The organism is Luteibaculum oceani, assembly GCF_007995015.1.
In the GTDB taxonomy this organism is placed as follows: Bacteria; Bacteroidota; Bacteroidia; order Flavobacteriales_D; family Luteibaculaceae; genus Luteibaculum; species Luteibaculum oceani.
Genome location: NZ_VORB01000003.1, coordinates 230685 through 288355, shown reverse-complemented (window position 1 = coordinate 288355; position 57671 = coordinate 230685). Strand labels below are relative to the sequence as shown.

General features: G+C 39.9%; 54 protein-coding genes (2 of these 54 cut by a window edge). 33 read left to right on the top strand and 21 right to left on the bottom strand.

All coding sequences use genetic code 11. The features are described 5' to 3' along the window. From serS to FRX97_RS04680, 4 genes are all read right to left on the bottom strand, one after another. A protein-coding gene (gene serS / locus FRX97_RS04695) for a serine--tRNA ligase (RefSeq protein WP_147013907.1) crosses the window boundary here: on the bottom strand, window positions 1-607 show its 5' portion. The gene continues 665 nt to the left of window position 1, outside the view; the window shows 607 of its 1272 coding nt (coding positions 1-607); its start codon is at window positions 605-607; its stop codon lies beyond the left edge, outside the window. A gap of 78 nt (window positions 608-685) precedes the next feature. Next, window positions 686-946, bottom strand: coding sequence for a 50S ribosomal protein L27 (rpmA, locus tag FRX97_RS04690; RefSeq protein ID WP_147013905.1), 261 nt, complete (start codon window positions 944-946; stop codon window positions 686-688). Between the two features lie 12 nt (window positions 947-958). Further along, on the bottom strand, window positions 959-1270 hold the full coding sequence (rplU, locus tag FRX97_RS04685) for a 50S ribosomal protein L21 (RefSeq protein WP_147013903.1): 312 nt from the start codon (window positions 1268-1270) through the stop codon (window positions 959-961). A gap of 49 nt (window positions 1271-1319) precedes the next feature. Continuing rightward, entirely contained in the window at window positions 1320-2219 is a 900-nt protein-coding gene (locus FRX97_RS04680; RefSeq protein ID WP_147013900.1) for a DMT family transporter, read from the bottom strand. A gap of 67 nt (window positions 2220-2286) precedes the next feature. On the opposite strand from FRX97_RS04680, the gene FRX97_RS04675 reads away from it, so the two are divergent. From FRX97_RS04675 to FRX97_RS04665, 3 genes are all read left to right on the top strand, one after another. Continuing rightward, window positions 2287-2793, top strand: a complete 507-nt coding sequence (locus tag FRX97_RS04675) for a heavy-metal-associated domain-containing protein (RefSeq protein WP_147013898.1) — start codon at window positions 2287-2289, stop codon at window positions 2791-2793. 65 nt (window positions 2794-2858) lie between these two features. Further along, window positions 2859-3929 carry a COX15/CtaA family protein gene (locus tag FRX97_RS04670; RefSeq protein WP_147013896.1) on the top strand — a complete coding sequence of 357 codons (1071 nt, stop codon included), beginning with the start codon at window positions 2859-2861 and terminating at the stop codon, window positions 3927-3929. 56 nt (window positions 3930-3985) lie between these two features. Further along, entirely contained in the window at window positions 3986-4612 is a 627-nt protein-coding gene (locus FRX97_RS04665) for a hypothetical protein (protein WP_147013894.1), read from the top strand. 137 nt (window positions 4613-4749) lie between these two features. Here the strand turns inward: FRX97_RS04665 and FRX97_RS04660 are convergent, their stop codons facing one another. After that, on the bottom strand, window positions 4750-5943 hold the full coding sequence (locus tag FRX97_RS04660) for an MFS transporter (protein WP_147013891.1): 1194 nt from the start codon (window positions 5941-5943) through the stop codon (window positions 4750-4752). Between the two features lie 55 nt (window positions 5944-5998). On the opposite strand from FRX97_RS04660, the gene FRX97_RS04655 reads away from it, so the two are divergent. Further along, complete coding sequence (locus FRX97_RS04655) at window positions 5999-7210, top strand: THUMP-like domain-containing protein (protein WP_147013889.1); 1212 nt, start codon at window positions 5999-6001, stop codon at window positions 7208-7210. Here FRX97_RS04655 and gldD read toward each other — a convergent pair. Genes gldD through mutY form a run of 4 tightly spaced genes read right to left on the bottom strand, consistent with a single transcriptional unit; the run spans window position 7207 to window position 10648 of the window. Continuing rightward, complete coding sequence (gene gldD, locus FRX97_RS04650) at window positions 7207-7791, bottom strand: gliding motility lipoprotein GldD (protein ID WP_147013886.1); 585 nt, start codon at window positions 7789-7791, stop codon at window positions 7207-7209. The genes FRX97_RS04655 and gldD overlap by 4 nt on opposite strands. Continuing rightward, window positions 7772-9097 (bottom strand): gliding motility-associated protein GldE, encoded by a 1326-nt coding sequence (gene gldE, locus FRX97_RS04645; protein ID WP_223266561.1) that lies wholly within the window; start codon window positions 9095-9097, stop codon window positions 7772-7774. The genes gldD and gldE overlap by 20 nt, the downstream gene beginning before the upstream one ends. A gap of 10 nt (window positions 9098-9107) precedes the next feature. Further along, complete coding sequence (locus tag FRX97_RS04640) at window positions 9108-9542, bottom strand: single-stranded DNA-binding protein (protein ID WP_147013884.1); 435 nt, start codon at window positions 9540-9542, stop codon at window positions 9108-9110. 53 nt (window positions 9543-9595) lie between these two features. After that, window positions 9596-10648 (bottom strand): A/G-specific adenine glycosylase, encoded by a 1053-nt coding sequence (mutY, locus tag FRX97_RS04635; RefSeq protein WP_147013882.1) that lies wholly within the window; start codon window positions 10646-10648, stop codon window positions 9596-9598. Between the two features lie 107 nt (window positions 10649-10755). Between mutY and FRX97_RS04630 the strand changes: the two genes are divergently transcribed. The 6 genes from FRX97_RS04630 (at window position 10756) to arsC (ending at window position 15192) form a co-directional block, all read left to right on the top strand. Beyond that, complete coding sequence (locus FRX97_RS04630) at window positions 10756-11043, top strand: HU family DNA-binding protein (protein WP_147013945.1); 288 nt, start codon at window positions 10756-10758, stop codon at window positions 11041-11043. Continuing rightward, window positions 11040-11513 carry a tetratricopeptide repeat protein gene (locus FRX97_RS04625; RefSeq protein WP_147013880.1) on the top strand — a complete coding sequence of 158 codons (474 nt, stop codon included), beginning with the start codon at window positions 11040-11042 and terminating at the stop codon, window positions 11511-11513. The genes FRX97_RS04630 and FRX97_RS04625 overlap by 4 nt, the downstream gene beginning before the upstream one ends. Window positions 11514-11702: 189 nt before the next feature. Beyond that, window positions 11703-13247, top strand: a complete 1545-nt coding sequence (locus FRX97_RS04620; protein WP_147013878.1) for an Rne/Rng family ribonuclease — start codon at window positions 11703-11705, stop codon at window positions 13245-13247. A 33-nt stretch (window positions 13248-13280) separates the two neighbouring features. Continuing rightward, window positions 13281-13766 carry a regulatory protein RecX gene (locus FRX97_RS04615; protein WP_147013876.1) on the top strand — a complete coding sequence of 162 codons (486 nt, stop codon included), beginning with the start codon at window positions 13281-13283 and terminating at the stop codon, window positions 13764-13766. Further along, a protein-coding gene (gene prfB, locus FRX97_RS04610; RefSeq protein WP_147013874.1) for a peptide chain release factor 2 occupies window positions 13760-14843 on the top strand; the annotation gives its coding sequence in 2 pieces (ribosomal slippage) (window positions 13760-13822 and window positions 13824-14843; 1083 coding nt in all). The genes FRX97_RS04615 and prfB overlap by 7 nt, the downstream gene beginning before the upstream one ends. A gap of 1 nt (window position 14844) precedes the next feature. Continuing rightward, the gene (gene arsC, locus FRX97_RS04605) at window positions 14845-15192 is read left to right on the top strand and encodes an arsenate reductase (glutaredoxin) (protein WP_147013872.1); all 348 of its coding nucleotides are present in this window, start codon (window positions 14845-14847) and stop codon (window positions 15190-15192) included. A 1-nt stretch (window position 15193) separates the two neighbouring features. On the opposite strand, the gene FRX97_RS12250 is transcribed toward arsC, so the two are convergent. Further along, entirely contained in the window at window positions 15194-15367 is a 174-nt protein-coding gene (locus FRX97_RS12250) for a hypothetical protein (protein WP_170227021.1), read from the bottom strand. 68 nt (window positions 15368-15435) lie between these two features. On the opposite strand from FRX97_RS12250, the gene fumC reads away from it, so the two are divergent. Continuing rightward, entirely contained in the window at window positions 15436-16827 is a 1392-nt protein-coding gene (gene fumC / locus FRX97_RS04600; RefSeq protein WP_147013869.1) for a class II fumarate hydratase, read from the top strand. Window positions 16828-16877: 50 nt separating this feature from the next. Here the strand turns inward: fumC and FRX97_RS04595 are convergent, their stop codons facing one another. After that, window positions 16878-17951 (bottom strand): mannose-1-phosphate guanylyltransferase, encoded by a 1074-nt coding sequence (locus FRX97_RS04595; RefSeq protein WP_147013867.1) that lies wholly within the window; start codon window positions 17949-17951, stop codon window positions 16878-16880. 37 nt (window positions 17952-17988) lie between these two features. Continuing rightward, the gene (locus tag FRX97_RS04590; RefSeq protein WP_147013865.1) at window positions 17989-18594 is read right to left on the bottom strand and encodes a SprT-like domain-containing protein; all 606 of its coding nucleotides are present in this window, start codon (window positions 18592-18594) and stop codon (window positions 17989-17991) included. A gap of 194 nt (window positions 18595-18788) precedes the next feature. On the opposite strand from FRX97_RS04590, the gene FRX97_RS04585 reads away from it, so the two are divergent. Further along, on the top strand, window positions 18789-19529 hold the full coding sequence (locus FRX97_RS04585) for an MlaE family ABC transporter permease (protein ID WP_223266564.1): 741 nt from the start codon (window positions 18789-18791) through the stop codon (window positions 19527-19529). Beyond that, on the top strand, window positions 19526-20284 hold the full coding sequence (locus tag FRX97_RS04580) for an ABC transporter ATP-binding protein (protein ID WP_147013861.1): 759 nt from the start codon (window positions 19526-19528) through the stop codon (window positions 20282-20284). Before FRX97_RS04585 ends, FRX97_RS04580 begins: the two co-directional genes overlap by 4 nt. A gap of 508 nt (window positions 20285-20792) precedes the next feature. On the opposite strand, the gene FRX97_RS04575 is transcribed toward FRX97_RS04580, so the two are convergent. The 3 genes from FRX97_RS04575 to gcvP all read right to left on the bottom strand — a co-directional run bounded on the left by FRX97_RS04575 (window position 20793) and on the right by gcvP (window position 29038). After that, the gene (locus FRX97_RS04575; RefSeq protein ID WP_147013858.1) at window positions 20793-22883 is read right to left on the bottom strand and encodes a T9SS type A sorting domain-containing protein; all 2091 of its coding nucleotides are present in this window, start codon (window positions 22881-22883) and stop codon (window positions 20793-20795) included. A gap of 937 nt (window positions 22884-23820) precedes the next feature. Then, a complete protein-coding gene (locus FRX97_RS04570; RefSeq protein WP_147013856.1) occupies window positions 23821-25941 on the bottom strand; it encodes a T9SS type A sorting domain-containing protein in 2121 nt (706 codons plus the stop codon). A gap of 229 nt (window positions 25942-26170) precedes the next feature. Then, a complete protein-coding gene (gene gcvP / locus FRX97_RS04565; protein WP_147013854.1) occupies window positions 26171-29038 on the bottom strand; it encodes an aminomethyl-transferring glycine dehydrogenase in 2868 nt (955 codons plus the stop codon). Between the two features lie 92 nt (window positions 29039-29130). Here gcvP and FRX97_RS04560 point away from each other — a divergent pair, with 92 nt between their 5' ends. Further along, entirely contained in the window at window positions 29131-29754 is a 624-nt protein-coding gene (locus FRX97_RS04560; protein WP_147013852.1) for a hypothetical protein, read from the top strand. Window positions 29755-29764: 10 nt separating this feature from the next. Beyond that, window positions 29765-30592, top strand: a complete 828-nt coding sequence (locus FRX97_RS04555) for a UbiA prenyltransferase family protein (RefSeq protein WP_147013850.1) — start codon at window positions 29765-29767, stop codon at window positions 30590-30592. Here the strand turns inward: FRX97_RS04555 and hemL are convergent. Next, window positions 30572-31858 (bottom strand): glutamate-1-semialdehyde 2,1-aminomutase, encoded by a 1287-nt coding sequence (gene hemL, locus FRX97_RS04550; RefSeq protein WP_147013848.1) that lies wholly within the window; start codon window positions 31856-31858, stop codon window positions 30572-30574. The two genes, FRX97_RS04555 and hemL, sit on opposite strands and share 21 nt — an antisense overlap. Window positions 31859-31937: 79 nt before the next feature. Between hemL and kynU the strand changes: the two genes are divergently transcribed. The 3 genes from kynU to FRX97_RS04535 are packed head-to-tail and all read left to right on the top strand — an operon-like array spanning window position 31938 to window position 35464. Then, the gene (gene kynU, locus FRX97_RS04545) at window positions 31938-33221 is read left to right on the top strand and encodes a kynureninase (RefSeq protein ID WP_147013846.1); all 1284 of its coding nucleotides are present in this window, start codon (window positions 31938-31940) and stop codon (window positions 33219-33221) included. Between the two features lie 14 nt (window positions 33222-33235). Then, window positions 33236-34597, top strand: coding sequence for an FAD-dependent oxidoreductase (locus tag FRX97_RS04540; RefSeq protein ID WP_147013844.1), 1362 nt, complete (start codon window positions 33236-33238; stop codon window positions 34595-34597). A gap of 12 nt (window positions 34598-34609) precedes the next feature. Then, entirely contained in the window at window positions 34610-35464 is an 855-nt protein-coding gene (locus FRX97_RS04535; protein ID WP_147013842.1) for a hypothetical protein, read from the top strand. A gap of 6 nt (window positions 35465-35470) precedes the next feature. Here the strand turns inward: FRX97_RS04535 and FRX97_RS04530 are convergent, their stop codons facing one another. After that, on the bottom strand, window positions 35471-36103 hold the full coding sequence (locus FRX97_RS04530; RefSeq protein WP_147013840.1) for an MBL fold metallo-hydrolase: 633 nt from the start codon (window positions 36101-36103) through the stop codon (window positions 35471-35473). A 73-nt stretch (window positions 36104-36176) separates the two neighbouring features. Here FRX97_RS04530 and FRX97_RS04525 point away from each other — a divergent pair, with 73 nt between their 5' ends. From FRX97_RS04525 to FRX97_RS04515, 3 genes are read left to right on the top strand one after another with little or no spacing between them, the layout of a single operon-like run. Further along, window positions 36177-39470, top strand: coding sequence for a hypothetical protein (locus tag FRX97_RS04525; protein ID WP_147013837.1), 3294 nt, complete (start codon window positions 36177-36179; stop codon window positions 39468-39470). Window positions 39471-39479: 9 nt separating this feature from the next. After that, entirely contained in the window at window positions 39480-39848 is a 369-nt protein-coding gene (locus tag FRX97_RS04520) for a sulfite exporter TauE/SafE family protein (protein ID WP_147013835.1), read from the top strand. After that, window positions 39848-41026 (top strand): M20 metallopeptidase family protein, encoded by a 1179-nt coding sequence (locus FRX97_RS04515; RefSeq protein WP_147013833.1) that lies wholly within the window; start codon window positions 39848-39850, stop codon window positions 41024-41026. The genes FRX97_RS04520 and FRX97_RS04515 overlap by 1 nt, the downstream gene beginning before the upstream one ends. A 3-nt stretch (window positions 41027-41029) precedes the next feature. Here FRX97_RS04515 and FRX97_RS04510 read toward each other — a convergent pair whose 3' ends face one another. Together FRX97_RS04510 and recQ are read right to left on the bottom strand one after the other, a co-directional pair. Further along, a complete protein-coding gene (locus tag FRX97_RS04510; protein ID WP_147013831.1) occupies window positions 41030-41257 on the bottom strand; it encodes a DUF1059 domain-containing protein in 228 nt (75 codons plus the stop codon). Between the two features lie 4 nt (window positions 41258-41261). After that, window positions 41262-43445: a DNA helicase RecQ gene (gene recQ, locus FRX97_RS04505; RefSeq protein WP_147013829.1), complete on the bottom strand. Its 2184-nt coding sequence runs from the start codon at window positions 43443-43445 to the stop codon at window positions 41262-41264. A gap of 106 nt (window positions 43446-43551) precedes the next feature. Between recQ and FRX97_RS04500 the strand changes: the two genes are divergently transcribed. From FRX97_RS04500 to FRX97_RS04480, 5 genes are all read left to right on the top strand, one after another. Further along, on the top strand, window positions 43552-44523 hold the full coding sequence (locus FRX97_RS04500) for a KpsF/GutQ family sugar-phosphate isomerase (protein WP_147013827.1): 972 nt from the start codon (window positions 43552-43554) through the stop codon (window positions 44521-44523). After that, complete coding sequence (gene tatC / locus FRX97_RS04495) at window positions 44523-45323, top strand: twin-arginine translocase subunit TatC (protein ID WP_147013825.1); 801 nt, start codon at window positions 44523-44525, stop codon at window positions 45321-45323. Before FRX97_RS04500 ends, tatC begins: the two co-directional genes overlap by 1 nt. A 62-nt stretch (window positions 45324-45385) precedes the next feature. After that, window positions 45386-47815 (top strand): DUF5686 and carboxypeptidase-like regulatory domain-containing protein, encoded by a 2430-nt coding sequence (locus FRX97_RS04490; protein WP_170227020.1) that lies wholly within the window; start codon window positions 45386-45388, stop codon window positions 47813-47815. 1 nt (window position 47816) lies between these two features. Then, a complete protein-coding gene (gene lptB, locus FRX97_RS04485) occupies window positions 47817-48548 on the top strand; it encodes an LPS export ABC transporter ATP-binding protein (protein ID WP_147013821.1) in 732 nt (243 codons plus the stop codon). 3 nt (window positions 48549-48551) lie between these two features. Continuing rightward, window positions 48552-49079: a hypothetical protein gene (locus FRX97_RS04480; protein WP_147013819.1), complete on the top strand. Its 528-nt coding sequence runs from the start codon at window positions 48552-48554 to the stop codon at window positions 49077-49079. Here the strand turns inward: FRX97_RS04480 and purS are convergent. Together purS and pssA are read right to left on the bottom strand one after the other, a co-directional pair. Then, window positions 49060-49311 (bottom strand): phosphoribosylformylglycinamidine synthase subunit PurS, encoded by a 252-nt coding sequence (gene purS / locus FRX97_RS04475; protein WP_147013817.1) that lies wholly within the window; start codon window positions 49309-49311, stop codon window positions 49060-49062. The genes FRX97_RS04480 and purS overlap by 20 nt on opposite strands. Beyond that, window positions 49301-49972 (bottom strand): CDP-diacylglycerol--serine O-phosphatidyltransferase, encoded by a 672-nt coding sequence (gene pssA, locus FRX97_RS04470; protein WP_147013815.1) that lies wholly within the window; start codon window positions 49970-49972, stop codon window positions 49301-49303. Before pssA ends, purS begins: the two co-directional genes overlap by 11 nt. Window positions 49973-50037: 65 nt before the next feature. Between pssA and lnt the strand changes: the two genes are divergently transcribed. The 7 genes from lnt to FRX97_RS04435 form a co-directional block, all read left to right on the top strand. Continuing rightward, on the top strand, window positions 50038-51699 hold the full coding sequence (gene lnt / locus FRX97_RS04465) for an apolipoprotein N-acyltransferase (RefSeq protein ID WP_147013813.1): 1662 nt from the start codon (window positions 50038-50040) through the stop codon (window positions 51697-51699). Between the two features lie 63 nt (window positions 51700-51762). Next, complete coding sequence (gene lpdA / locus FRX97_RS04460; RefSeq protein ID WP_147013811.1) at window positions 51763-53163, top strand: dihydrolipoyl dehydrogenase; 1401 nt, start codon at window positions 51763-51765, stop codon at window positions 53161-53163. A gap of 47 nt (window positions 53164-53210) precedes the next feature. Beyond that, window positions 53211-54224, top strand: a complete 1014-nt coding sequence (gene hemH, locus FRX97_RS04455; protein ID WP_147013809.1) for a ferrochelatase — start codon at window positions 53211-53213, stop codon at window positions 54222-54224. Window positions 54225-54226: 2 nt separating this feature from the next. Beyond that, window positions 54227-55471, top strand: a complete 1245-nt coding sequence (locus FRX97_RS04450) for an anthranilate synthase component I family protein (protein WP_147013807.1) — start codon at window positions 54227-54229, stop codon at window positions 55469-55471. Beyond that, on the top strand, window positions 55440-56765 hold the full coding sequence (gene tilS, locus FRX97_RS04445) for a tRNA lysidine(34) synthetase TilS (protein WP_147013805.1): 1326 nt from the start codon (window positions 55440-55442) through the stop codon (window positions 56763-56765). The genes FRX97_RS04450 and tilS overlap by 32 nt, the downstream gene beginning before the upstream one ends. Window positions 56766-56789: 24 nt before the next feature. Continuing rightward, window positions 56790-57083, top strand: a complete 294-nt coding sequence (locus tag FRX97_RS04440; protein WP_147013803.1) for a hypothetical protein — start codon at window positions 56790-56792, stop codon at window positions 57081-57083. Window positions 57084-57162: 79 nt separating this feature from the next. Beyond that, window positions 57163-57671 carry the 5' portion of a queuosine precursor transporter gene (locus FRX97_RS04435; RefSeq protein ID WP_317129535.1) on the top strand. The gene runs 142 nt beyond the window's last position, so only the first 509 of its 651 coding nucleotides appear in the window; its start codon is at window positions 57163-57165; its stop codon lies beyond the right edge, outside the window.

Here is a 57671-nt window from a genome sequence, read left to right as displayed (position 1 = left end):
TAACTACGTGAGGAGGAATCATTTCCTCGTAGCCAGCCTGGTCGGCCTTATCCAAAAAATATTGGATTAGCGCACGCTGAAGTTTTGCTCCCTTTCCACGGTAAACAGGAAACCCTGCTCCCGTAATTTTAACACCCAATTCAAAATCGATAAGATTATGCTCTTCGCATAATTCCCAATGAGGCTTTGCGTTAGTTGGAAGATTTATTTCTGATTTGTTCTCAGAAATAACTTCATTGTCTGCGTCCGATTTTCCAGGGGGAACAGAGTCATGGGGAGCATTTGGTAAATCGTATAGATGCTTTTTAATGGCATCTTCGTTTTGTTGTGCCTGTTCTTTTATTGCGTTTAGTTCTTCCTTTAAAGAAGCCACACGTTCTTTTTGTTGGTTGGCTTCTTCAGTTTTTCCCTCTTTAAATAGACCACCAATACTTTTAGATAAGCTTTTGATTTCTGCTTGGATTCCGTCGGTTTTTACCTGGAACTCTTTCCTTCTATCATCGGCAGATATCAAGTTGTCAATGTCGGCACTTGCATCAATACCTCTTTTTTGCAAGGCTTTGATAACCTGATCCTTATTTTGTCTTATGTATGGAATTTCTAACATTTTGGGCTTGTTAAGGTATGTATATAAAAAAAGCCCCACGAAAATAGTGGAGCTTTTTAAAATTATAAAGAAAGAAGCTTAGTTTTCTGCAGCTTCTACTGAAACAGTCGACTTATTATTTTTTGTCTTTCTGAATACTACAGTTCCGCTCTCTAAAGCAAAAAGAGTATGGTCTTTACCCATTCCTACGTTTGCTCCAGGGTGGTGCTTAGTTCCACGCTGACGTACTATAATATTCCCTGCTTTGGCAGCTTGACCTCCGAATATTTTAATTCCTAGTCGTTTACTTTCTGATTCTCTACCGTTCTTCGAACTACCGACACCTTTCTTATGAGCCATGGCAATAAAATATTATGCGTTAATTCCTGTAATTTTAATTTCACTTAGTGACTGACGGTGACCATTTTTCACTCTGTAACCTTTTCTCCTTTTCTTCTTGAAAACGATTACTTTGTCACCTTTTAAGTGCTGAAGTACTTCAACTTCTACTGAAGCTCCATCTACTTTAGGTGCACCTATCGTGGTCTCTCCATCTTTGTCCACTAGAAGCACATTATCAAAGTTTAACTTGTCACCTTCACTACCTTCTAGGCGGTTAACAAATAACTTCTGATCCTTCTCTACTTTTAGCTGTTGTCCAGCAATATCAACAATCGCGTACATCTCTTCCTTTCTTTAAGGGAGGGCAAAGATAATCACTTTTTTATTACACTCAAGTTTTTTTTGAATTAACTAAGTAAACTCCAGAAATAATTACTAAAGAAAACAGTAAATCCAATAAGGTAAAGGCTTCCCCATCTACCACTCCCCATATTACTGCGACTATAGGAATTAAGTAGGTAACTGAGCTGGCCGTTAATGCTGAAGTTTCTTTTATTACGTGATTAAAGAGAATTACCGCTAAGGCCGTACCACAAACTCCTAAAATGGAAATACATAAAAAAGAAAACCAAGCGCCATCTACATCCGATAATACTCCGGGGACATCTGTAAAATAAACTCCCGATAAGAAGGGAAGCAACATTATCGCAAAAGAAATGGATGTGATTTCAACCGGCCTTAGATCTTTTAAATAGGTCTTAATAATATTTACACTGCTCGCATAGCAAAGGCAGGCTGCTAAAACTAATAGGCTATATCCTCCAACCTGATCTAGTTGGAAGGAGAAATTAGACTGGGATAGGATTAAGCCAATTGCTCCGAGCAATCCCAGAATTACTCCAAGGTATTTTCTTCCCGAGGCAACAACGCCAAAAAATACCATACCTATTATAAGTGTGAAAAAAGGTGTGAGGCTATTTAATACACCGGCTAAGGCACTATTGATTTTAGTTTGCGCAATTGCAAATAATAAGGCAGGCATGCCATTTCCAACGCATCCAGCAACGATAAGCGGGACCCACTCTTTTTTCTTTACCTTTTTAAAAGATCTAAGTGCGAAGGGAAGAAGAACAAGCGCTGCAAGTGTAATTCGTAGAAAGCCAACCTGAAATCCCGTAAAAACCACATCACCAGTTGCGTTGTATAATCCTCGCTTAATTAATATAAATGATGAGCCCCAAATTGCGGCTAGTAATCCTAGCCTAGAGGCAATCCAACCCGCACTTTTCACCGCGTAAATTTTGTTAACTCCAATTGCGTGGCAAATATTATCTTATTTTTGTGCAAAGTTTTAGATTATGAGAATCTTTTTGTCTCTTATTTTATCGGCCTTAATTTTAGGTTGTAGCTCTACCGAAAGTGCAGATGTTCATAGCGATCCTGTTGAGGTGAAATACAGCTACGTTAAGGGCGATAACACTTCTAGCATTGCTAAGTTGGGCGTTAAAGGAATGTCTTGCGAGGTTATGTGTGGAGGGTTAATTAAGAATAGCCTTAAGAAACTTGACGGAGTTAGCATGGCCGATGTTTCTTTCAATCCAGAAAATAAAGCAGGATTAGCTGAAGTAGATTTCGATGCTAAAAAGGTTACCGAAAAAGAACTAGTTGCGGCAATTGAAAAATTGAACAACGGACAATATAGAGTTAACTCCATAGAAATAGTTGTTACTGAAACTTCATTCGAGGAGGTAAGCGACGAGGAAGAAGAAATTAAAAATGCAGAGGAAAACAAATTGGATAAAAAAATCTCTCTTCCAAGTTTGCCGAACATTTTTGAGGTTTTAAATAGAGCAATTTTCAGATAGTGCTTCTAAACAATTGATCATTTTCAAAGGTTTCTCTTACGAGGAGCCTTTTTTTTTGAAATAACATGCCGAATATAAAATCCCTAAACCCAGTTAAAACCTGGTTAATTACCGGGTGTGTGATGATAACCGTTATGGTTATGATTGGTGGAATTACTCGCTTAACCGATTCTGGATTAAGCATTACAGAATGGAATGTGATCAAGGGTACCATTCCACCGCTTAACGAAGCGCAATGGGAGGAAGCTTTTGATAAATACAAGCAAATTCCCGAATATCAATTAAGACACGCTCATTTTACCATTAGTGATTTTAAGTGGATCTATTTTTGGGAATACATTCACCGCCTTTGGGGGAGGTTAATGGGCTTCGTGTTTTTTATACCCTTTGTTATTTTTTGGCGTAAAGGTTATTTCGATGCAAAACTCAAGAAAAGAGGAATTTGGATCTTGCTAGGTGGAGGTGCCGTAGGATCCCTAGGTTGGTTTATGGTTAGCAGTGGACTTTCCGAAAATCCCGATGTTAGCCATTATCGTCTAGCTATTCACCTTTCTGCAGCCTTTACTTTATTCTGCTATGTCTACTGGACCTACTTAATTGTTAAAACAAGAACAAAGGATCTAGAGCCAGTAGATATTTTCCCAATCAGTACCAAAAGAATATTACTTCTTGGATTCAGCCTCCTGGGCTTGCAAATCATTTATGGAGCATTTACAGCAGGATTAGACGCAGGCACCATATATAATACTTGGCCTTTAATGAATGGTCGTATTATTCCTGAGAACGTAGCGCCCTTCGATTCTTTCTGGCAAAATTTCACAGACCATAAAGATGGAGTTCAATTTATCCACAGAAATTTAGCACTTATAGTTGCTGGGATTACCTTGTTTCTTGCTTATAAACTAAAAACTCAGGGAATTTCAGGGCGCAGTTGGTTTTGGATTTCAATCATAGTAATTGCACAGGTGCTTTTGGGTATTATAACCTTGATTGACGCTAATAGTGGAGATGTTTCTGTGTTTTGGGGAACCCTGCACCAGCTTGGGGCTCTTTTACTTTTAATACAGTATTTACAAGTATCCTTTCGAATGTATGCCAAACCTAGAATTAGCGCACATAATCGAAAAGTGAACTAATGAATGTTAAATTATGTGGGAAAAGCCTAACTTTGTAGGCTTACATATATAGAATTATGAAAAAGTTTGGATTTTTTGGAATGTTGTTAGCCTTTGCGGCTGGCTTTACCGCTTGTGAGGAAGCGAATTTGGAGTTTGATGTACCTTTTGATCAGGTGGTTGAGAGAACATACGAAATTCCAGCTTCTGCTGATACCGTTATTGTACTAACCATTGACTCTATTGACGCTTCTATTGAGGCGGATCTTGAAGAGAACCTAGACAAACTTAAAGAGCTTAAAGTAGAAGGAGTTGAAGTAAATATTAAGAGCATCACCCCTAACCAAGATTTAAATCAAGTTGGTGCACAGGCAGTGGTAACTCTTCTTGCTGGTTCTGTTGATGGTCAAGAAATTTTTCAAGTAGCTCCATTTGGAACTGGTTTTGTTACTCTAGAGGATCTTGTATTAGAGAACCCTAAGACGATTACAGATTTCCCTATTAACAACATTAACGCAGCATTAAACATGCTTAAATCTAACGGAAAGCTTTTTGCTAAACTAGATTTTAAAGGGGTTAATCAAACTGGAAACGATTACACAGTTGACGTTGCTTTTAAGTTGAAGTTTAAAGGTAAAATTGGAACCGGAGACGGAGATAATTCTGATAACAACAACAATAATTCTGGAAATAATCCTCAATAATAGGTTATAATTAATCATTTCTTTTAAAGGTCGTCTACGAAAATAGACGGCCTTTTTTTATGGATAAAATTATGCTCTCTATTGATCTGAGCACGACAATCTTGAGGAAGGACAGTACAGAATTTCAGGAGGCCTTTCTAATTTTTGGAAACTATAAATCGGGAGGTGTAAACAGCTAAAAGCGACGCGAAAACGGCAATATATCCTACATAGTTGTAACCAACCAGAGCCTTTCCACCTACAGACTCCACAACGATTAATCCAGCTATAAGACTGGATAAACTCGCTCCCAATTGTTGCACAGAGCTTATTATATTCATAAAGCTCCCTCGATTCTCTGCCTTAACCACTCCTGTCATAAGCGTTTGAGCTGGAATATATCTTCCCCCGGAGGTAACGAAAAATAAACTCGTAATTGCTAGAGCATAGCCAATGGGAGATCTAGGTAGGTGTGTTATAAGCAGAATGGGAATTAGATTGATCAGCGCAAAAATTAAGTACGTTTTATGGGCTCCAATTTTATCGGCTAATTTTCCAATCCTGGGAGAGGTGAATATGGTAACCGCACCTCCCAAAAGGTAAATTAAGGTGATTTCGGTACCCTCGAAACCTACGTTTCGCTCCATGTATGGAGCAATGAATGGTATAATTGTAAACTGCCCCAGCATAAGTAAAACCATAAACAGTAGGGCGCGGAGTTGGTTGCGATCCCCAATAACATTGGTTAGTACTCTTAAGCGACGGTTCTTCTCTACCTTTCCTTCAAGGTGTCCTCTAATCGGGGGTATAAACTTTACTAAGCCCAGTGTAATTACACCACCCATAGCGGCCAGTAAGTAAAATGGCGCATGCCAACTGGAAATTTCCGCTAGGTAATATCCAAAGGGTACTCCAAATACTGAGGATGCCGAAAATGCTGCCATTACAAAGCCCATGGCTGCCGATCTACGTGCTAAAGGAATGGTGTCACCAATGATGGTTAAAATCATTGCCCCTGCTACACCCCCAAATGCTCCGGTTACAGTTCTGGCAACCAACAATAGCTCGTAGGAGGGGGCAATTGCACAACACAAAGTTCCAAAGGTAAATCCTATGTATAAAAGCAATAAGGCTTTTTTTCTATCGTATTTATCAATGAAAAATGCGGAAGCAAACCCTGTGATACCAGCAGAAAGTGTGTAGGCAGAGACTATGAGACTAAACTGTGCTGGGCTGATACCGAAGGCTTCCATTAGGCGGTCGCCCAATGGCATCATTATCATGAAATCCATGATATGGGTAAACTGAATAGCAGCCAATACCCAAAGCATTTTCTTTTCGGTCTTATCCATTTTATTGCCAGCTTTGCCAAGGCGAAAGTAAGGTTATAACTCTAAGCATTTATCCTTGAACGAATTCATAACACAACATAACAATCTTTGGAATCATCTTTCGAATCAAGAGGTAATTGATTGGTACGAGGTGGTGTCGGAGAAGGAGTTAAACCACCTACTGTTATCGGGAAAGGAAATGTTTGATCTTCCACCAAAACTTTTGGTTCAGCAGGTTAAGAGTTACAGGAAAATTAAAAGCAAAGCGCCTGGATTAGATTTTTCACGTGGATTAGTTTTTCCGGATAAGAATAATGTTGAACAGTGTTCATCGGAGTTTACAGCCAAATTTAAAACCCAATTTTTGGCCGATCTGGAGGTTGAAAATATTGTGGATGTTACCGGTGGGTGGGGAATTGATGTTATTTATTTTTCGGAAAGTATACCGAAGGTAACTCACATTGAAATAGATGCGGCACTTCAGAAAATAGCGCAATACAATTTTCAAAAATTGGGCCTAGAGATAGATTCCTCCTCCTCCGACTATAGAGATAAGCCACCATCTTTTTATAAAAACAAGTGGGTTTATGCGGATCCAATGAGAAGAGAAGGGCACAATCGAATTTTGGGGTGGGAGGGTCAAAGCCCCAATCCGAAGGCTCTTATAGATTGGGTTATTCACAGAAATTGCCTGGGTTTGATGTTAAAATTATCACCCATGGACGATTTAACTTGGGTAAGAGAACAGCTACCTGAAAATTGTGGATCTTGTTTTTTGGTCTTAGAAGTGGGAACCGAGTTAAAGGAAGTGCTTTTGGTAATAACTATGGAACAAAAGGCGAAACTCCAAAACCGAATTGTTTTTATTCAACGCCCGAATGGTACAATTCATTCCTATAGTCAAAATGAAATAGAGCAAACTCAAATTACCCCCAGTGCTAGCCGATTTATTTATGTGCCCAGACCAGCACTAAACAAAATGGGGTGGGCAAAATTAATGCCCAACTTGACAGAGGCTGAAGACTTGGGGTCAGATTTGTGGATGACTAATGCGGAGTTAAATACGCAGGCTTTTCGGAAATTTGAGGTAATAGAAGAGGTTCCTAGCACTATAAAGAAACTGAAGAAACGCTTTGGGAAATCTGATTTACATGTAATTTCCAAGGGTTTTGGTCTTTCAGCCGATCAGATTCAAAGCCAGCTATCCCTTCGTCCTAAGGGAGAGAATTTTCTGATTTTTACGGGATATCAAGGAAAAAGAAAAGTGTTTTTAGCCAAATCTAGTTAAGGCTTCCACTCAAGTGTTTTGATGATGTGATCTATATCCTGCTTAATGAAATTGGTAGCAGGCCTAAGCGAGTCTTGGTTGGGGCGAGATCTAAAAAACAAGGCACCTCTCAAAAAATGGGAGGTGGAATCAGTAACACAGAATTGGTATGATGAGGCAACATTTCCCTCAATTTCATATTCCAAAACAAATTTGCTTTCCTCCGAAAACTCTCTTGTCTTCGCATTAATAGCACTTGCTTTTACCTGATGTTGATATGCGAGCTTGTGCATTTCATCTAGGTAGCCCTGTAGCGGGTTTTCAGCATTAATGGGTCTGTAATTTAAGTATACCTCTGCTTTAAATCTTGGAAACCACAATACGTAATCACATTCGCGATCTAATTTTTTAAATCCGCTATAGGCCGGGATTTCAAATTGATATGGACAGGGCAAACTGGTAACCTTATACTGTTTTTCAGGGAAATCAATACGAATAAACCCCCTAGGTTTGGGTGTGGGATTGCCCCCACACCCGATGAAAATTATAGATAAAAATAGCCCAACTCCCAGTTGGCAAAGCCTATTCGTTTTTGTCGTCATTATTAATGCGAAGTTTTACGCGCTTTACTTTTCTTTTATCTGCAGCTTCAACGGTTAGGGTGCAGTTTCCGAAGTTGAACTTTTCGTTTTTCATCGGGATTTTACCAGCCATTTCAACTACAAACCCTGCAATGGTTCCGTTATCTCCGCTGGCCGCCTCAAATTCTTCTCCGCTTATTTCCAGAATTTTATAGATATCAACTAATTGAGTTTTTCCTTCGAAAACGTAGGTGTTATCATCTATTTTGGAATACACCAATTCATCGTCATCAAATTCGTCAGAGATGTCTCCAACTATTTCTTCAACCACATCCTCAAGCGTAATGATTCCCATGGTTCCTCCGTATTCGTCTAGAACAACTGCCATGTGAATTTTGCGTTCTTGAAACTCCTTTAATAAATCAACAATCTTTTTGGTTTCAGGAATAAAATAGGGTTCTCTTATTAGGCTTTTCCAGTCTGGGGCTTCTTGGTCTAAAAAATCCAAAAGGTCCTTAATGTATAAAATGCCTTTAATATTGTCGAAATTATCTTCAAATACGGGGATTCTGGAGTATCCAGAATCCATAATGGTTTTATAGAGTTGAGGATATTCAAAACTGATATCCACTGCTATCACATCCACCCGCGCAGTCATAATCTGCCGAACTTCTGTGTTTCCGAATTTTACAATTCCTCTTAAAATTCGCTGTTCTTCTTCATTGCTTTGTTCGTCTTCGGTTAGATCGAGAGCTTGCTCCAATTCATCCACAGATATATTGTTTGACTTTGGAGTGAATCGACTTTCTAGATAGCCGGTGCTACTTACAAGTACTTTACTTAAGGGGTTGAATATGGTACATAAAATATTCAAAAGGCCGCTAAGTCTAATCGCTACACCCTTGGCTTGATATGAAGCAAAAACCTTAGGGATAACTTCTCCAAAAATAAGAATGAGCAAGGTTGCTATTACCACCTGTACAACAAAGGCAATAATTTCATTGTCGAAAAGGAATACGCCGTTAAGAACAACAGTCGAAAGCAGCACAATTCCGATGTTTATAAAGTTATTGGCAATTAAAATGGAAGCCAAAAGAGTTCTTGGCTTAGAAAGCAATTCCAGTACCTTGTTAGATCTAGGGCTGTTTTCATATTTTAATTCTTCAATGTCACCTGGGCTTAATGAGAAATAAGCCACCTCTGATCCAGAAATTAGGGCCGAGGAAAAAAGTAATAGCACCGTTACTAACAGTGCTATTATTAATCCTGAATCAATTTCTTGTAAGGATGGTAGGATAGAGGAAATTTCGAGTATCGAATTCTCCAAGAATTAAAATTTAAAATGGAAGGTCATCATCTTCACTTACTTCAGTAACCTCAACAGCCTCTGCAACAGGGGCACTTTCATTACTTGGTTTCGGTGATTGATTTCCGTCCTGGTTTCGGTTGCCTAAAATAGTAAAATACTCAACTTCAACCTCGGTAATATAGCGGGTTTGCCCCTCTTGATCTTGGTAGCTATTGTTACGTAGCTTCCCCTCGACATAGATTTGGGTACCCTTGGTTAAATTTTTCTCAGCCCTTTCAGCTAAGTTTCTCCACATGGTAATATTGTGCCACTCGGTGCGGTCATTCCAATTACCATCTTTGGTTTTGTAACTCTCATTGGTTGCTAGGGAAAACTTAGCGAGTTTAGACCCATTGGAAAGGGTTCTTACCTCGGGGTCTTTTCCCAAGTTTCCAATTAAAATTACTTTGTTTACTCCTGCCATATGCAAAAAGTTTTAGGGGTTAATACTATAATAAGATAGGAAAAAATATTCAGCTATTTATGCATTTGATCGTTTATAAGGGCTAAACAATCACTGATTAATTTCGGTTTGGGTAGCTCTAAAAAATCCTTTAATGACACCCTCGAATAATCGTTCGACAAAGGTACTTCCTTACATGCTATCAACCACAAATTTGTCTTAATTGTTTGGTGGGAAAGTTTGTGATCCTTAAGTTGAAATTGGACCATTTCTTTTCCTTCAAGTAAATGGGGTTCGGCCACTACATTGGTTTTGTCAACGGCTTCTTCTGGGAAGTCGTACATCCCGAACCAGATGTCTTTTTTATTGGTTCTTTTTTTAACCAACAACATATCATTTGAATCTATATAGGCGAAGTAATTTATAACGCGGTCTTTTACCTTAGTTTTTTTCAATTTTAGGGGGCGAGATTCGGCTTTTCCATCCAACTTACTCTCACAATAATCGCTAACAGGGCAATTGGGGCAATCTGGATTTTTCGGTTTACAGATCAGGGACCCGAGCTCCATCATTGCTTGATTATGGTTTCCTGGTGTTTCGTTCTCGAGCAGTGAATCGGCCCTTTCTTGAATTATTTTTTGGGTAGTTCCGGTGGTCGCATCCTCGTCGATGGCAAAAAGTCGGGTTATTACCCTAATAACATTTCCATCAACTACAGCTTTTTGCTGCCCAAAGCATATAGATGCTATGGCTGCTGCAGTGTATGGACCAATTCCCGGTAACGATAGCAAGGATTGGTAGTTACCTGGGAACTCTCCATGGAATTTTTCTACCACCATTTGGGCACATTTTCTAAGGTTTCTGGCTCGAGAGTAATAACCCAAGCCTTGCCAGGCTCGCAAAACAGTTTCTTCTGGTGCTTTGGCTAGGTCGTAAACAGTTGGGAAAAGCTCTATAAACCTGAAATAATATGGCATTCCTTGTTCTACTCTGGTTTGTTGAAGAATAATTTCAGATAACCAAACGTTATAGGGATTCTTGGAAGATCGCCAGGGTAAATCGCGCTTGTTTTTTAGGTACCAACTGCATAGGGTCGATGAAAAATTTAGGTTCGAATGACTTTTCATGAAAAAAGTAGAATTATAGAGCTGATTTAAAGTGCGTTAACTGAAAAAGCGTATCTTCGCACCCCAAAATTAAAAAAGGTAGGAGTTTGGATTCGGAGAAAAATAGCATGACAAAAGCGGATTTGGTGAACGAGATTTCTGACCAAACCGGTATCGAGAAAATAGCTGTACAAACGGCAATTGAGGCTTTCATGAATTCTGTAAAGGGTTCACTAGAGGAGGGTAAGAACGTATACCTTAGAGGTTTCGGTTCTTTCGTGGTAAAAAAGAGAGCACAAAAAACGGGTAGAAATATTGCTAAGAATACGGCAATTATTATCCCTGAGCATCATGTGCCTTCATTTAAACCGGCAAAAACTTTTGTCGATTCTGTAAAGAATAAAGTTAAGTCTTGAATAACTCCATCCTTAAAATAGGTGCATTAATTTTTTGCGTTGCTATTGGTTTAGCTATTTACTTTTTGCCTGCTACTCCAAAGACCAACCAGCAAGTTAATTCACTTGATGAAAAGGTAAGTAAAGCTGTTGCTTTGGTTCAGTTTGGGAATCAACCTATGGCTGGAATTAAATTGCTTCAAGAGGTTGTGGCGGAGGATCCTAAACACTTGGAAGCGAATTATCAGTTGGGTTTATTTTCGGTGCAATCGCAGCAATGGGAAAAAGGAGTAAACAGATTTAACACGGTTAAAGAAGTAGGTGGATTTGATAAATACGAAGATGCCTATTACTACCACGCCTTGTGTTACGCAAGTATAGATAGCCTAGAGAGGGCTAAATCGATTTTGACTGAGGGTCTTGAGGTGGCTCAAGATTCTACTTTAAGAGAAACTTTAAACCAGTTTAGAAATACAATTATTAATCTTTAAAATTTAAAGCTATGCCAAGCGGAAAGAAAAGAAAGAGACATAAGATGGCTACGCACAAGCGTAAGAAAAGACTACGTAAAAACCGTCACAAGAAGAAGAAGTAATTTTTTGCTTTTGATGTAGTAATACAGGTTAGCCGGGCAGACTCAATGTTCCGGCTTAAGCTGTTTTAACGCAAACTTTAAAGACGTGACTTACGATTTAGTAATCGATTCCGGTCATGGTGAAGTAGAAATTGCGTTATTAAAGGATCAAGTGCTTACCGAGCTTCACAGCGAAAAAGGCAGTGAGAAGTTCTCGGTGGGTGATTTGTATTTGGGTAGAGTTAAAAAAGTGGTACCTAGTTTAAATGCCGCTTTTGTTGAGGTAGGTTACGAAAAAGATGCCTTCCTGCATTATCTCGATCTCGGCCCAATGTATCGTACCTTTAATAGCTTTACGCAAAAGGCACAAAAGGGAAAATTAAACACCCATCTACTCGAGAATTTTCCGGAGGAGAATGAAATTGAAAAAGAGGGAAAAATTACTGATGTAATTTCTTCTGGAGATAACATCCTTGTGCAAGTTGCTAAGGAGCCCATCTCAAACAAAGGACCTAGGCTAAGTTGTGAAATAACACTTGCCGGTAGATATATTGTTCTGGTTCCTTTCTCCAACAAAATCTCTATTTCTCAAAAAATAAGAGATTCCCAGGAGCGAGATAGATTAAGAAGGTTGATGCAAAGTATCCGTCCGGATAATTTTGGTGTCATCATAAGAACCGTGGCGCAAAAGAAAAAGGTGGCCGAACTGGATGCCGATTTGCGCGATTTGGTGGCGAGATGGAAAAAAACTTTCGAAAATCTGAGGAATGCCAAAGCCCCAATGAGGGTGCTCGGCGAGATCAATAAAACATCTGCTATTCTGAGAGATTTATTGAATGCCGATTTTAATAGCATTCAAGTAAATGATGATGCGCTTTACGATCAAATTAAATCTTACATTAAGAAAAAGGCTCCTGAAAAGGAGAGTATCGTAAAACACTATAAAGGAAGTCTGCCAATTTTTGAGCAATTCGGAGTTCATAAGCAGATTAAAGCTGCTTTTGGGAAAAAAATCATGCTTAAAAGTGGTGCCTATTTGATTATAGAGCATACCGAGGCCATGCACGTGATTGATGTGAACAGTGGAAACCGTTCATCATCGGAAAATCAAGAGCAAAACGCCTTGGAAACTAACATGGAATCCGCCGAAGAAATAGCTAGGGTTATTCGCCTTAGAGATATGGGTGGAATTATTTGTGTAGACTTTATCGATATGATGGAAAGTGCACATCAAAAGAAGCTTTTTGATAAGCTTATTGAGTGCATGAAACCCGATAAGGCTAAGCATCATATTCTACCTCCAAGTAAATTCGGAGTTGTGGAAATTACCCGTCAAAGGGTAAGGCCAGAAATTGAGATTAACACCTCAGAGTCTTGCCCAACATGTAACGGAACGGGTGAAATACAACCTTCTGTTTTGTTTGCAGAAGATATTGAAACAACCCTTGCGTACCTTATGCAAGAGTATAAACCAAGTAAAATTCGACTTAGGGTTCATCCTTATATCGAGGCTTATTTGAAAAGGAATTTATTTAAGTTTCAAAGAAAATGGTTCTCCATGTATAAGCTTTGGATTAAAATTATTCCAGACACTACATTGCCATTTTTGGTTTATAAATTCGAAAATGCAAAAGGCGAGGTACTAGACTAAAGGTCTAGCTATCCACCTAAAAATATTTTTGTCGTGGCTGCACTTAGAAAGTATACGAGAGCAGAGGCCATCGCCAAATTAAAATCCTTATGCCGCAGACGCGAAGTATCGCAAAAACAAGCGATAGAAAAGCTCTGCGGCTTTGGTTTTTCTTATCACCAAGCCCAAGAAATGCTTCCCGAATTGCTATCGGGAGGATTTATTGATGAAGGACGCTATGCAAGTGCCTACGTTCATGATAAACTGTTTCTTTCTTTCTGGGGTCGTATTAAAATCAATCAAAAACTCAGGCAAGAAGGTATTTCAAATCATACCATTTCTTATGCCTGGAAGAGATTCTCCGAGGAAGAATATTTAAAGTGTATCGAGAAAGCAGTTGAAATGCATGCTCCTAAATATCACCCCGAATTATCCTTTGATAACAAACAAAAAATGATTCGATTTTTAGAGGGCAGGGGATACGAAAAGCCATTAATTTTGGACACCATCCAATCATATATAGAGAACTTAGCATGTTAACAAACGAACAGATCACGGATCTAGAAGGACGCCTGGAAGCGTTAAGGGGGTATCTTTGACATCCCTGGAAAAAAGGAAAAAATAGCCGAGCAAGAGCAATATACACAAGATCCAAATTTTTGGAACGATCCAAAAGCCGCAGAAAAAACACTTAAAGACCTTAAGGTTTTGAAGCAATGGGTTGAGGATTTCGAAAAATTGCAGGCGGCTATAGAAGATTTAAAGGTTCTCCAAGATTTCCATAAGGAGGGGGAGGCAAGTACCGATGAAGTAGAGGAACAAGAGCGGATTACTACCGAACTGATGGAGGAGGTAGAGCTTAAAAAAATGCTAAGCGCTCCAGAAGATAACCTTCCTGCCGTATTGCAAATTACAGCGGGTGCTGGTGGTACAGAAAGTTGCGATTGGGCTTCTATGCTTCTTAGAATGTATCTGATGTGGGCCGAAAAAAATGGCTACAAGGTAAAGGAGTTAGATTATCAGGAAGGTGATGTAGCAGGTGTAAAATCGGTAACGCTAGAAATAGATGGAGATTTTGCCTTTGGATACCTTAAAGGTGAAAATGGAGTTCACCGCCTGGTGAGAATTTCTCCTTTCGACTCCAACGCCAAACGACACACCTCATTTGCTTCTGTTTATGTCTATCCCTTAGCCGATGATAATGTTGAAATCAACATCAACCCGTCGGATATTGAGTGGGAAACCATGCGTTCTGGAGGAGCAGGGGGACAAAACGTAAACAAGGTAGAAACCGCAGTTCGCTTGCATCACAAACCTTCAGGTATTATAATAAAGAACCAAGAAAGCCGCTCGCAACAAGATAACCGTCAGAAAGCGCTTCAAATGCTTAAGTCGCAGCTATATGAAATTGAAATGCGAAAGCGTAGGGAAGCCAAGGATGAAATTGAAGCGGGTAAAATGAAAATTGAGTGGGGGTCTCAAATTAGAAATTACGTTCTCCACCCTTATAAGCTCATTAAAGACGTTAGAACAGGGGAGGAAACCTCTAATGTTGACGACGTTTTAAATGGGGCGCTCGATCCATTTTTAAAATCATTTTTAATGCACTTTTCGTAGTATGGAAAAAGTAATCGTATATCACAATCCAAGATGCAGTAAATCACGAGCTGCATTGGCTTTTTTAGAAGAGCAAAACCAAGAGGTTGAAGTAATTGAATACCTAAAAGAACAGCCAAGAAAGTCCGACTTTAAAAAGGTATTGGCCAAGCTAGATATGCCCGCAAGCGATCTTGTAAGGAAAAATGAGGCCTACTTTAAAGAAAAGCTAAAAGGATTAAGTCTGACAGAAGAAGAGTGGATAGATACCATGTTGGCAAATCCTAAACTTATTGAAAGACCTATAGTAATAAAAAACAACAAGGCGGTTGTTGCCCGCCCTGCTGATAAAATTTTAGAAATTCTCTAACCTATTCGGATACTACTTCAGTGGCTTCTTCTTCAGTGTTTTTGCCAGTAAGCTTCTTAAGCTTATCAGCAGCACTGATAGTAACCCAATAAGGTATAGCTACTCCGAAAAGGAAAATTAAAATCCAAAATGCCATAGTGGCAAATAATAAAAAGGCGTAAAAACCGAATTCCATGCCGTTACAATGTATTCGTTAATTTCGCCAAAAGTAACAATTTATCCATTCCAAAAGCTTAGTAATTCATGGAATTTAGAACAGAGTTCGACACCATTGGTCCAGTAAAGGTGCCCGCAGACAAATATTGGGGTGCCCAAACCGAAAGATCTAGAAACAATTTTAAAATCGGTCCTGCGGCTAGTATGCCCATGGAGGTGGTTTATGGCTTTGCCTATTTAAAGAAGGCAGCAGCTCATGCTAACTGCGAGTTAGGAGTGCTTGATGAAAAAAAGAAAGACCTTATTTCTGCCGTTTGCGATGAAATTCTGGAAGGTAAGCTAGATGATCAGTTTCCACTAGTAGTTTGGCAAACTGGATCGGGTACACAAAGTAACATGAACGTTAATGAGGTGGTAGCCAATAGAGGTCATGTTATTAACGGTGGAGCCCTTACTGACGAGAAAAAGGCTATTCACCCTAACGACGATGTAAATAAGTCGCAATCGTCTAACGATACCTTCCCGACGGGAATGCACATTGCCTGTTACAAAAAGGTGGTTGAGGTTCTAATTCCAGCGGTTGAACGCTTGAGAAATGTGCTCGATCAAAAGGCAAAAACCTTCGATAACGTTGTTAAAATTGGTAGAACGCACCTGATGGATGCCACACCATTAACCGTAGGGCAAGAAATTTCAGGTTGGGTATCTCAATTAGATCACGCTCTAATTGCTATTAAAAATACCTTACCACATTTAGCTGAATTAGCGTTAGGTGGAACTGCAGTAGGAACAGGAATTAATACTCCAAAAGGATATTCAGAATTAGTCGCAAAGAAAATTGCCGATTTTACAGGACTTCCTTTCGTTTCGGCAAAAAATAAATTCGAAGCACTTTCTGCGCACGATGCCATCGTTGAAACCCATGGAGCACTGAAGCAATTAGCTGTTTCTCTTATGAAAGTTGCTAACGATGTGCGTTTGTTAGCTTCAGGGCCAAGATGTGGAATTGGTGAGTACATTATTCCTGCCAATGAACCTGGATCTTCAATTATGCCGGGTAAAGTAAATCCAACTCAAAGTGAGGCGGTAACCATGCTTTGTGCTCAAGTTATCGGTAACGATGTTGCAGTTACAACGGGTGGAATGAATGGACATTTCCAGCTAAACGTATTTAAGCCTATGATGGCGTATAACCTTCTTTGGTCTGCTACGCTTTTAGCCGATGGATGCGATTCATTTAACGAGAACTGTATAGTAGGATTAGAGCCAAATGAGAGAAGAATTAAGGAAAACCTAAATAATTCACTTATGCTGGTTACTGCTCTTAATACCAAAATAGGGTATGAAAAGGCAGCAAAAATTGCAAAAACTGCTCACGAAAACGGAACTACGCTTAAAGAAGAGGCCGTTAATCTGGGATACCTTAACGAAGAGGAATTTGATCAATGGGTAGATCCTTCTAAAATGATTGGGAGATAATAGTACCCAACCTATTTAAATTAAAAAGGAGGCTTTTTAGCCTCCTTTTTTTATACCAACTTTTTAGATTTTACATCGGCGAGAAACTGCTTTATTCGTTGTTCCTCTTTTTTCTTACAAACTAAAAGCACTCCATTACTTTCCACTACAATGTAGTCCTTAAGCCCTTGGAGAACAACTAGCTTATCTTGGGGTACACTCACCATGCAACCTTCGCTATCGTACATCTGGACTTTCTTTCCAACTATGGCGTTTTTATCCTCATCTTGTTGCACATGGCCGTATAAACTACCCCATGTACCTAAATCGCTCCAACCGAAATCGGATAATACTACCGAAACATTTTTGTCATTTTCCATAATACCGTAGTCAATGGAAATATTTGTACAGTTTTGGTAGATGGATTCTATTGCCTTTTCCTCCTCTGGTCCAGCGAACTTACTTTCTTCGTCGGCAAAAAGTTGAAACATCTCTGGAAGATGTTGCTCAAATCGCTGTAGGATGTCATTAACGGTCCATATAAAGATTCCAGAATTCCAGTAGAAATCGCCGCTTTTAATAAAGCTCTTTGCTAGCTCCAAATTAGGCTTTTCAGTAAAGGTTTTTACTGGTTTTATTTCTCCTTCCTTGTCTCCATCTTTAAATTGGATATAACCATATCCCGTGTCGGGTCTTGATGGCTTTATACCCAAGGTAACTAAGTCGTGACTTTGTTCGGCGTGTTGCATTCCCTTCTCGATTATTCTCGAAAATTCGTTTTCATCCATGATTAAATGGTCACTAGGCGCAACAATCATGGTAGCGTCTTTGCACTGACTTTTAATATGCATTGCGGCATACGCAATACATGGAGCCGTATTTCTTCGGCTAGGTTCGCATAAAATATGGGCCTCCTTCATTTCAGGAAGCTGCTCTGCAACAAGACTTTTGTAGGCACTATTTGTAACTACAAGTATGTTTTCTGCAGGGATGGTTTTATTAAGTCGGGAAAAAGTTTGCTGAATAAGAGTCTTTCCAGTTCCCAAAACGTCGTGAAACTGCTTGGGGAAGGCGTCGGTACTCATGGGCCAAAAACGGCTTCCAATACCACCCGCCATAATTACGGCATAATGATTTTGCCTCATGATGTGATTTCAAAAAATTTGGTGCAAGTTTATGAAATTAAGCCCTATTGGCGGGGATTATTTCCACTCTACATGCTCCATTTATTCTGAATTTTCTCCCAGTGTTTAACTCACAACACAAAATGTAGGTGCGCAATTTTTTAATGCGTTTAAAGCTTCTTAACCTAAAGGTAAACTCCGTTCCGTCATTTAGCTCTTTTAGGGTCGGTAAATTGGGGTTTTCTGCTGGATTGGTATAAAATTGCCTCAATGAGGGGCTCGAAAAAGTTGTGGCCTTTGGATTTTTAAAATAGCGCTTTAATGGATCCTCCCATTCTTCTGGAAAAAAAGATTGAAAATGTTGTTCGAAAAGTGATTTGAAATTCATTTTCCATTCTTTTCCATGCGGTGCAACAGATCGTCCATGTTCCAACCACGTAATGTGATGTGCAAATTCATGTATCCACACAAGCAGGGCCACAAATAAGTCAAGGTTTTTATTGAGTGTTATGTTGGCCCTAGGTTCAAATTCATTGGATGGTCGGTAGTCTCCTAATTTAGATCTTCGGTTTCCAACCCAACGTGTTTCAACGCGGGGGAAGCGTTTTTCTATTTCCGAAATTTTAGCTCCAACTTCTTCGGGAAATCTGTCCTTCCAATCCATACTTTATTCAGAAATTTCCCATTTAGGGCAGGTGTTGCACTTTTTCTTTTTGCGTTTACCCGATCCACAAGAAATTAAAGAGAAGGTAATCACGACAAACACACAAATCGATACAACATTTTTTAAGGTCAGTTTCATAGGGTAAAATTAAGAATTAGCCTTCAAAACTATACATTTGCTCAAGAGCAATCATGATAGCATTACTAACACATTTTGGAAGCTATTTTATGCTTATTAAAAGCGTATTTAGGCGACCACAAAAGGCTAGAATATTTTTTGAGCGTGTCCTTCAGGAAGTGGATGCGCTTGGGGTAAAGTCTACAGGTATAGTGGCCTTGCTTTCCTTTTTTATGGGGGCCGTTATTACCCTGCAAACGGCAACTAATATTGACAGCCCTTTAATTCCTCTCTATACAGTTGGTTTTGCTACAAGGCAATCGGTTATCTTGGAGTTTGCACCTACCATTATTTCCCTAATTCTCGCAGGTAAGGTGGGGTCAAATGTAGCCAGTGAGATAGGAACCATGAGGGTTACAGAGCAAATTGATGCGCTGGAGATTATGGGGGTTAACTCCGCTAGCTTTTTAATTCTTCCAAAAATTACTGCAGCCATTTTGATCAATCCTTTCCTCATAATTATGAGCATGTTTCTCGGTATTGGAGGAGGGTGGATAGTAAGTATAGGCACAGGGATAGTTTCTTCCCAGGATTACTTTACAGGGGTTCAGTTAGATTTTAAGCCATTTACGGTGGTGTATGCTTTGATTAAAACCGTGGCATTTGCTTTTGTAATTACTTCCGTATCAAGTTACCACGGGTACTTCACTAGGGGAGGAGCGTTAGAAGTAGGTGTTTCGTCCACCAAAGCAGTAGTATACAGCAGTATTCTTATCCTTATCCTCAATTATGTGTTAACCCAAATGCTACTTATATGATTGAAATTAAAGGGTTATATAAGTCTTTTGGCGATGCAGAGGTACTGAGAGACATCAACCTTAGCTTTAAAAAGGGTAAGGTGAATATGATTATCGGTCAGAGTGGATCGGGTAAGTCTGTTCTGACAAAATGCACCGTTGGCTTGCTAAAACCAACCGAGGGTGAGGTTTTATACAATGGCAAAGACTTCTTTAAAATAAGTGAGGACGAAAGACGAGAGATAAGAAAACAAATGGGGATGCTTTTCCAGGGTTCCGCTTTGTTCGACTCTATGTCGGTTTTAGAGAATGTTTTGTTCCCACTACGGATGTTTTCCGATGCCAGTACGGAGGAAATAATGGACCGGGCAATGTTTTGTCTCAAACGGGTTAAAATAGCTGAGGAGCGTATTCATCTTTTTCCAAGTGAAATAAGTGGGGGAATGCAGAAAAGGGTTGGAATTGCCAGGGCGATCGCCATGAAACCGGCTTATCTGTTTTGCGATGAACCTAACTCTGGACTAGATCCCAAAACATCTATTGTAATCGATAAATTAATTCAGGAAATCACTTACGAGTACGATATCACCACCATAGTAATTTCACATGATATGAATTCAGTAATTGAAATTGGAGATCATATCCACTTCCTTTATAACGGTAGTATGTGGTGGGGTGGAGATAAAAGAGATATCCTTACTACTCAGAATAAAGAGGTTAATGATTTTGTCTATGCTTCATCTTTCATGGCTGAATTGAAGGAAAAACTTCAATAGGGTATACCTGTTTTTGTTTTCCTACTCCGCTTGTCGGATTGCAAATCCAACAGGGCGTCCGTTGGAGCTTGGATTGGGTAGATTTGGTATGAGGTTTTCGAATTAGGTAGTAATTAGAGTTCTCCGCTATACTCCGCAGTGAGGCGCCGCTGGATTTGCAATCCAGCCGAGAGGGCTTAAGTCTATAACCCAGTAAAGTTTATATTTTATGTGTGCTCTGCTTGTCGGATTGCAAATCCAACAAGGCGTCCGTTGAGGATGGGCTTGGGTAGATTTGGAAGGAGATTTTCGGGTTAGGTAATAATTAGTATTCTCTGTTAAACCCCGTAGCGAGGCACCGCTGGATTTGCAATCCAGCCAAGAGGGCTTATTAATTTTTTAGTTTGGAAATGTATCAATGAGGAAATGCAATCCAGCCGAGCAACCGAATTGTGAAACAACTAAGGTCTATAAACAAAAAAGCCCCCACACAGCGCGTGGGGGCTTTTAAAATATAGTTAGAACAATATTACTTATTCACAATCATTTTCTTCGTGATAGACTCACCGTCTACAGTAAGAGTGTAGAAGTATATACCGCTGTTGTAATTACTTGCATCTACCGAGATTATGTTTTTACCACCGTTTTGTGGTTTAAAATTTCTCTTATCCACAATTTTACCTGTGATGTCCATAATTGTAAAACTTACTGTTTTACTCGTGTTTAGGGTATATGCTATTTCGGTAATTCCCTTGAATGGGTTAGGTATGTTTTGTTCTAAACTAAACTCCTTTTCCTCATTATTGGCGATATCGGTAGTGCTGGTTTTTATGGTTAGTTCGAACATTAGGTTTTGGTCAGTTTGATACCAACTTTCCCCATTTGTGCCAAAGTCGCCGTACATAACAGAGGCCCTATCATAATTAGCTCCTTCCACGCAATAATTGATTTTCTCATCAGGGTTTACAAAAATGGCATATCTATTAAACGAACTAATTTTTAGTTCGTAGGAATCGTTATTTAAGTTGTAAATACCGCCGGTAATGTATTTTACATCCTTATCTCCCACCTGGTTTAGTCGATTCGATCGATTTTCTGCTGATAATTCAATATACCCAGAGGTTTCTCCTGTTTCCTCATTATAATACATTGCGTCAGGGGCAGCATTGAAATCGTAGTCATCGGATATTGAAAAACTTAATTTATTGGGTACCGTAATTTTACTGTTGGGATCTCCGGTGCTATCATGTAAAGCGACTCCAATTCCTGTTATAACTGTTGAGCTCACGTTTTGGGGTAGTTGTATTATTTGACCAATAGGTAATGGTTTGGCTTTAACACCATTGCTGTCAGCTGGGGATAACAAAACATCACCATTCCACGGGCCAGCGTGCGCCCAGATATCATGGGTAACCCAGATAGAAGGTGCCTTCATGGTGTCCAGAGCATTTACAAATCCATCAGGAGTCGATTTACTTGCTTTAATAAAATGAGTTATGGTCCATTCCCCTTTATAGTCTTCGGTATTGGTATATGAAGTAAAGGTGGGTAGGGTAAAATAAGTGGAACCAAAGGAAGTTAAAGAGCGCTCCTCAGAGGAGTCTATAATGGTTTTATTTAATGCTTTGTTGTGTAAAAGCACGTAAGACCTAAAAAAGGCTTCTTGAGAACCGTAATTTTTCACTTTAACGGCCATCACATAATCCTTTATGAAATCTTGTGGTAGCTTTTTAAAATCCCAACCCAAGTTCGGATTACCATAATGAGCTTCTTCGATTACTAAATCCACTTCTGGGCGTAGGTAAAGGGTAAAGTCGTCTATCCCCCAGTAATAATAATCGCTTTGTTGTCCGTTAAGATCTGGAGTACTTGCCCAAACAAATCTGAAAACCACTTGATTAAATTCGGCTGAGTTATTTGGAATAAGCTCTGCCCCCACAGGAAGAAAGGTCAGATTATCGGCGCTGGTGCTCATATTCCTACTAAAACTTGCGCCTCCCATTCCATCTTTGCGAATAACGTCCATGCTATTGGGTAGGTAGGTATTACCTCCGTCTAAAGAAATTTCTAGTTTCATCTCAAGATAAATGGAGCAACAGTGACGGTATACATTATTGATACGTATGTATAAATTTTGAATTTCTTCCTTTGGAACATTTGTAAGATCCATTATTGGGGACTTAAAGGCTGCCCAGGCTTCATGGGTGGTGGGATCTCCCGTTCCGTTTTCTTTGGTTTGTCGCTCCACCTCAAAAGCAGCAAAGCCCTTAGGAGTTTGAGATCTCATTTCCATGGATCCATGTTCGCTCCATAAAGAGGAGTCGATGTCGTGTTCCCAACTATAAAATTTTAGAGCAGTTGACGGGCGGTAAGCAGTGTCGTTGGTCCATCCGTTTAGGTCGTCGTCAAAATTGTATTCGTAGAATACGGTAGCCGACTTTCTAGCGCTTTCAGAGCTAAGCGCGCTAGCCTCTCTCCCCAGATTTAACATTTGGCTTGGGGTTAAAGTCGATTTTTGAATTTTGGCTTTTGAAATGCCTGTTTTGTTGGTGCTTTTGTTTTGGGCCTGTCCAATTAAGACAAAACACAAGCTTACGAGTAATGAAATGTAGGGTTTCATGGATGTTATTTAATCAATGGAACTAAGTTAGAAAAATAGTAATAGGAGCATGGGGGTTACATAATTGGATTTGCTCTGCTTGTCGGATTACAAATCCAACAGGGCGTCCGTTGGGGATTGAATTGGGTAGATTTGGTATGAGGTTTTCGAATTTGGTAGTAATTAGAATTCTTCGTTGTACTCCGCAGCGAGGCGCCGCTGGATTTGTAATCCTGCCGAGAGGGCTTAAGTCTAATGACTAAGTTGGTTCAATTATATATGTGCTCTGCTTGTCGGATTGCAAATCCAACAGGGCGTCCGTTGGCGCTTGGATTGGGTAGATTTGGTATGAGGTTTTCGAATTAGGTAGTAATTAGAGTTCTCCGCTATACTCCGCAGCGAGGCGCCGCTGGATTTGTAATCCAGCCGGAAGGGCTTAAGTCTATAACCCAGTAAAGTTTCTAATTTATGTGTGCTCCGCTTGTCGGATTGCAATTCCCACCGGGCGTCCGTTGAGGATGGGCTTGGGTAGATTTGGAAGGAGATTTTCGCGTTAGGTAATAATTAGTATTCTCTGTTAACTCCGTAGCGAGGCGCCGCTGGATTTGCAATCCAGCCAAGAGGGCTTAAGTCTATAACCTAGTATAGTTTCTAATTTATGTGTGCTCCGCTTGTCGGATTACAAATCCAACAGGGCGTCCGTTGGGGATTGAATTGGGTAGATTTGGAAGGAGATTTCGCGTTAGGTAATAATTAGTATTCTCTGTTAAACCCCGTAGCGAGGCGCTGCTGGATTTGCAATCCAGCCAAGAGGGCTTATTAATTTTTTAGTTTGGAAATGTATCAATGAGGAAATGCAATCCAGCCGGGCAACCGAATTGTGAAACAACCTAAGGTCTATAAACAAAAAAGCCCCCACGCATCGCGTGGGGGCTTTTATAATATAGTTAGAACAATATTACTTGTTCACGATCATTTTCTTAGTGATAGACTCACCATCTACAGTAAGAGTGTAGAAGTAAATTCCGCTGTTGTAGTTGCTAGCATCTACAGAAACAACGTGCTTACCAGCGTTCATACGCTCAGAAGCTCTGTTTTCTACAATTTTACCAGTGATGTCCATTACTCTGAAGCTTACGTTTCCAGCAGTTTCTAGGTTGTAAGCAATCTCAGTAACACCATTGAATGGGTTAGGAGAGTTTTGAGCTAACTGGAAGCTAAGTGCTTTCTCGTTGTCAGCAATGTTCTTGTGCTTATCAAGTGGCTCAACAAAAAGGTCAAGTAGTACAGCAGCATCACCAATCCACCACTGCTCACCTGCAGAACCGTAGTTACCGTAGATACGAGTACCATTATCTCCGTTATCTCCAGCAGCACAAACATTAATTGGCTCATTAGGACGAAGAACAATGTGGTAATCATCTTCACGGTTAATGTCAGTGAAAGGCTCGTCAGTTAATACGTTGTATGCATCACCAATAATTTCTACTGGAGTAGCCATACCTTCTTTTGTAAGACGAGTATCTCTAGCTTGCTGATCGTTGATTTCGATTTGTCCATTCACTTCGTTAGTACTTTCGTTGAAGTAAATTGTAAGGAAAGTCTCAGAAGCAGTTCCATTGATATTGAAATCTGGGTATTCTTCAAGAACGAAGTCCATTTGATTAGGAACAGTAATTCTTGAATCTTCGTCTCCAGCGATAGTATCGTGTAATGCAGCACGCATTTTCATTAATCTAGCAGTAGAAACGTTTGGTGGAAGCTCAATAGCTTGAGCAATACCCATACCTGGTCTTGCACCATCTCTGTGTTCTCTTGTTACGGTAACACCACCAGTCCAATCTCTTGCGTGAGACCATAGTGAAGTAGTTACTTCGATAGGCACAACTTGGAAAGTATCTAAGCTGTTTACAATTTTGTCTGGAGTAGAAGCGTCAGCCTTAATGTAGTGAGTAATGCTCCACTCACCTAACCAATCTTCATTGATATCGTAGCTAGTGAAAGTAGGATAAACGATAGCAGTATCAGAGAACCCTCCGATAGTGATAAGGTCAGTTGAATCTGTTACAGTTTTTCCTAAAGCGTCGTTAGTTAACTCAACATAAGCTCTGAATGAAGCAGCATCAGAACCGTTGTTGGTTACTTCAACACGCATTGGGTATCCGTCGATGAATTGCTCAGGCATTTTTCTGTAATCCCAATCTCCTACTGGATCACCGTAATCAGCGTCAGTAATTAATAGGTCAGTAGTAGAAGCAACTTCGATAGAAATATCATCAAGACCCCAGTAGTATACGTTAGACGTTTGACCGTTCGCATCAACAACAGAACCGTCCCATGTGAAACGGAATACTACGTTGGAAAGGTCAGCCTCGTTAGCGAATACTTCAGTACCGATAGGAACAATAGTGAAGTTATCACCACCAGATCTTACGTTACGGTTTCCACCTACGTTGGTTACACCATCGAATGGGAAAATGTTGATTCTCTTGTCACCAGGGAAAGTTTGACCACCATCTACAGAAATATCTAAACGTAATTCTAAGATGAATGAACAACAGTGACGGTATACGTTGTGGAAGTACATGATTAACTCATCTTTCTCAGCAGCTGCAGAAGAAAGGTCCATTACTGGAGAAGTTAAACCAGCCCAACATCTTTCGGTGATGTAAGGAATTCCATTTTCTTGTGTTTGTCTGTCAACCTCAAAACCTGCAAAACCTTTTGGAGATTGAGAGTTTACTGCTTGAGCAGAGAAAGGACCATCTAAAGTAGAATCCGTTTGGTGCTCGAATCTGTAGAAAGTAGGTACAGAATCTGGAATGTTAAGGGTATCTGGGTACCATCCTTCTAGGTTGTCATCGAAGTTAAAAGAAGCAACTACATCTCCTGGAGTTTTTCTAACGTCCATCATTTTCATTGCTCTAGCCTCACGACCTTCAAGAAGTGCTCCTTGTTCAGTTTGAACAGGTGCTCCAACCTTACCAGGAAGGTGTGGTAAATCTTTAGTGATTGCACTTTGAGCAAAAGCTCCACCCGAGATAAGGGCTGCAACTCCTAATGCGTAGATTTTTTTCATGTTATATAATTTTCACTTTGGTTGAGGGGCAAAAATATATATCTGTTAAGGTTAAGATAAATTGAGAGCCTATAAATTATAAGCCACTATTGGATGACTAACTTGTTGTTTACCCCCTTAACCCAACCTTTAAAAGAAGTTAACTGTTATTTAATGCAAAAAAAGCCCCAGAAAAATCTGAGGCTTCTCAATTATTTGATTTAAAATCCTGATTGATATCAAAATAATCTTACATATATTCTTCCAATGGTGGACAGCTGCAAATTAAATTTCTGTCTCCAAAGGCATTATCTACTCTTGCTGTTGGACTCCAATACTTAGTTTCTTTCAAGTATGGTAGGGCAAAAGCAGCCTTTTCTCTATCGTAACCATGGTTCCAATCCGAGCTACAAACATGATTCAAGGTATGCGGTGCATTTTTTAGAACGTTGTCATCTCTATCTTGAATTCCCAAAATTACTTCCTCCATTTCTTGGTGGATGCAAAGCATGGCATCACAGAAACGATCTAGCTCTTCTTTGCTTTCGCTCTCTGTCGGTTCAATCATTACCGTACCTGCAACGGGGAAAGAAAGGGTTGGTGCATGGAAACCAAAGTCTATTAAGCGCTTTGCTAAATCTTCAGCTTCAATTCCACCTCTTTCTTTAAATCCTCTAAGATCTACAATCATTTCATGAGCTACCGTACCATTCTTACCTTGGTATAATACAGGGTACTTTTCCTGTAACCTAGCCTTAATATAATTGGCGTTTAGGATGGCGTGTTTGGTTGCTTCTTCTAAACCATCCCTACCTAACATCTTTAGGTATCCGTATGAAATAATAAGGATTAATGCCGATCCGTATTGCGCTGCAGAAACTGCATTAATATTGGTTTCCTCGTTGGTAAGCGCTACACTATGGCCCGGTAAAAATGGCGTTAGGTGTTCTGCAACTCCAATTGGCCCCATTCCAGGACCTCCACCACCATGTGGGATAGCAAAAGTTTTGTGAAGGTTAAGGTGACAAACATCGGCCCCGATAATTCCAGGATTGGTAATTCCAACCTGAGCATTCATATTAGCACCATCCATATAAACCTGACCACCATGCTGGTGGATGATTTCAGTTATTTCTAAGATATCCTCCTCAAACACTCCGTGCGTACTAGGGTAGGTTACCATAAGCGCTGAAAGATTTTCAGAATGCTGCTCTGCCTTGGCTCTTAGGTCGGTAGTATCGATGTTTCCGTTTTCGTCACATTTAACTACTACTACCTTCATTCCAGCCATTACCGCAGATGCAGGATTGGTTCCATGCGCAGAGGCTGGAATCAACACAATATTTCTGTGCTTATCACCATTGTGTTCGTGGTAAGCTCTAATTACCATAAGACCAGCGTACTCACCTTGCGCACCTGAATTTGGCTGTAAAGAAACCGAATGGAAACCGGTAACCTCGGCAAGCCAAGTACTTAAAGTATCTAAAAGTTCTGCATATCCCATTACCTGTTCAGCCGGTGTAAAGGGGTGTACCGAAGCAAATTCTGGCCAAGTGATTGGTAAAAGTTCGCTGGCTGCATTTAATTTCATGGTACAAGATCCCAAAGGAATCATGGAGTGCGTAAGCGAAATATCCTTGTTTTCAAGACGCTTTAAATAACGCATCATCTCAGTTTCTGAGTGATATTTACTGAAAACAGGATGTTGTAAGTATTTAGAACTTCTTTTAGCAAAAGCAGGGAAGTTGTTTTCGAATACAAAATCTTCATTTCCAAGCTCCACGTGATCTTGCGTGGCAAGATTTGCAAAACCTCTTACCAAACGATTGATGTCGTTCGGAGTTGTAGCCTCATCTATGGAGATACATACTCTGTCTTCTTCGTGACGAAGGTTAATTTCCTCTGCAATACAGAAATCTCTTAACGCCAATTGCTCTGCAGCATCCATTCTTACGTAGAAAGTGTCGAAGAATGGAGCTTCGCTTACATCGTAACCTAAACGCTTAAGCTCTCCGTGAACTTTAGAAGCCTTGGCATTAATAAATTGAGCAATTTTCTCTAGTCCTTCAGCACCATGGTAAACCGCGTACATAGATGCCATGGTTGCTAATAGTGCTTGTGCAGTACAAATGTTAGAGGTGGCTCTATCTCTTTTAATATGTTGCTCGCGGGTTTGAAGCGCCATACGCAAAGCACGGTTTCCAGCTTTGTCCTGACTTACCCCTATAATTCTTCCAGGAAGTTGTCTTTTAAATTCATCTTTGGTAGCGAAAAATGCTGCGTGAGGTCCACCATATCCCATAGGAACTCCAAATCTTTGCGCAGAACCAACAACCACGTCAGCTCCCCATTCACCGGGAGGTGTAAGCAATGCAAGAGCCATTAGGTCACTGGCAACAACCACCTTAATTCCGTTGTTGTGGCATTCTTCAGTCCACTGGCGGTAATCTTCTATTTCACCGTATTGGTTAGGATATTGAATTAGCGCTCCGTAGTACGATTCACTTTTATCGAAATCTTTCCAGCTTCCAAAAACGAGCTCAATTTCAAGAGGTGTAGCTCTAGATTTAAGAACATCTATGGTATGAGGGAATACATTTTCATCCACAAAAAACTTGTTCTGACCGGCCTTTGCTTTTTTGCGATCGCGTGCAGCAAAAAGCATAGACATTGCCTCGGCCGCTGCAGTGGCTTCATCCAATAATGAAGCATTAGCCATTTCCATTCCGGTAAAATCCATTACCATGGTTTGGAAATTTAAAAGCGCTTCTAATCTACCTTGAGAAATTTCTGCCTGGTAAGGGGTGTAAGCAGTATACCATCCTGGATTTTCAAGAACATTACGTTGAATTACCGGAGGGGTAATGGTACCGTAGTATCCCATCCCGATGAAAGACTTAAATAACTTGTTCTTAGCAGCAAGCTTTTTTAAATCGTTTAAATATTCGTATTCGCTTTGTCCTTTTGGAAGATTTAATTTCCCCTTTAATCGAATACTTGCAGGAACCGTTTTTTCAATCAGTTCATCAATCGAAGCACATCCAATTGCCTTAAGCATTTCTTTTTGGTCGTTTTCATTGGGACCAATGTGTCTCGATGTGAAAGTTTCTCTTACCATAGCGCTGCGGTCTATCTAAAAATTGGGTGCAAATATACGTTAACTACCTACATTAGCTAATGTTATTCGTCTGATAATTATATCCGTCCCCAATGCGTATTTGCAAGTTCCCAACAGCTGTTCGCCTAATATGTTTCCTCGTTTTTTTCGGGGGCTTTAAGACCGTTGGATTTGCACAACTTTTTTCTGATAGTGCAGCTTATGTTCATATTGTTTTGGTAGATGGTGTTTCCCTTTTTGGAGATTCGGTAAAGCACTATAAAGAGCGGATTCGACTTTTTGATACGAAGCTGAGTAATTACAAGGTGCGAAGCCGGGATATATCCCATTTAGAAATCTTTAAAATGGTTAAGGGGAGATGGGATTCAATTTACTACAGCGCCAATGATGGGGAATGGAACTTTTTTGAAATGGAATCCATGATTTCTGGTCGAAGAATGGCTTTTAACCAGGTGAAAGTTTGGCATCATGTTGCCCTTGGATTTTCCGTAGGTGTCATAACAGGATATGCTTTAGGACCATCTATACCCAGTATTGGCATGGGCTTTGTTACAAGCTATGGTTACCTGCAAATGCCCATTTTTTCTGCTCGAAAGCGAACTTTCATTAACGATTTCGAGAAAAGAGGTTTTAAACAAGAAATAAAAGATAGTAGGTATATTCCCTTTCTCTTTGCTAACTTGGTGGGCATAGTTGTTGGCGTAAGTCAACTTTAAACCCTACACTATGTTGCCTAATTTCTGGATTAACTCTTGTTTGCACATTTCATTTTGTGCTGGATTTTTAGCTTTTGCCACTTCCCATTTTTTCGATAACGATGATCCTTGGGGTATTGCCATCATGACCTTTTTTGGAACTTGGTGTATTTATCTGGCTCAAAGATTGTTTAAAGGAAAAGGGGCAGGTTTAACCGATGTGCATGAGCACATTATTAAAAACAAAACCATATACAGTTATGTGGCTACCCTCTCTGGTGTTGTGGCAGCGGCCATTGCTTCCATTAAAGGAGTGAACGTCCTCCTGCTAGCTGGTCTTGGTTTTGTCTTCTCGGTTTTCTACGTGTATTACCCAAATAAAAAGGGGAGTTTGAGAAAATCGCCGTGGTTTAAAATTTTCCTAGTTGCTTTAGTTTGGACTATCGTTACTACCCTTATTCCTGCGGTGGATAATTACAGCCGTATAAATGGCGAAGACCTTAGTTATTTTGCTGCGGAAAGGTTCTTTTTTATCTACCTGCTTACCATCCCATTTGATATAAGAGATATGTTGCGGGATGGGGTAAAGCAGAAAAATTTACCTGCCATTTTAGGTGCGGTCCGGACTCGGGTTTTGATGTCCCTGGTATTTTTATTCCTGGCAATTACCGTTTTGATGCAATGGAAAAACGGCCATTACGAAGAGGAATTTTTCATCCCCTTGTTGGCCGTTTATGCATTAATATTTGTCTTGTGTTTGATGGCAAAGCAAGAATCCAAAGAGCGCTACTTTACTTTGGTTTTAGACGCAACTTTACTCCTGCCAGCTGCGGTATTGCTATTCGAAGGTAGCTTTTAAGGCATCCTTAAATTTCACTGCAGCATCATTTAGCACCGATTCGCTATGGGCGTTGGAGATAAATCCAACCTCATAGCCACTTGGTCCCATATAAATTCCACGCTCTAATAGGTTGTGATACAACTTACTAAATGTTGGCATTTTCGAAGCGTCAATTTGGTCAGCTCTGCTGATGTCTTTTTTACCAAAAACGCACCAGAAAATAGATGCAATGGTGGTTAGGTGGAAATTGTATCCACGTTTTTCACAAAATGCATTGATGTTGCTTACAAAATCTCTTGTTCTCGACTCCAACTCCTGGTAGAATCCAATTTTGGAACATTCTAATAATTGGTGGTACCCAGCGGTCATTGCTATAGGGTTACCAGAAAGTGTTCCCGCTTGATAAATCTCACCTTCGGGAGCCACATGAGCCATTATTTCTTTTTTTCCGCCGTACGCACCAACTGGGAATCCTCCACCGATGATCTTTCCGTAGGAAATTAAATCGGGTTGGATATCGTAGTAACCAGCAGCGCCCGAGAAGTGAACTCTAAACCCAGAGATAACCTCATCGAAAAATAGAAGAGCTCCGTGTTTCTCACACAGGTATTTAAGGCCAAGAAGGTATTCTCTTCTTTGTTTTAGTAAGCCGTTGTTAGCGGGTACCGGTTCTATAATTACACAGGCAATTTGGTCCTTAAATTGTTCAAAGGCCTCCTCAACTACTATTAAATTATCTAATGGAAGAATGATGGTGTCGTTTACTACAGACTCTGGAATTCCTTTACTTGTGGCCGTAGGAGTGTCTGCCAATCCACTTCCAGCTTTTACCAAAAGACTATCAACATGTCCGTGGTAGCATCCATCGAATTTTATGATTTTGCTTTTACCGGTATATCCGCGAGCTAGGCGTAGTGCACTCATTACGGCCTCAGTTCCCGAGTTTACAAATCTGATTTTGTCTATGTAGGGATTGTTCTCGAGTATAAGTTTGGCAAGTTTGTTTTCAGCGGTGGTTGGAGTACCGAAGGAAGTTCCTTTCAAAAGAGCTTCACCAACATTCTTTACAATTTTCTCGTGGGCGTGCCCTAGAATAAGTGGTCCCCATGAGCAGCAAAAATCAATGTATTCTTTATCGTCGACATCGGTAATTTTTGCTCCTTTTCCTTCCTTCATGAAAAGAGGAGTCCCCCCAACAGATTTAAATGCTCTTACTGGAGAATTTACTCCTCCTGGGAAATAAGATTTAGCTTCTTCGAATAAGGTGGCGGAATGATTGCGCATATAAAAATTGTTTAGGTCTAAAATCCTTTTGTGAACAGGTCTTTTAGTTAATTTGCAAACTTAACAGAAAAACAACGGAATGAGTTTTGAGTTTAGCGCGGATTTCGCCAAAAAAATGGATGCGTCTGATCCTTTACTGGATTTTAGGTCTGAATTTGAATTTCCACAACACGAGGGTAAAAACGTCCTCTATTTTACTGGAAACTCGCTTGGACTGATGCCTAAAAAAGCCAGAGCAGCGGTAGAATCTGAGTTAAACAATTGGTCTCAATTGGCGGTTGAAGGTCATTTTAAAGGTGATAACCCATGGTTTCATTACCACAAACTTACCAAACAAGGAAGTGCCTATATGGTAGGTGCCGAGGAAGAGGAAGTGGTAGTAATGAATGGGTTAACAGTAAATCTGCACCTGATGATGGTGTCTTTTTATCAACCTACAGCCAAAAGATTTAAGATTATTTGCGAAGAAAAGGCCTTTCCTTCCGATCAATACGTATTCGAAACCCAAGCTAAATTTCATGGATTTAACCCCGAGGAAGCGATAATAGAAGTTGGTCCAAGAGAGGGTGAGACCTATATTAGGGAAGAGGACATTATTTCAACCATAAAAGAACATGGAGATGAAGTTGCCTTAGTTCTTTTCGGGGGTATTAATTATTACACTGGGCAGCGATTTGATATTAAAGAAATAACCAGAGTAGGCCAGGAAGTTGGAGCCAAAGTAGGATGGGATTTAGCTCACGCTGCAGGAAATATAGAGTTAGAGCTACACAAGTGGAATGTCGATTTTGCCTGTTGGTGTACCTATAAGTATTTGAACTCTGGTCCAGGTGCTCAATCTGGTGTATTTGTGCACAAGCGCTATGCTAATGATCATACGCTAAATAGATTTGCAGGCTGGTGGGGATATGATCAGGCAACTCGTTTTAGAATGGAGAAAAATTTTGTTCCCATGAAAGGTGCAGATGGATGGCAGTTGAGCAACGGTCCAATTTTAGCTTTTGCACCGCACAAATGTGCATTGGAACAGTTTATGCGTGCCCAGAAAGAAAACTTGTTTGCAAAAAGGGATAAGTTAACAGGGTATTTGGAGTTTATTCTCGAGGAGCTGGCGTCCAAGTATCCCGATTTTGGATTTAAAATTTTAACACCTAAAAATCCGAAACAAAGGGGAAGTCAAATTTCTTTATACGTTGAAAACCGCGGTAAAGAAATCTTCGATTACCTAATAGATAACGGAGTAATTCCAGATTGGAGGGAGCCAAATGTTCTGCGTTTTGCACCCGTTCCGATGTACAACTCATTTGAGGATGTGTATCAGTTGGGTAGCTTAATGCGTGAGGTTTTGGAAAAACTTAAATAGGAAGGAAGAGCTTTTTGAATTCGAAAAGAGGAAATAGAGTAGCAGTTGTAGGAGGAGGATTAGTGGGCTGTGTTCACGCGTTGTTCTTGGCGAAGCGCGGGTTCGATGTTACTGTTATCGAGCGAAGAGGTGATCCTAGAAGGGAGAATCTTTATGCTGGTAAATCGATAAACCTGGCACTTTCTCACCGTGGTTTAACGGCGCTTTCCAAATTGGGCTTGGATAAAATTGCTTTGAGCATAGCGACGCCAATGCGAGGCAGAATGATGCACGATGAAACTGGAAACCTCACCTACCAACCCTATGGAATTAACAACGAAGCAATATATTCCATAGGAAGAATAGAACTAAACCGGGTACTTATTGATGCGGCAGAGCCCATGCCAAATATTCGCTTTTTGTTTAATCGAAAGGTGAATTATGTAAATGTATATGAGCGTTTAATTGCCGGTTACGACGAGGTTAAGAAAGAAGATTTTAGCGATACCTACGACTACATTTTCGGCTCAGATGGAGCCTATTCTGTGGTAAGACAGGCGTTAATGAAGACCGACCGGTTTAATTTCTCGCAATCATATTTAGATCACGGCTACAAAGAGCTACGCATACCGCCAGCAGATGGAGGTGGGCACAGAATAGATCCCAATGCCTTGCATATATGGCCCCGTGGAAAGTATATGTTAATCGCTTTGGCGAACATAGATGGGAGCTTTACCTGTACCTTATTTATGCCCTTTAGTGGCGACCCTGGGTTCGATCGTATTAAAGACGCCCAGCAGTTGGAGTCTTTCTTCAAAGCAAACTTTCCAGATGCCTTGGATCTAATGCCAAATTTATTGGAGGATTACTTTGAGAATCCAACCTCATCATTGATTACCATACGTTGTCAGCCTTGGAATTACAAGAACAACGTAATGCTGATTGGCGATGCATCGCACGCAATTGTTCCATTTTATGGGCAGGGAATGAACAGTGGATTTGAAGATTGTAACGAATTCGATAAACTTCTTAAAAAGTACAACGGAGAGTTAAGCGAAGAGATGTTTGCAGAATTTAGTGCATCCCGAATACCCAATACCAATGCCATAGCCGAAATGGCGGTGGAAAATTACTTGGAAATGCGCGATGGAACGGCAAACCCTATGTTTCTACTTCGAAAGCGTATAGAGCATAAAATGGCATCTAAATATCCCGACCAATGGATTCCGAAATATTCGTTGGTCACCTTTAGCAACGCATCCTATTCTAAGGCGCAAGCCATTGGTCGAAAACAAGCTCGAATAATGGATAAAATCATGTTGCATTCTAAAATTGAGGAAATTTGGGATAGTCCAGAAATTGAGAATGAGATACTAGAATTAGTATCTTCGAGCTGATTTTTTGCTGGAATGAAGAGAATTCTTGTTATAATTTTAGTCTTATCTGCTGTTGTTCAGGTAGATGCTCAATACAAAAGACGTTTAAATCCCATTTTTACCGAGGCCATAGGTTACCCCAAAGGCGGGTGGTTTTTTGAACCGGGAATTACCTATGCCTACACCCAAGGTGAAATGAAAAATCGCATTATCAAAGAAACTCAAGATTCTTTGGTAGTAGCCGATATAACGCCATCTAGTTTCCCTTTTATTTACCTGGGAGCGGGTAGATTTAATTTACTTCCCAATAGTCCATTTATTAATCTTATCGATTATGGTTTGGCTTTTAAGGGGGTAATTTATAACCAAGACACTAGAGGAAATCTATTTTTTAAAGACGATAATTCAATTCCACCAGAGCAATTCGACGATGAGGGTCGTTGGTCTGATTATAACATTACCGCCAACCTTAATTTGAACCATTACATTCAAATTAGTGAGAGCGTTTTTATTATGCCAGGAATGGGATTAAACGCCGATTTTCGCGTGGGTGGTACGGAGTCTTACAGTATCCCAGATACTTCAATTACTGGTTATAGATTTCCAGAGACAGTACGTTTCTTTGCTCATGCACGTATTAACGTGGGGATAAAAATTCACAGGGAGTTATTTATTGTGCCAGGGTTTGAAGTGCCATTGGTAAACCTAAAGCAAACCCAAAATGCAAAGGTTACTCAAACTTATTGGAACAGTGAGTACTGGCCTATGCTTTTAAGTGTTAAGGTTATGTATCATAAACCTCCACGTAGAAAGCCTTGTAAAGTTGGCGTTTCGGATATTGATCTCAACAACACCCGAAGACGCAAAAGGAAAATTCAGCTCTATTAAAAAGCACTAAGCACTAACGAATGGGTTAGTGCTTTTTTCTTTCCCTATAGTTGTTTCTGGACCGTGCCCGCAGTATACTGTATAGTCATCTGGAAGGGTGTACAATTGTGTTTTAATACTGGTGGCCAGGGTGTCGAAATCACCCCCTGGAAGGTCGGTTCTCCCAATACTGCCATCAAATAACACATCTCCGGCGATAACCATTTTTTGCTCGTGAAAAACAAAAACTACGTGTCCAACACTATGTCCTGGGGTAAAGCGGATTTCGTAGTTTATTCCCTGGAACTGATATTGACCCGGTTTAATGGATGCATCTGCCTCAGGTACTTGAAAGTCGGGGATTCCAAAAAATGCTGCAGATTTTGGAGCCATTTCGTAAGTGAATACATCCTTTTCGGGAATGCAAAACGGAAGTTTATACTTGTCCATAAGTGCCTCTGCACCAAATACATGGTCGAGATGGCAGTGGGTAGCCCACAATCCAACCAATTCTAATTCGTTACTTTCTAGATAGTCTGTTAGAATTTTTTGTTCTGCGGCGTTAAAACAACCGGGATCAAAAACTATTGCTTTGTTGTTATGGCTAAGCACATATGTGTTTTCTTGAAATGGGTTAAATGTAAATTTCTCGATGTGCATGTGATCTTTAATTTTTGTTGAAATGCCTTAATTTAAAAAGGCGCGATGCAAATATTCTTACTTTTAGGTGCAAATGAAACTGCGACTACTAATATTCATTTTTTTAGGACTTATTACAGGGGTTCAAGGTCAATTTTATTCCGGAAGTGACCAGTCTTTTGGGAAGAATAGAGTGCAGTATCAAGAATTCTTCTGGCAGTACTACCGGTACAAGTATTTCAATGTTTATTTCTATAAGGAAGGGGAGGGTTTGGCAGCCTACGTATCCAAAAGGGCATTGGAAATAATGCCGGAAATGGAAAGTAGATTGGATTTCCCATTGGAAGATAAAGTCCAGTTTATTGTTTATAAATCCTATTCAGATTTTAAGCAGTCAAACATTGGTATAGATGCCAATTCCAATAATAATGTTGGGGGAACAACCCGAATTGTCGGAAATAAAGTGTTTGTTTTTTACGAAGGAACCCACGAAAAACTAGATGCTCAAATCCGTTCTGGAATTGCAGAAGTTATTCTCAACCAGTTAATGTATGGAGGAGATATTACCGAAATGGTAAGGAGTTCTACCTTTCTAAGTATGCCCGAGTGGTATAGAAAGGGTTTGGTTTCATACCTAAGTAAGGGCTGGAATACCGAAATAGAAAACTCTGTGAAGGATGGGGTTCTTAGTGGTAGGTACGAATATTTTAATAGACTAACTGGTGATGAAGCTAAGTATGCTGGACACTCCATATGGTATTACATAGCCCGAACTTACGGTGAACAGGTTATTGCAAATATTTTGTACATGACCCGATTAAGTAGGAGTATAGAAACCGGGTTTATGTATGTGTTGGGGATGGATTTGGATTTACTTTCCCTTGAGCACATGGAGTTTTTCCAAGAAAAATTTAAGGAAGACGAGTCTGCTAGAAAGGATCCTAAACAGAAGAAAATAGACGTTAAGATTGGGCGTAATCAAAACGTTACCCACGCTAGACTCAGTCCCAAAGCTGATAAATTGGCATACGCTACCAACATTTTAGGGCAGTATAGAATTTACGTTAAAGACCTAAAAACAGGAAAGAGGAAAAAGATTGTAAAGGGTTCTCATAAAATCAATAGGATTATTGATAATTCCCATCCAATTATTTGTTGGCATCCCAATGGGAAAATATTGGCATATACAGAATACATAAGGGGAAAATTATATCTGAATTTGTATTCTCTAACGGATGGGAAGTCTAATCGAAAAGAGATTTTTGCCATTGACAACATCCTGGATATGGACTTTTCCAATAGCGGGAAATTGATGGTTTTTAGTGCCACTCAAAACGGAAAGACCAACCTCTACAAGTATTATGTAATTGGAAATAGGCACGAAAAGTTAACGAATGATCTTTTTGATGATCTAAATCCAAGATTTATTCAGAATGATGAGGCAATAGTTTTTTCATCCAATAGAACGAATACCCAGTTGGGATACAACAAGAAAGATTCAACCTATACAGGGAACTTCGATATTTATGTGTATCATCTAAAAGACGAAGGGCAGGGTAGTTTGGAGCAAATTACCTTTACCCCAGGGTACGATGAGCTGGATGCCTTTGAATACGGTAGCAATAAATACACTTTCCTGAGCGACCAAGCAGGGGTTATAAATCGCTTTTATGCCAAATACGATAGTACCATTTTGAGAGTAGATACTGCAATACACTATCAATATTTTGCCAGCCAATACCCGCTAAGTAATCTTAGGCGAAACATAATAGATTACTCTGTTCAAATTAATTCGGATAAGTATCAATATCTGACTTTTAGAGATGGCGAGTTTGAATTTTATGAGGGAAAACTGACAGAAGATTCAGTGGTTTCATTGGCTGAGCTTAAGCTGCTATCGCTGAAAAGTATAAAGAAGGTTGATTTCATGGGGCTTGATAGTGAGGCCATGGAAAATGCCAAAGAAAAAATCCCCAATTCGGAATTAGAAAAAGACTATTCCAACCCCTACGAAGATAATGTCCCAGAAACCAATAATGCTATTCCAGCTAAAAGGAAGGATGATGGAGGTATAGACTTCGATAATTACGTTTTTTCTGATGAAGAGTCTAAAAAGAAAGAAAAGGAGTCGCAAGACAAACTTCGAAATAATATCTTGGGAATAAAGGACAGTACGGGCTTTGTTTTACCTCAGCGCAGAAATTACCGCCTAAATTTTGCGTACGACGTGGTGCAAACACAGGTGGATAATAATTTCCAAAACAACTTTTACCAACTACTAAGTGGTCCCAATACATTGAACCCAGGATTGGGAGCCTTTCTGAGCTTAAGTGCAACAGATCTTTTTGAGGATTATAAAATTTCTGGTGGGGTAAGATTCTCGTTCAGTCTTAACAACCATGACTATATTTTTAGTGTTAGCAATAGAAAAAAAAGGTTAGATAAAACCTTAACCTACCAAAAACAAGGGGTTCAAATCTCTCTAGATAACATTCAGGGAGACGTATTTAGAACCACCACTCATTCTGTACAGTATGCTTTAAAATGGCCCATTAACGAGGTTTTTTCGGTAAGTGGTGTGCCAACGGTTAGGGTAGATAGGGGAGTTGTGCTCGCTAGAGATTTTAACACCCTGGCTATTCCAAATGAATATAGATATCAGGCGGGAGTTAAGTTAGAGTCGGTGTTCGATAACTCACTTAATCTTGGAACCAATTTATACAGTGGATTCAGAGCCAAGGCCTTTGTTGAGTTTTATTCAGATCCAGAAAATAGCAATGGCCAAACGCGTGTGATAGGTCTGGATTTGAGACATTATCAACCGCTACACAAGACTATTATTTGGGCAAATAGACTTTCAGCAAGTACCACTGGCGGAGGAAGAAAGGTGTTGTATATGATGGGAGGATTAGATCGATGGATGATTTTGCCTACTACAGAAGAAACCCCATTTCCAGATCTGACCGAATTTTTCTATCAATCTGCCATTACCCCAATGCGCGGTTTTAACCGCAACATTAGAAACGGGAACAGTTTTGCAATGATTAATTCTGAGGTACGTGTTCCCTTATTTAAATATCTGATTAAAAGACCGCTAAAAAGTGAATTTTTAGAATCTTTCCAATCCGTTTTATTCGCCGATGCAGGAACGGCGTGGGTGGGTGCAAACCCATTTTCCGATGAGAATACTTTTAATACAAAAATCATTAGGCAGAATCCGCTAACCATTAGAATTAATAAAAGAGTTAACCCGATTGTAGGGGGCTATGGATTTGGATTTAGAGGTAGAATTTGGGGTTATTATTTAAGAGCCGACTGGGCTTGGGGTGTATTGGATGGTAAAACCCAACCCCGACAGTTTTATCTATCTTTAGGCCTCGACTTTTAATCGTATTTCATGTCTTTATACACGATAGTTATTCTTGCTCTTATAGGAGTAGTTGCAGGTATTTTAAGTGGGTTTGTTGGAATTGGTGGTGGAATATTAATTGTTCCAGCCCTTGTGTTTCTTTTGGGGTTAACCCAACATCAAGCACAGGGAACTAGCTTGGCGCTTATGTTACCTCCAATAGGAATAATGGCTGTGTATAATTATTATAAAGCAGACAGTGTAAACTGGAAATATGCACTTGTAATTGCCGTGTGCTTTGTATTGGGTGGATATTTAGGGTCTAAACTTTCTTTGGCTTTATCTCCTCAAAAGGTAAAGCGGATATTTGGTGTATTTATGTTATTGGTTGCCCTTAAAATGATCTTTTCAAAGTAATGCTTTCCACTCAATTTTTTCACGATAAAGCAGTAGAACTATATCCCTTTATTAAAAGTATAAGGGAGCATTTGCATGCCAATCCTGAGTTATCTTTTAAAGAGTATAATACCTCAGATTTTATTGCCGAGCGATTAACCGAATTAAAATTGAAGTTCGAGCGCAATTGGGCGGATACCGGAATTGTTGGAAGAATAGGATCAGGTGGGAAACACCTTGCTTTAAGAGCGGATATCGATGCGCTCCCAATTACAGAAGAAAACGATGTCCCTTATAAATCGTGCAACCCTGGTGTAATGCATGCTTGTGGTCATGATGTGCACAGTTCATGCTTAATTGGTGCGTTGGCTATTTTGTCTGTGATAAAAGATTTACCGGGTCAAGTTCGGTTTATTTTCCAGCCTGGCGAGGAGAAAAATCCAGGTGGTGCATCCATGTTAATTAAAGAAGGAGTTCTGGAGGATCCTAAAGTAGATGGAATCATTGGGCAACACGTTTATCCTGAATTGGAACAGGGAAAAGTAGGGTTTCGCTCTGGGATGTACATGGCCTCTTGCGATGAAATTTACATCGAAATAGAAGGTAAGGGAGGGCATGGAGCTTTGCCTCACAAGGCCGTAGATTCGGTATACATTGCAAGTCAGATAGTAGTTGCACTCCAAAATATTGTGAGCAGAAAGGCCGATGCCACCATTCCTACCGTACTGTCTTTTGGTAAGTTTCAGGCGGATGGAGCTACCAATGTAATACCTAGCAAGGTTTATTTAGCTGGAACTTTTAGAACCTTTAATGAGGAATGGAGAAAAGAGGCCCATGAGCTTATTAAGCGACAGGCCGAGGGTATTGCAGCATCATTTGGTGCTAAAGCCAATGTGAAAATAGATGTTGGCTATCCATTTCTTAAAAATGATGAAGATTTTACGCACAAATCTCAACATTGGGCCAGAGAATTATTGGGAGAAGAAAATGTGGTAGAATTAGGAATGCGTATGACAGCTGAAGACTTCAGTTATTACAGTCAGCATGTTCCGGCAAGTTTTTATCGGTTGGGAGTAAGAAATGAGGACTTAGGGATTGTTAATTCAGTGCACCACCCTAAGTTTGATATAGATCCTAAAGCCCTGCAAACAGGTATGGCCACCATGGCCTATTTAGCTTACCGCTATTTATCAGAATAGTCTTTACAGGTTGTTGAACAAGTCTTCTTTTTCTGTCATCCAGGCCGCTATTTGATCTGGATCTTGCATCATGGTTTGCATTTCTTGCATTGCTTGAATGTGGGCAGTATCTCCTTTCTTTATCATGGCTACACTGTGTTTTTTACTTTGTGCAGCCATTTCAGCAAAGGTGTTTGCATGAAAGGTTACATCACAGGCACCACCCAATTCTTTGCAAGTCATTTTCTTCATAGTCTTAGTGGGCCATTTCACTCATGAATTTTATTCGAACCAAGCGGATTTCCTCTTCGGTATAATCTCCTTCGAATTCTTCATAAGCTTCATCTAAATCATCGCTTTCGGCCTCGAGGAAGTAGTCGTAAATTTCTTCAATGATGTCCTCATCCAACTCCTCTTCGAGGTAGTAATCGATGTTTAGCTTGGTTCCTGCAAATACTATTCCTTCTATCTCGTCAAGAAGTTGATCTAGCGTTTGATTTCTGCTTTTGGCAATGTCCTCAAAAGGAATTTTTTGATCGATTTTAAGTACTAATTGTACTTTTTTACCCGAAGGATTAGCTACGTTACGCATTACAAATTCATCGGGGCGTTCTATTTCATTTTCCTCAACATAACGCTCGATAAGTTGCATAAAGGGCTTACCATATTTTTTAACCTTACCTTCTCCAACGCCACCGATATTCAGCATATCGTCTTTCGAAATTGGATATTGACTAGCCATTTCCTCAAGGCTTGGATCTTGGAAAATAACGAATGGTGGCACCCCTTTTTCCTTGGCTACTTTTCTACGAAGATCCTTGAGCATTTTCATTAGGTTCTCGTCTACGGCAGCTCCGGTGTTACTATTGGTCTCAATATCTGTTTCAAGATCGGAGTAATCGTGTTCTTTTAAGATTTCCACTTTTTCTGGTTTAACCATGAATTGGTGGCCCTTTTCACTGATTTTTATTACTCCGTATGACTCTATTTCCTTAATAAGCAATCGCTTTAAAATGGATTGTCTTATTGCAGCATTCCAGTATTTTTCGTCTCGGTGCGTACCTTTTCCAAAGAACTCATTTTTGTCTCCTTTATACTTCTGAATTTCGGTTGATGAATCTCCTAGAAGCAAGGAAACTATATAAGGTGCCTTAAAATTCTCATTCAGACTTTCAATAGCTTTCAGTAATAGCACTACATCCTGTGTGCCATCAATTCTCTCTCGAGGATTTTTACAATTGTCGCACTTTTTGTTGCATTTCGCCTCATCGAACACCTCGCCAAAGTAGTGGAGGATGTATTTTCTCCTACACACAGAGGTTTCGGCATAGGATACCATTTCTTGAAGCAGTTGTTTTCCAACCTCCTTTTCAGCAACCTGTTTGTTGTGTAGGAATTTTTCGAGTTTTTCTATGTCTTTATATGAGTAGAACGCTAGACAGTGTCCTTCGCCACCGTCTCTTCCCGCTCTTCCTGTTTCCTGGTAATATCCTTCTAAGCTTTTTGGAATATCGTGGTGGATTACATAGCGAACATCTGGTTTGTCAATTCCCATTCCAAAAGCAATGGTTGCCACGATAACATCCACCTCTTCCATGAGGAAGTCGTCCTGAGTTTTAGCTCGCAATTGAGCTTCTAATCCGGCATGATAAGGAAGCGCTTTAATGCCATTTATTTGAAGGGTTTGTGCTATTTCTTCAACCTTTTTTCTACTCAAACAGTATATAATACCCGATTTGTTGGGTCTATCCTTTATGAAGCGGATAATTTGCTTCATAGCATTTTGCTTGGGTCTAACTTCGTAGAAAAGATTTTCACGGTTGAAAGAATCTTTAAACTGAACCGCATCGCCCATTCCGAGCGTTTTCTGTATGTCTTGGCTAACTTTTGGGGTTGCCGTTGCGGTTAGAGCTATAATTGGAACGTTTCCAATTTTCTCAATAATGGTTCTTAATCTTCGGTATTCAGGTCTAAAATCGTGTCCCCATTCACTTATACAGTGCGCTTCGTCAATTGCGAAAAAGGCAATTTTAGTTTCTCGAAGAAAATCGATGTAATCTTGTTTGATCAGCGATTCAGGAGCAACAAAAAGTAGCTTGGTGTGCCCTGCTCTAATGTCTGAAAGTACTCGTGCGGTTTCAGTTTTGTTGAGGGAGGAATTAAGAACGTGTGCAACGCTTTCACTTTCACTAAACCCTCTAATGGAATCCACCTGGTTTTTCATTAGTGCTATAAGAGGCGATACCACAATGGCACAACCTTCGCTCATAAGTGCAGGCAGTTGGTAACAGAGTGATTTACCACCACCAGTTGGCATGATAACAAAGGTGTGATTTCCTTCAAGGACATTTTTAACAATTAATTCCTGTCGTCCTTTAAATGAATCGAATCCGAAAAATGTTTTGAGGGCTTCTTTTGGTGTGTTGGTCTTGGTAATCATGTATTCTTTCTGCTCTTAGCTCTATACACTCATTTATAAAAACTAAAGATAGGACATTTTCCCTGTTAGAAGCTAAATTTCCATCTTTGCGGAGCTAATTTTAGGGATGGACTCAGAAAACAACATTAAAAACTTAGGTAAAAGGGCAATTAAACAGGTTGCTGAATCGATTAACAAACTTTTGCCTTTTGTAGACGACAATTTCGAAAAGGTGGTAAAAACCTGTATGGAATCAGAAGGAAGGCTAGTTATTAGTGGAATAGGGAAATCTGCATTGATTGGTCAGAAGTTGGTGGCAACACTAAATTCTACAGGCACTCCGGCGATATTTTTACATGCAGCCGACGCTATTCATGGCGATTTGGGTATGGTGCAGCCCAAGGATTTAGTGATGTTGATTTCTAAAAGTGGAAACAGTCCTGAAATAAAGGTCTTACTTCCTTATTTAAAAGCCATGGGTAATACTACCATTGCCATGACCGGAAATTTGGATGGCTTTTTAGCAAAAAATTCAGATTTACTACTTAATACCACGGTGAGCAGAGAAAGTTGTCCCAATAATTTAGCTCCTACAACTAGCACCGCCGCGCAATTAATAATGGGAGATGCCCTCGCAGTAACTCTGATGGAGTTAAAAGGCTTCGGCAAGGCCGACTTTGCTAAATACCATCCAGGCGGAGCCTTAGGTAAAAAACTTTATCTAAAGGTCGAGGACATATTAGATCGAGAAAAATCTCCTGTTGTGGCTCCAAATGCCTCGTGGAAAGAAGTGATTTTAGAAATTTCCGCCAAACGCCTTGGTGCAGCCGTGGTTATGGATGGAACGGAAATATTGGGGATAATTACCGATGGTGATATCCGTAGAATGCTGGAGAAGTTTGATAACCTAGATGCCTTAAAAGCACTGGATATAATGTCTGAAAATCCTAAGCAGGTTGGGGTAGATAAACTGGCCTACGAGGCATTTCAAATAATGGAGAATAACAATATCACCCAGTTGGTAGTTGTAGAAGGGAAAGCGTCTAAATTTGTGGGCTTAATTCACATTCACGACATTTTAAAAGAGGGTATATTTTAATGGCCGATCGCGACGATAAGGAATTAAGTTTTTTAGGGCATTTAGAGGAGCTTAGGTGGAGGTTAATTCGTGCTGCTATTGCAGTAGTTGTGGGTGCCATCGCTGCATTTTCGGCTAAGAATTTCATCTTCGATAAAGTAATTCTTGCTCCTAAATCTCCTGATTTCTTAACCTACAAAGCATTTTGCTGGATAGGGGAATACCTTGGATTCGGGGCATCTTTTTGCCTGGCAGACTACACGCTAAATATTCAGAATATTAATATGGCCGGGCAATTTACCACGCATATAGTGGTATCGTTAATTGCTGGTTTTATTGTCTCTTTTCCCTATGTTTTTTACCAGGTTTGGAAATTTATATCGCCAGGTTTAACAGAGCGTGAAATAAAACTGAGTAGAGGAATTGTATTCTATACCTCCTTCCTTTTCATTTTTGGAGTTTTGTTTGGTTACTACCTTATTGCGCCACTATCCATTCAGTTTTTAGCAACGTATAGTATTAGTAGTGAGGTGGTTAATCAGATTACTTTGGCCAGTTTTATCTCTACTATTACCTCCGTTACCCTAGCCAATGGTTTGGTTTTTCAGCTACCAGTGGTGGTTTACTTTTTAGCTAAGATCGGGTTGGTTACTCCTGCTTTCTTGAAAAAATATAGAAAGCACGCGCTTGTTGTGGTGCTTATACTTTCGGCGATTATTACACCTCCCGATGTATGGAGTCAAATTTTGGTTACCATTCCCTTGATGCTTCTTTATGAAATAAGCATTATCGTTGCCAAGCGAATTAAAAAAACTCAATAGGAATTACACCACCTACCTCAATATTAGCCCCTGTTAGATATTTATTACTGACGTTGTTTCTTTTGGCTGGTTTTATTGCAAAATCGCAGCAAACTGAAGTTAGAGGAAGAGTTGTGGATGCCGAAACAGGCGAGGCATTACCATATGTAAATATCTCTTTTCAGGGAACTAAGATTGGAACAACTTCGGACTTGGATGGTAATTTTGTGCTGAAAAGCTACTACGCCTCCGATACGGTTGTTGCTACTTTTGTAGGGTACATGCCAAGTAAAATGGGGGTGATTTTAGACCAGACCCAAACGGTTGAAATTAAACTGCAGGCAGGAATTTCTCTAGCGGAAGTTGAGGTAAGACCAGATAAGGATGCCGAGAATCCTGCCCATCCTATCATAAGGAAGGTAATAGCCAACAAAAAAATTAACGACAGAGAAAAGCTAAGATCCTACTCCTACGAGGTATACAATAAGGTCGAGTTCGATCTTAATAATGTTACCGAGGATTTTAAATCAAAAAAGGCTTTCCGACCTTTCGAGTTTATTTTCGATTACATAGATACAACTGGCGAAAAGGATTATCTCCCCATTTTTATTAGTGAAACCATCTCTGAGATTTACTACCGGAAATTCCCAAAAGCACAAAAAGAGAGTATAAATGCGGTTAAGGTTTCTGGTATAGAAAACGAGTCTGTTTCTCAGTTTCTCGGAGATATGTATCAAAATGTTAACGTCTACGATAATAACATAAGCGTCTTTGGTAAACCATTTATAAGCCCAATTTCCAACAGTGGATTCGCCTTTTACAAGTACTATTTGCTAGATAGCCTATGGAAGGATAATTATTGGTGTTATCACATAAAGTTTATTCCCAAAAGAGAAAACGATCCGGTTTATAATGGTGAAATGTTTATTCATGACACCACCTATGCCATCAAGGAATTTCGGGGTAATATTTCGGAGGAGGCCAATATTAATTTCGTAAAGGGATTTGAGGTTACCCAGATTTTCGAACAGGTTAAACCCGAGGTGTGGATGCTAACCAAGGATAAACTGGTAGTAGATTTTGCCTTGGGAGAAAAAACCATGGGGTTATACGGTAGGAAAACATCCACCTATAAAAACCATAAGGTTAACGAGGAGCTCCCCGACGAGTTTTACAATACCGTCAACCAGGTTGAGGTAGAAAAAGGTGCAAGGGAAAAAGGTGAAGATTACTGGCAGCTGCACCGGCACGAGGAACTGGATAAAAATGAGAAGGCCATTTATTTTATGGTGGATAGCCTTAAAGAAGTTCCCACTTTTCAAACCTACCTGGATATTGTAAATATTGTTTTTACAGGATACAAGGTGGTAGGGAATTTCGAGTTTGGTCCGTATTACAGTCTGTATAGTTTTAATCCCGTAGAGGGGAATAGATTTAAGTTAGGAGTACGGACTTCCAATGATTTTAGTACTCGGGTTGCATTTTCTACATACGGAGCTTACGGTTTGCGCGATCAGAAGCTTAAGTATGGAGCAAGCTTTTTTGCATTTGTAAGTAAAGAGCCTAGGTCTTTCTTCGAGCTGAGTTACCATCAAGATATAGAGCAGTTAGGTCTAAGTCAAAATGCTTTTAGTACCGATAACTTTTTTGGTTCTTTTCTCCGACGGAATCCAGCTAATAAACTGAATTTGGTTACGGAGTATAAGGGGTATTATGAACACGAGTGGTTTTATGGATTTAGCAACCGACTTATTTTTTCTCACCGAAATATCCTTCCGCGCGGAGCATTAGAATTTAGGGCGCCCCTAGAAGGTACAAGTGGCTCCACATTGGTTGATGCCATTAGTACTACAGAGGTGGGGTTCTATACTCGTTTTGCCTATAAGGAAAGGTTTGTTAGTGGTGAGTTTGATAGAATTAGTTTGGGTACCGATAAACCTATAATTGAAATTCAATTAACCAAGAGTTTACCAGGGGTGTTAAATGCAGATTACAATTATACCAAGCTATATGCCGCACTATCCGATGAAATAAGCTTCGGTTATTTCGGATATACGGAGTTAAGGTCGGAGGCCGGTAAAATTTGGGGTAGAGCACCATATCCATTGCTGGAAATCCATAAGGGGAATGAAACCTTTTTCTATGATGACTACGCCTTTAATACCATGAACTTTTTTGAGTTTGTTTCGGACCAGTTTGTTTCGGTTTCGGGGACGCATCATTTTGGAGGTTTGTTTTTAAATCGCATCCCTCTGCTTAAAAAGTTGAAATTAAGAGAAGTGGTTAGCGCCAAAGCGGTATACGGAACGTATAATTCTAAAAATTCTGAAACCTTACAACTGAGTGAGGGGATCAATACTTTTAGCAATAGAAAGCCGTTTTTGGAGGCGGCCGTAGGGGTTGAAAATATTCTTAAATTTTTAAGAATAGATGCCCTTTGGAGATTAAGTTACCTTCAAAATCCTAATATTGTAGACTTCGGTATTAGAGCAAAACTGCAGTTAAAGTTCTAGCATGGCAATTTTAAGAGCGGAAGGACTTGTGAAAAAATACAAGTCTCGACAAGTGGTAAAAGGGGTTAGCCTTCATGTAAAACAAGGCGAGATAGTTGGATTACTGGGACCCAATGGTGCTGGTAAAACCACCTCGTTTTACATGATAGTTGGTTTGGTAAAAGCCAACGAAGGTGCTATTTACCTCGATGACCAAGAAATTACCCATGAGGCCATGTATCGGAGAGCACAAATGGGTATTGGATATTTACCTCAAGAAGCTTCTGTTTTTAGAAAGTTGAGTGTAGAGGACAATATTTTGGCCGTTCTGCAGATGACTCAAAAATCTAAGACCCAGCAAGAGGAAGACTTGGAAAGGTTGTTAGACGAATTTGGCTTGCAGCACATTAGAACTAACCGAGGCGATTTTTTATCTGGGGGAGAAAGAAGGCGTACCGAAATTGCAAGGGCCCTAGCTACGGACCCAAAATTTATCCTTTTAGACGAACCCTTTGCTGGTGTAGACCCAATTGCGGTTGAAGATATCCAGGGGATAGTAAAAGGCCTGGTAAAAAAGAATATTGGTATTTTAATAACAGATCACAACGTTCAGGAAACCTTGTCTATAGTTGACAATGCGTACTTACTCTTTGAGGGGAATATCCTAAAAAGTGGTACTGCAGAGGAATTAGCCATGGATGAGCAAGTACGAAAGGTGTATCTAGGTCAGAATTTTGAACTGAGAAGAAAATAGTCCATGAAAAAGCTCCTTTGCATTTTATTGATGTTGTGGGTGACCCCAATTTTCAGCCAGCAAATGATTTTGGTTGAGAAAGAGAACTCGGTAAAAAGAAACAGATATATCAAAGGAGCTGAAATTACCTTTAGTTTTAAAAGAAACAACCCTCAATCGCTGATAGAAGAGGAGCGTTATGTGGAGGGGGTAATCACTAAAATTTCAGATGACAGCCTGAAAGTGGGCACGGTTAAAGTGGCTTATTCCGAAATAAGTAAGGTGTGGAAGCCCAATGAAAAAACGCGGCTCCCCAATTTTTTTAAGAAGGTATTTAGAACTGCCGGAAGGGTGTATTTTATCATCTCGGCGATTAATGGATTGGCAAACAATGATTCGCCTATTATTCATCCAAGTGCTACTATAGGCTTACTCGGAGGCGAAGCTTTGGGATTTTTATTTGCCAAAGTCCCCGCCAGATTTTACAACCTGGAGTCGGGGAAATGGAAAATTCGTGTTGTAGATTTCTCTGCTACTGAGCAGAAAGAGTAAAAGTGTAGCTTTCCATAACAGGATTTGCCAAAAGCTTTTTACAAGCTTGATCTACCTTACTGTTTGCAGTAGCCTCATCATTAGCTTCAACAAAAAGAGTAATATGTTTACCAATTCTTACGTTGGTGATTTCGTCTAGATTAAGATTCTTCATAGAAGCACTTACTGCTTTCCCTTGTGGGTCTAAAAGCGCCTCTAGTGGCATTACGTCGATTTCAGCTTTAAATTTCATCTGTTTTAAATAAATATTGATCGGCTATTGAACAAAGAAGGTACAAAGCTAATATAATTGGTGTGGACATCCACCCCAATGCAAAAATTGATATTGCACTTAGGGCAATTAGAATAAAACGGAATCGATTTTCTCTCCATCCTAAACCCTTCAGCTTAAAACTCATCATCTGAAGTGGGATAACCATTAATAAGCCGGTTGCAACGGCCATCATTACAAAATAAACTGGCAATAAATCTTCAGGAAAATTTGGGATGGCTCCTAAAGCGGTTCCTGCCCAAAAGAGACCACAAGCGGGCGAAGGCATACCCAGAAAAACGGCACCTTGTCCACCTAAATTAAATTTGGCAAGACGAATTGCAGCGCAAATAGGAATAATAAAGCAAGCGAAATAATAATATTCAGTTTGTTGGGCTAGGGTGAGGGCAATAAAGGATGGTGCTACACCAAAACTCACTAAATCTGATAGAGAGTCTAGCTGAGCACCTAATTCGCTAGATGCCTTTACCAGTCTGGCTACAAAGCCATCTAAAAAATCGGCAACGGCGCCAATTAAAATGCAAATCCCAGCCCATTCTAATTGGTTTTGAGAACTAAACCAGATGGAAAAACATCCCATTAAAAGATTAGAAAGTGTTAATGCGTTGGGAATCTGTTTCATAGTTACAAATCAAGGTAAGATATTTGCCTCTTGCAAAAGGACGCAAAATATATTTACCATTCATAATGCGCAAAAATAAATCCCTTCTAGGGTTACTCTCCGGAATTCTACTTACGCTAAGTTGGCCCTATACAGGATCCATTACGCCATTAATCTTTCTAGCCTTGGTCCCATTATTATTTGTGGTGGACCTTAATAACAAGGAAGGGAAAACCTGGGGCGGAATATTTTTTCCTGTATTTATCGCAATGCTGGTGTGGAATTTTGGAACCACGCATTGGCTTTTCCTTGTTGAAGAGGCAATGGCAACCAAAATATTCTCGCTTGTGGCTCCTGCGGTTGCTAATGCCTTAATTATGGTTTTGCCGTGGTTATTGTACGCATATTTTCTTCGCTACCTAGGGAGTGCAAAAGCTTTTTTAGGGTTGATTTTTATTTGGTTGGGCTACGAATATTTTCATCAAAATTGGGAGTTAACATGGCCTTGGCTACTTCTAGGGAATGTATTTTCCATTCGCATTAACTGGATACAGTGGTACGAGTTTGTCGGTGTTCAAGGTGGAACGCTTTGGGTTCTTTGGGTAAATATTGCGGTGTATAGCCTATTGATAAAATTGCCCAAAAACGCACTTTCTAAAATTTACGCGCAAAGAGGATTTTGGCATGTTGTATTAGTGATTACTCTTCCAATTATTTGGTCGCAAGTGATAAAACACAATACCGAAATTAAAGGCGAAAAAAAGAAGGTATTAGCGATACAGCCTAACATAGATCCCTACACCGAGAAGTATAATTATGGTGGATATCAATCCCACTTGGATGGTTTTATTCAGGAAATTAAAAAGCATCCTGAAATGGATTTGGCTCTTTTGCCAGAAACGGCTTTACAAGAGCCAAACCGCTATGGGTTCGACCCAAATGGAAAGTTGATTTTAAATGGAATTTGGGAGAATCAATTTTACAGGAGCCAATCCATTTCCGCAATTAAAAGGCAAGTGGTAAACCCATTAGGAACGGCTGTTCTATCTGGAGTTTCCTCGATGAAAATTGTACCCGAGCAGTATCCAGATAAGTCGGTATTACGAGATATTTCGGGAGATGAAAATCTTAAAATGATAGCCTACAATGCTGCAGTATATCTGGATAAAAAGCAATTGGGTGTTTATCATAAGTCTAAACTGGTTCCTGGTGTAGAGATAACGCCCTATGCTTGGGTCTTTTCGAACTTTAAAGATTTGGCAATGGATTTAGGCGGAACCACCGGAAGTTTGGGGGCCCAGGATTCTAGGGAGGTTTTTAAAACTCCAAGTGGGATTGTAGCTGCGCCGGTAATATGTTACGAATCTGTTTTTGGTGAATACTGCACCGAATATGTCGAGAAGGGAGCAAATCTTATTTGTGTACTTACCAATGATGGTTGGTGGCAATATTCTGCGGGGCATAAACAACATTTTGCGTATGCGCGACTACGAGCTATTGAATTAAGGAGAGATGTTATCCGTTCAGCGAATACCGGAATTTCTTGTCATATTAATCAATTGGGAGAGGTGGTTTCGACACTTGGATACGATAAAAAGGGAGCATTGGTATGCGAACCACATTTGAATACCGAGTTAACCGTTTATGCCAATATGGGAGATTATTTAGGCAGAAATGCGCTATTTATATCCGCCTTGATGCTTTTAATGACTTTTGTGAGAAAGGTAAAAAGCAAAAGCAAGCTCTAAACCGACTATACTTTGTAAATTCGTGCCCGAAAATAAGCAGATCATTAATTCAAATCATATTTCATGAGTAAGTTCGACGTTGCAGTAATTGGATCAGGTCCTGGAGGATACGTAGCCGCTATCAGATGCGCCCAACTGGGATTCAAAACCGCGGTAATAGAAAGATACAATTCTCTTGGAGGGACTTGTTTAAATGTTGGATGTATTCCGTCGAAAGCACTTTTAGATTCATCGGAACACTTTCACAATGCTGCAACCACCTTTAAGGAGCACGGGATAGATATCAACGCTCCTAAAGTGAACTTTGGGCAAATGATAAAGCGCAAAGCAGGGGTAGTTGAACAAACCGTTGCGGGTATCGACTTTCTTATGAAGAAGAACAAGATCGAAGTGTTCCATGGACACGGTAGTTTTGTGAGCAAGAATAAAATTAGCATAGCAGGAGAAAAAGATACTCAGGAGATAGAAGCTGATAAAATAATTATCGCAACTGGATCTAAGCCTGCTTCTCTTCCAAATATTGAGATCGATAAAGACAGAATAATTACTTCTACCGAAGCCCTTTCTTTAAAAGCACTTCCAAAATCTATGGTAGTAATAGGTGGAGGTGTTATTGGTCTTGAGCTTGGCTCTGTGTACGCTAGGCTAGGAACCGAAGTAACTGTTTTAGAATATGCAAAATCTATCCTTCCAACCATGGATGCAACTATGGGGAAAGAACTTGGGAAGTCGCTGAAGAAATTGGGAATGAAAATTCTTACAGGTCACCAAGTTACGGGAGCAGAAAACAAGGGTAAATCGGTAACAATAACTGCAAAGGACAAAAAAGGAGCTGACGTTTCTTTCGATGCCGATTACTGTTTGGTAGCTATTGGAAGAAAGCCATATACCGACAAGTTAGGATTGGACAAAGTTGGAATTAAAACTGACGATAGAGGAAGAATTGAAACTAACGACCATCTACAAACTGCGGTTCCAAATATTTATGCAATAGGAGATGTAGTTAAAGGGGCCATGCTTGCACACAAAGCCGAAGAGGAAGGTGTATTTGTTGCAGAAGTAATGGCAGGACAAAAACCACATTTAAATTATAACCTTATTCCAGGGGTGGTTTACACTTGGCCAGAAGTAGCCGCAGTTGGAAAAACTGAAGAGCAATTAAAAGAAGAGGGGATTAAGTACAAAACCGGATCATTCTCTTTTAAAGCATCAGGAAGAGCAAGAGCAAGTATGGATACCGATGGTGTGGTTAAAATATTAGCCGATGCCGAGACCGATGAGATCCTTGGAGTACACATGGTGGGTCCACGTGCAGCAGATATGATTGCAGAAGCCGTGGTAGCTATGGAGTATAGAGCATCTGCAGAAGATATTGGTAGATTCTGTCATGCTCACCCAACATTCACCGAGGCAATTAAAGAGGCCGCATTAGCAGCAACAGATAATAGGGCTTTACACGCCTAATTTTAATACAACAGAACCAATTCCCCCTTTGTGGGTTTGGATAGTTTATGAAAGCAAATAAAGCCGTACTTCTTGTAAATCTCGGTACTCCGAAAGCACCAACCGTAGGAAAGGTTAGAAAGTATTTAAGTCAATTTCTAAACGATCCTAGGGTTATCGACATTAACCCAGTGGGTAGAGCGGTTTTGGTAAATGGAATTATTGTTCCTTTTAGAGCGCCTAAATCAACAAAGATTTACAAGGAGTTATGGACAGAAGAAGGTTCTCCTTTAATTATCCATGGCGAAAAGCTAAAAGAAAAAGTTCAACAGCAGCTTGGCGATGAGTATGTAGTTGAGCTTGCCATGAGGTATCAAGAGCCCTCTATTCCAAAGGTTTTAGAAAAAATAAAGTCATACAACGTTAAGGAAATTTTGGTGCTTCCATTATTTCCTCAGTATGCATCTTCGAGTACCGGTTCTGCAATTCAGGCCGTTATGGAGGTGATTAAAAATTGGTGGGTAATACCCGAATTGAAAATTGTTAGCCAATATTTCGACCGACCAGACTACATTGAGGCACAAGCCGAGGCAGCAGCAGCCTATAATCACGAGGATTACGATCACGTTTTATTCTCATATCACGGCTTACCTGTAAGGCAAGTAGACAAAGTCTATAACGAGGGGCTATGTTCCGATCATCATTGTGAGGATGCATATGATAGAGAAAATCAATTCTGTTACAAAGCGGCTTGTTTCGAAACTACCCGACTTATTGCTAATCGAATTGGAATACCTGAAGAGAAATATACCATAGGGTTTCAGTCTAGATTAGATAAAAAATGGTTAACTCCATTTTCCGATGAACTCGTAGAGGAATTTGCCAAAAAAGGGCATAAAAAATTGCTAGTATTTTCCCCTGCCTTTACGGCCGACTGTTTGGAGACCACCATTGAAATTGGTGACGAATACGACGAAATTTTCAAGGAAAATGGAGGTGAACATCTTCAATTGGTCCCCAGTTTAAATAGCAACCCTAAATGGGTAGATACCGTTTGCAATATCATTAAAGAAAGGATGTAGCAATGATGGAGCCCTTTGAAAATTTTGATTTTTGGGCTTTTTTCAACAGTAATGGAGAGGGTGCACACCCGGTATTTGCGGGTGTAAAATCCAGCTTGGAAATAAATCCAACCCAAGGGGTTGATTGGATAGCGTTCCAAAACTTTCTCGATCGCAACAAAGGAGAGTACATTTTTTGTGCATTTTCTTACGAATTAAAAAATGACATTGAGGAGTTAACTCCTGCATCAAATCCCCATTATTCTTTTCCTAAGCTTCTTTTAATTGTTCCCGAACACATAGGCGAGGTACAACCAGATACCAACTTGATTGATTGGGAGGAAGGTACTTTACCCTCTGATGTACTGCTTAAAAAAAGGATATCCGATCTCCTTAAAAATCCTCTTAATAAAAAGCGAAACGTATACGCCAGTTTCAGTAGAAATGAATACGTTGACCGGGCGAAAATGCTGCTGGAAAATATCCGCCTTGGAAATATTTACGAGGTGAATTTTTGCCAAGAATTTATTTGCCCCGACGTGGATATAAATTCCTGGGATTTATACCAATCACTTAATGAAAAGACACAGGCTCCCTATAGTGCTTTTGTAAAATACAAGGGGAATCGATTATTATGTGCTTCGCCTGAATTATTCTTGAGGAAAGAGGATGGAATATTGCGATCATCTCCAATAAAAGGGACGGTTAGAAGGTCTAAAAATGCAGCGGAGGATTTAGAGCTTTCAATTGCCCTAGCGAAATCTGAGAAGGAGCGCGCAGAAAATATCATGATTGTAGATTTAGTCCGGAATGATTTTTCTAGGATTGCAAAAAAGGGAAGCGTTGAGGTAGAAGAATTGTGTGCCATTAAAAGCTTTAAAACGGTTCACCACATGGTTTCAACTGTTAAAGCCGAAATTGAGCAAGAAACAGATTTGGCCAAAATCTTGAAAGCTACTTTTCCCATGGGGTCCATGACTGGAGCGCCCAAGATTAGCGCTATGGAGTTGGCACAGCAGGCAGAAGGAACTCCAAGAGGAATTTATTCGGGTTCAATAGGTTATATTTTACCCAATGGCGACTTCAATTTCAATGTGGTAATACGCTCTCTTTTCTACGATACAGAAAGAAAAGAGCTTAATTTTAAAACGGGAAGTGCGCTAACGGCAAAATGCGATCCAGAAATGGAGTATGATGAATGCTTGGTAAAGGCTAAGGCCCTCATTGATAGTGTTAATGGACAACTGGTTACAAAGAGTAAAATCTAGAATAGAGTATAATGTTGCCGAAACGGATAAGCTTTTATTGGCGCTGTCTGGAGGGGCAGATTCTATTGCGCTATTCCATGTTTTACGGCAGTTTGGAGTACAGTTTTCCGTAGCTCATATCAATTATAATTTAAGAGGGGAAGATGCCAAGATGGATGCGGATTTCGCAGAGCGCCTTGCGCATCAACATCAAATCGAATTTTTTAAAAAGGAAGTTTTTCCTGGAGAGGAAAGTAAAAATGACCTCCAATCATGGGCTCGAAATATTAGATACCAATTCTTTGATCAGTTAATACGGGAGCAAGATTTTACTCTGTTAGCCCTGGGGCACCACAAAAACGATCAAATAGAGCAGTTTTTTCTAAAATCCATGCGACCGTCATCAGTGTTTAGCCTGGGAGGCATGAAAATACTGGATGGAAATAGGTTTCGACCACTACTCGACGTAAATAAGGATGATATTAAGTCCTGGTTACTTGCTAATAAATGGGAATGGCGAGAGGACAAAACCAATAAAAAAACCGATTACAAAAGAAATTGGTGGAGGTTAAAAGGGATTCCCCACATTCAAACTCAATATCCAGATTTAGAGCAGCGGTTATCTACCTTACAGGAAAAAATGCAACAAGTAGAACAGGCTATGACTTTTGCTCTTAGAGCATTAATCACCCCTTTTATTACGCAGCTTTTTCGCGAGGTTACGCAGTTTGATCTAAAGGCCTTTAAAAGAGAACACAATAGCAAAGAGCTTTTCAGCTATTGGCTCCAAGAAAAGGGGTTTTCCGTGGATACTATTGAAAGACTTTGGGGGTTTGATAGCGAGGATTTTGAAAGCAAAATGTTTAAAGGGAGCCAAGACCTGGACGCTGAATTTAAAGGTGGGGTGTTGTATTTGTTTAAACCATCAAATACATCTGGCCCAAATTATAATGTGCAAAGCATAGAAGATTTACAGAAATTGGATAGAATTAAGGCCGTTTCCTTGGTTAAAGAAGAGGCGGATGCCAAGTTGGAGGGTCACAAATCCTTTATTTTACCTATTAAAGAGCACGCTTTTCCAATAAGTATCCAACCCACGGATGAAGGGGATAAAATTGCTGTATTTGGATTAGGTGGAAAGAAAAAAACAGCAAAAGAATTATTTAAAGATGCACGAATGCCCCAATGCATTAGGAAATATTTTTATACTTGGAAGAACAAATCAGGAGTGTTATTTATAGAAAACCTTAGAACGTCTGAATTAACCCGTTGGTCGGGTGGACAGGTACAACACTATAAAATTGAATTAAATTAATAGAGCCATTAAAATACCAATTCCATGAACCATTTAGGAGACCCAAAATTGGTGGAAAAAGAAGCAATAGCCAATTTCCACTTTCCTCACGAGGAAGTATTATTAACAAAGGAGGCCCAGGCTGAGCGTAAAATAAAGATAGAGAGAGCCACAGCTTTGGGCAACACAGAAAAGTTTAAATGTAGGATCGTATTCGAGGATAGTGAAGGACTTAAAGCTGTGGAAACCACAGTGTGGGCTTCAGGGGATGATAATATTGTTCTAAAGCAGGGGGTATTTATTCCTGTTCATCGCATTCACGAAATAAAACTCCTGTAGTATTAAACAGCTTAGTGGAAATAAGAAAAAACAGGCCTTTAGCCTGTTTTTTATTTTAGGAGGGCTCTTTATAGCCTCCTTGGTATCTTGTAATTTAATTTTTCAGAAGTTCTTTTTTTGGTCTCCATTTTCCTTTCTTCCGGAAGACTGGGGAGCTATACAGGAATTTACTTTTGAAATTTCTGTTGGCATTTTGCCCTACCCTATTACATTTCTTATAACCGATTTAATAAGTGAAATTTTTGGTAGAAAAAAGGCAAACCTCGTTGTAGTTTCGGGTTTGGTGGCGGCCTTATTTACCCTATTGGTTGTATCGGTTTCGGACGCGGTTCCTGCTACTTCATGGTCTCCAGTTAATGATACCATGTTTACCAAGGTATTCGGATTAACTGGGGTGGCGGTTGGAGCCAGCATGTTGGCCTATCTATTTGCTCAACTCATAGATGTTAGGCTATTTCATTTTTGGAAAAACCTTACGGGCGGAAAGTATCTTTGGATACGAAATAATTTCTCCACCATGGGGTCGCAATTAATAGATACCTCTACCGTACTAGTGTTGCTATGTACTGCGGGCGCTATAGCGTGGGA

What these genes read in the sequence shown, in the direction of transcription:
- rpmA (WP_147013905.1), bottom strand. Translation starts at nt 946, where the DNA reads ATGGCTCATAAGAAAGGTGTCGGTAGTTCGAAGAACGGTAGAGAATCA.
- rplU (WP_147013903.1), bottom strand. Translation starts at nt 1,270, where the DNA reads ATGTACGCGATTGTTGATATTGCTGGACAACAGCTAAAAGTAGAGAAG.
- FRX97_RS04675 (WP_147013898.1), top strand. Translation starts at nt 2,287, where the DNA reads ATGAGAATCTTTTTGTCTCTTATTTTATCGGCCTTAATTTTAGGTTGT.
- FRX97_RS04670 (WP_147013896.1), top strand. Translation starts at nt 2,859, where the DNA reads ATGCCGAATATAAAATCCCTAAACCCAGTTAAAACCTGGTTAATTACC.
- FRX97_RS04665 (WP_147013894.1), top strand. Translation starts at nt 3,986, where the DNA reads ATGAAAAAGTTTGGATTTTTTGGAATGTTGTTAGCCTTTGCGGCTGGC.
- FRX97_RS04660 (WP_147013891.1), bottom strand. Translation starts at nt 5,943, where the DNA reads ATGGATAAGACCGAAAAGAAAATGCTTTGGGTATTGGCTGCTATTCAG.
- gldD (WP_147013886.1), bottom strand. Translation starts at nt 7,791, where the DNA reads ATGACGACAAAAACGAATAGGCTTTGCCAACTGGGAGTTGGGCTATTT.
- FRX97_RS04640 (WP_147013884.1), bottom strand. Translation starts at nt 9,542, where the DNA reads ATGGCAGGAGTAAACAAAGTAATTTTAATTGGAAACTTGGGAAAAGAC.
- mutY (WP_147013882.1), bottom strand. Translation starts at nt 10,648, where the DNA reads ATGAAAAGTCATTCGAACCTAAATTTTTCATCGACCCTATGCAGTTGG.
- FRX97_RS04630 (WP_147013945.1), top strand. Translation starts at nt 10,756, where the DNA reads ATGACAAAAGCGGATTTGGTGAACGAGATTTCTGACCAAACCGGTATC.
- arsC (WP_147013872.1), top strand. Translation starts at nt 14,845, where the DNA reads ATGGAAAAAGTAATCGTATATCACAATCCAAGATGCAGTAAATCACGA.
- FRX97_RS12250 (WP_170227021.1), bottom strand. Translation starts at nt 15,367, where the DNA reads ATGGAATTCGGTTTTTACGCCTTTTTATTATTTGCCACTATGGCATTT.
- fumC (WP_147013869.1), top strand. Translation starts at nt 15,436, where the DNA reads ATGGAATTTAGAACAGAGTTCGACACCATTGGTCCAGTAAAGGTGCCC.
- FRX97_RS04595 (WP_147013867.1), bottom strand. Translation starts at nt 17,951, where the DNA reads ATGAGGCAAAATCATTATGCCGTAATTATGGCGGGTGGTATTGGAAGC.
- FRX97_RS04590 (WP_147013865.1), bottom strand. Translation starts at nt 18,594, where the DNA reads ATGGATTGGAAGGACAGATTTCCCGAAGAAGTTGGAGCTAAAATTTCG.
- FRX97_RS04580 (WP_147013861.1), top strand. Translation starts at nt 19,526, where the DNA reads ATGATTGAAATTAAAGGGTTATATAAGTCTTTTGGCGATGCAGAGGTA.
- FRX97_RS04575 (WP_147013858.1), bottom strand. Translation starts at nt 22,883, where the DNA reads ATGAAACCCTACATTTCATTACTCGTAAGCTTGTGTTTTGTCTTAATT.
- FRX97_RS04570 (WP_147013856.1), bottom strand. Translation starts at nt 25,941, where the DNA reads ATGAAAAAAATCTACGCATTAGGAGTTGCAGCCCTTATCTCGGGTGGA.
- gcvP (WP_147013854.1), bottom strand. Translation starts at nt 29,038, where the DNA reads ATGGTAAGAGAAACTTTCACATCGAGACACATTGGTCCCAATGAAAAC.
- FRX97_RS04560 (WP_147013852.1), top strand. Translation starts at nt 29,131, where the DNA reads ATGCGTATTTGCAAGTTCCCAACAGCTGTTCGCCTAATATGTTTCCTC.
- FRX97_RS04555 (WP_147013850.1), top strand. Translation starts at nt 29,765, where the DNA reads ATGTTGCCTAATTTCTGGATTAACTCTTGTTTGCACATTTCATTTTGT.
- hemL (WP_147013848.1), bottom strand. Translation starts at nt 31,858, where the DNA reads ATGCGCAATCATTCCGCCACCTTATTCGAAGAAGCTAAATCTTATTTC.
- kynU (WP_147013846.1), top strand. Translation starts at nt 31,938, where the DNA reads ATGAGTTTTGAGTTTAGCGCGGATTTCGCCAAAAAAATGGATGCGTCT.
- FRX97_RS04535 (WP_147013842.1), top strand. Translation starts at nt 34,610, where the DNA reads ATGAAGAGAATTCTTGTTATAATTTTAGTCTTATCTGCTGTTGTTCAG.
- FRX97_RS04530 (WP_147013840.1), bottom strand. Translation starts at nt 36,103, where the DNA reads ATGCACATCGAGAAATTTACATTTAACCCATTTCAAGAAAACACATAT.
- FRX97_RS04525 (WP_147013837.1), top strand. Translation starts at nt 36,177, where the DNA reads ATGAAACTGCGACTACTAATATTCATTTTTTTAGGACTTATTACAGGG.
- FRX97_RS04520 (WP_147013835.1), top strand. Translation starts at nt 39,480, where the DNA reads ATGTCTTTATACACGATAGTTATTCTTGCTCTTATAGGAGTAGTTGCA.
- FRX97_RS04515 (WP_147013833.1), top strand. Translation starts at nt 39,848, where the DNA reads ATGCTTTCCACTCAATTTTTTCACGATAAAGCAGTAGAACTATATCCC.
- FRX97_RS04510 (WP_147013831.1), bottom strand. Translation starts at nt 41,257, where the DNA reads ATGAAGAAAATGACTTGCAAAGAATTGGGTGGTGCCTGTGATGTAACC.
- recQ (WP_147013829.1), bottom strand. Translation starts at nt 43,445, where the DNA reads ATGATTACCAAGACCAACACACCAAAAGAAGCCCTCAAAACATTTTTC.
- FRX97_RS04500 (WP_147013827.1), top strand. Translation starts at nt 43,552, where the DNA reads ATGGACTCAGAAAACAACATTAAAAACTTAGGTAAAAGGGCAATTAAA.
- tatC (WP_147013825.1), top strand. Translation starts at nt 44,523, where the DNA reads ATGGCCGATCGCGACGATAAGGAATTAAGTTTTTTAGGGCATTTAGAG.
- lptB (WP_147013821.1), top strand. Translation starts at nt 47,817, where the DNA reads ATGGCAATTTTAAGAGCGGAAGGACTTGTGAAAAAATACAAGTCTCGA.
- FRX97_RS04480 (WP_147013819.1), top strand. Translation starts at nt 48,552, where the DNA reads ATGAAAAAGCTCCTTTGCATTTTATTGATGTTGTGGGTGACCCCAATT.
- purS (WP_147013817.1), bottom strand. Translation starts at nt 49,311, where the DNA reads ATGAAATTTAAAGCTGAAATCGACGTAATGCCACTAGAGGCGCTTTTA.
- pssA (WP_147013815.1), bottom strand. Translation starts at nt 49,972, where the DNA reads ATGAAACAGATTCCCAACGCATTAACACTTTCTAATCTTTTAATGGGA.
- lnt (WP_147013813.1), top strand. Translation starts at nt 50,038, where the DNA reads ATGCGCAAAAATAAATCCCTTCTAGGGTTACTCTCCGGAATTCTACTT.
- lpdA (WP_147013811.1), top strand. Translation starts at nt 51,763, where the DNA reads ATGAGTAAGTTCGACGTTGCAGTAATTGGATCAGGTCCTGGAGGATAC.
- hemH (WP_147013809.1), top strand. Translation starts at nt 53,211, where the DNA reads ATGAAAGCAAATAAAGCCGTACTTCTTGTAAATCTCGGTACTCCGAAA.
- FRX97_RS04450 (WP_147013807.1), top strand. Translation starts at nt 54,227, where the DNA reads ATGATGGAGCCCTTTGAAAATTTTGATTTTTGGGCTTTTTTCAACAGT.
- tilS (WP_147013805.1), top strand. Translation starts at nt 55,440, where the DNA reads ATGGACAACTGGTTACAAAGAGTAAAATCTAGAATAGAGTATAATGTT.
- FRX97_RS04440 (WP_147013803.1), top strand. Translation starts at nt 56,790, where the DNA reads ATGAACCATTTAGGAGACCCAAAATTGGTGGAAAAAGAAGCAATAGCC.